The organism is Anaerosacchariphilus polymeriproducens, from assembly GCF_003363435.1.
Taxonomy (GTDB): Bacteria; Bacillota; Clostridia; order Lachnospirales; family Lachnospiraceae; genus Anaerosacchariphilus; species Anaerosacchariphilus polymeriproducens.
On sequence record NZ_QRCT01000007.1, the window covers coordinates 57,672 to 115,342 of the forward strand.

Annotated in this window: 47 protein-coding genes and 1 riboswitch (2 of these 48 cut by a window edge); of the genes, 42 read left to right on the forward strand and 5 right to left on the reverse strand. The window is 34.0% G+C overall.

Going from position 1 to position 57,671, the window contains the following annotated elements:
- From DWV06_RS00920 to DWV06_RS00970, 11 genes are all read left to right on the forward strand, one after another.
- Positions 1 to 787, forward strand: partial view of a UDP-N-acetylglucosamine 1-carboxyvinyltransferase gene (locus tag DWV06_RS00920; protein WP_115480301.1) — the 3' portion only. 506 nt of this gene lie to the left of the window's left edge; 787 of the gene's 1,293 nt are visible here — the last part of the coding sequence; the start codon falls outside the window, past its left edge; it ends in the stop codon at positions 785 to 787.
- Positions 788 to 967: 180 nt separating this feature from the next.
- Positions 968 to 1,065, forward strand: a riboswitch (SAM riboswitch).
- Between the two features lie 204 nt (positions 1,066 to 1,269).
- Positions 1,270 to 2,460, forward strand: coding sequence for a methionine adenosyltransferase (gene metK / locus DWV06_RS00925; protein ID WP_115480302.1), 1,191 nt, complete (start codon positions 1,270 to 1,272; stop codon positions 2,458 to 2,460).
- 339 nt (positions 2,461 to 2,799) lie between these two features.
- Positions 2,800 to 3,048, forward strand: a complete 249-nt coding sequence (locus DWV06_RS00930; RefSeq protein ID WP_115480303.1) for a TM1266 family iron-only hydrogenase system putative regulator — start codon at positions 2,800 to 2,802, stop codon at positions 3,046 to 3,048.
- A gap of 13 nt (positions 3,049 to 3,061) precedes the next feature.
- Entirely contained in the window at positions 3,062 to 4,108 is a 1,047-nt protein-coding gene (gene hydE, locus DWV06_RS00935) for a [FeFe] hydrogenase H-cluster radical SAM maturase HydE (RefSeq protein ID WP_193725985.1), read from the forward strand.
- 3 nt (positions 4,109 to 4,111) lie between these two features.
- Complete coding sequence (hydG, locus tag DWV06_RS00940) at positions 4,112 to 5,530, forward strand: [FeFe] hydrogenase H-cluster radical SAM maturase HydG (RefSeq protein ID WP_115480304.1); 1,419 nt, start codon at positions 4,112 to 4,114, stop codon at positions 5,528 to 5,530.
- Between the two features lie 18 nt (positions 5,531 to 5,548).
- Positions 5,549 to 6,790 carry a [FeFe] hydrogenase H-cluster maturation GTPase HydF gene (gene hydF, locus DWV06_RS00945; protein WP_115480305.1) on the forward strand — a complete coding sequence of 414 codons (1,242 nt, stop codon included), beginning with the start codon at positions 5,549 to 5,551 and terminating at the stop codon, positions 6,788 to 6,790.
- A 27-nt stretch (positions 6,791 to 6,817) separates the two neighbouring features.
- Positions 6,818 to 7,327, forward strand: a complete 510-nt coding sequence (locus tag DWV06_RS00950; RefSeq protein WP_235828874.1) for a hypothetical protein — start codon at positions 6,818 to 6,820, stop codon at positions 7,325 to 7,327.
- Positions 7,328 to 7,414: 87 nt separating this feature from the next.
- Entirely contained in the window at positions 7,415 to 8,581 is a 1,167-nt protein-coding gene (locus tag DWV06_RS00955) for a class I SAM-dependent methyltransferase (RefSeq protein ID WP_115480306.1), read from the forward strand.
- Positions 8,578 to 11,112 carry a hypothetical protein gene (locus tag DWV06_RS00960; RefSeq protein WP_115480307.1) on the forward strand — a complete coding sequence of 845 codons (2,535 nt, stop codon included), beginning with the start codon at positions 8,578 to 8,580 and terminating at the stop codon, positions 11,110 to 11,112. The genes DWV06_RS00955 and DWV06_RS00960 overlap by 4 nt, the downstream gene beginning before the upstream one ends.
- Positions 11,113 to 11,128: 16 nt before the next feature.
- A complete protein-coding gene (locus DWV06_RS00965) occupies positions 11,129 to 12,244 on the forward strand; it encodes an aminopeptidase (protein ID WP_115480308.1) in 1,116 nt (371 codons plus the stop codon).
- Between the two features lie 211 nt (positions 12,245 to 12,455).
- Entirely contained in the window at positions 12,456 to 14,810 is a 2,355-nt protein-coding gene (locus DWV06_RS00970; RefSeq protein ID WP_115480309.1) for a transglycosylase domain-containing protein, read from the forward strand.
- 40 nt (positions 14,811 to 14,850) lie between these two features.
- Here DWV06_RS00970 and DWV06_RS00975 read toward each other — a convergent pair whose 3' ends face one another.
- The 4 genes from DWV06_RS00975 to murC all read right to left on the reverse strand — a co-directional run bounded on the left by DWV06_RS00975 (position 14,851) and on the right by murC (position 19,980).
- Positions 14,851 to 16,035 carry a ribose-phosphate pyrophosphokinase gene (locus DWV06_RS00975; RefSeq protein WP_115480310.1) on the reverse strand — a complete coding sequence of 395 codons (1,185 nt, stop codon included), beginning with the start codon at positions 16,033 to 16,035 and terminating at the stop codon, positions 14,851 to 14,853.
- 110 nt (positions 16,036 to 16,145) lie between these two features.
- Positions 16,146 to 17,129, reverse strand: coding sequence for an ATP-binding protein (locus DWV06_RS00980; protein WP_115480311.1), 984 nt, complete (start codon positions 17,127 to 17,129; stop codon positions 16,146 to 16,148).
- Between the two features lie 86 nt (positions 17,130 to 17,215).
- Positions 17,216 to 18,334, reverse strand: a complete 1,119-nt coding sequence (locus tag DWV06_RS00985; protein ID WP_115480312.1) for a DnaD domain protein — start codon at positions 18,332 to 18,334, stop codon at positions 17,216 to 17,218.
- A gap of 266 nt (positions 18,335 to 18,600) precedes the next feature.
- Positions 18,601 to 19,980, reverse strand: a complete 1,380-nt coding sequence (gene murC, locus DWV06_RS00990; RefSeq protein WP_115480313.1) for a UDP-N-acetylmuramate--L-alanine ligase — start codon at positions 19,978 to 19,980, stop codon at positions 18,601 to 18,603.
- Between the two features lie 251 nt (positions 19,981 to 20,231).
- Here murC and DWV06_RS00995 point away from each other — a divergent pair, with 251 nt between their 5' ends.
- The 22 genes from DWV06_RS00995 to DWV06_RS01100 all read left to right on the forward strand — a co-directional run bounded on the left by DWV06_RS00995 (position 20,232) and on the right by DWV06_RS01100 (position 42,330).
- Complete coding sequence (locus DWV06_RS00995) at positions 20,232 to 21,506, forward strand: glucose-1-phosphate adenylyltransferase (protein ID WP_193725986.1); 1,275 nt, start codon at positions 20,232 to 20,234, stop codon at positions 21,504 to 21,506.
- Positions 21,503 to 22,621: a glucose-1-phosphate adenylyltransferase subunit GlgD gene (gene glgD, locus DWV06_RS01000; RefSeq protein WP_115480314.1), complete on the forward strand. Its 1,119-nt coding sequence runs from the start codon at positions 21,503 to 21,505 to the stop codon at positions 22,619 to 22,621. Before DWV06_RS00995 ends, glgD begins: the two co-directional genes overlap by 4 nt.
- A 51-nt stretch (positions 22,622 to 22,672) precedes the next feature.
- On the forward strand, positions 22,673 to 22,945 hold the full coding sequence (gene spoVG, locus DWV06_RS01005; protein ID WP_115480315.1) for a septation regulator SpoVG: 273 nt from the start codon (positions 22,673 to 22,675) through the stop codon (positions 22,943 to 22,945).
- A gap of 215 nt (positions 22,946 to 23,160) precedes the next feature.
- On the forward strand, positions 23,161 to 23,607 hold the full coding sequence (locus DWV06_RS01010; protein ID WP_115480316.1) for an Lrp/AsnC family transcriptional regulator: 447 nt from the start codon (positions 23,161 to 23,163) through the stop codon (positions 23,605 to 23,607).
- Positions 23,608 to 23,666: 59 nt separating this feature from the next.
- Entirely contained in the window at positions 23,667 to 24,788 is a 1,122-nt protein-coding gene (gene ald, locus DWV06_RS01015) for an alanine dehydrogenase (protein WP_115480317.1), read from the forward strand.
- Between the two features lie 165 nt (positions 24,789 to 24,953).
- Positions 24,954 to 25,682, forward strand: coding sequence for a sugar phosphate nucleotidyltransferase (locus DWV06_RS01020; protein WP_115480318.1), 729 nt, complete (start codon positions 24,954 to 24,956; stop codon positions 25,680 to 25,682).
- 15 nt (positions 25,683 to 25,697) lie between these two features.
- The gene (gene pth / locus DWV06_RS01025) at positions 25,698 to 26,267 is read left to right on the forward strand and encodes an aminoacyl-tRNA hydrolase (protein ID WP_115480319.1); all 570 of its coding nucleotides are present in this window, start codon (positions 25,698 to 25,700) and stop codon (positions 26,265 to 26,267) included.
- Positions 26,268 to 26,281: 14 nt separating this feature from the next.
- Entirely contained in the window at positions 26,282 to 29,803 is a 3,522-nt protein-coding gene (gene mfd / locus DWV06_RS01030) for a transcription-repair coupling factor (RefSeq protein WP_115480320.1), read from the forward strand.
- A gap of 126 nt (positions 29,804 to 29,929) precedes the next feature.
- Positions 29,930 to 30,991: a peptidylprolyl isomerase gene (locus DWV06_RS01035; protein WP_115480321.1), complete on the forward strand. Its 1,062-nt coding sequence runs from the start codon at positions 29,930 to 29,932 to the stop codon at positions 30,989 to 30,991.
- A gap of 312 nt (positions 30,992 to 31,303) precedes the next feature.
- Positions 31,304 to 31,627 (forward strand): hypothetical protein, encoded by a 324-nt coding sequence (locus DWV06_RS01040; protein WP_115480322.1) that lies wholly within the window; start codon positions 31,304 to 31,306, stop codon positions 31,625 to 31,627.
- 725 nt (positions 31,628 to 32,352) lie between these two features.
- The gene (locus DWV06_RS01045; protein WP_115480323.1) at positions 32,353 to 33,288 is read left to right on the forward strand and encodes a D-2-hydroxyacid dehydrogenase; all 936 of its coding nucleotides are present in this window, start codon (positions 32,353 to 32,355) and stop codon (positions 33,286 to 33,288) included.
- Positions 33,289 to 33,305: 17 nt separating this feature from the next.
- Positions 33,306 to 34,454 (forward strand): peptide deformylase, encoded by a 1,149-nt coding sequence (locus DWV06_RS18945; protein WP_162300537.1) that lies wholly within the window; start codon positions 33,306 to 33,308, stop codon positions 34,452 to 34,454.
- 93 nt (positions 34,455 to 34,547) lie between these two features.
- Positions 34,548 to 34,832, forward strand: a complete 285-nt coding sequence (locus tag DWV06_RS01055) for a hypothetical protein (protein WP_115480324.1) — start codon at positions 34,548 to 34,550, stop codon at positions 34,830 to 34,832.
- Between the two features lie 284 nt (positions 34,833 to 35,116).
- Positions 35,117 to 35,665, forward strand: a complete 549-nt coding sequence (gene spoVT, locus DWV06_RS01060) for a stage V sporulation protein T (RefSeq protein WP_115480325.1) — start codon at positions 35,117 to 35,119, stop codon at positions 35,663 to 35,665.
- Between the two features lie 135 nt (positions 35,666 to 35,800).
- Positions 35,801 to 36,919 carry an iron ABC transporter substrate-binding protein gene (locus DWV06_RS01065; protein WP_115480326.1) on the forward strand — a complete coding sequence of 373 codons (1,119 nt, stop codon included), beginning with the start codon at positions 35,801 to 35,803 and terminating at the stop codon, positions 36,917 to 36,919.
- The gene (locus tag DWV06_RS01070; RefSeq protein WP_115480327.1) at positions 36,909 to 37,973 is read left to right on the forward strand and encodes a FecCD family ABC transporter permease; all 1,065 of its coding nucleotides are present in this window, start codon (positions 36,909 to 36,911) and stop codon (positions 37,971 to 37,973) included. The genes DWV06_RS01065 and DWV06_RS01070 overlap by 11 nt, the downstream gene beginning before the upstream one ends.
- Positions 37,970 to 38,737: an ABC transporter ATP-binding protein gene (locus tag DWV06_RS01075; protein WP_115480328.1), complete on the forward strand. Its 768-nt coding sequence runs from the start codon at positions 37,970 to 37,972 to the stop codon at positions 38,735 to 38,737. The genes DWV06_RS01070 and DWV06_RS01075 overlap by 4 nt, the downstream gene beginning before the upstream one ends.
- 56 nt (positions 38,738 to 38,793) lie before the next feature.
- Positions 38,794 to 39,600 (forward strand): class I SAM-dependent methyltransferase, encoded by an 807-nt coding sequence (locus DWV06_RS01080; protein WP_115480329.1) that lies wholly within the window; start codon positions 38,794 to 38,796, stop codon positions 39,598 to 39,600.
- A 149-nt stretch (positions 39,601 to 39,749) separates the two neighbouring features.
- Positions 39,750 to 40,220 carry a Fur family transcriptional regulator gene (locus DWV06_RS01085; RefSeq protein WP_115480330.1) on the forward strand — a complete coding sequence of 157 codons (471 nt, stop codon included), beginning with the start codon at positions 39,750 to 39,752 and terminating at the stop codon, positions 40,218 to 40,220.
- 98 nt (positions 40,221 to 40,318) lie between these two features.
- Positions 40,319 to 40,798: a DUF134 domain-containing protein gene (locus DWV06_RS01090; protein WP_115480331.1), complete on the forward strand. Its 480-nt coding sequence runs from the start codon at positions 40,319 to 40,321 to the stop codon at positions 40,796 to 40,798.
- 162 nt (positions 40,799 to 40,960) lie between these two features.
- Positions 40,961 to 41,452, forward strand: a complete 492-nt coding sequence (locus DWV06_RS01095; RefSeq protein WP_115480332.1) for a flavin reductase family protein — start codon at positions 40,961 to 40,963, stop codon at positions 41,450 to 41,452.
- A 29-nt stretch (positions 41,453 to 41,481) separates the two neighbouring features.
- Positions 41,482 to 42,330, forward strand: coding sequence for an Mrp/NBP35 family ATP-binding protein (locus tag DWV06_RS01100; RefSeq protein WP_115480333.1), 849 nt, complete (start codon positions 41,482 to 41,484; stop codon positions 42,328 to 42,330).
- A 77-nt stretch (positions 42,331 to 42,407) separates the two neighbouring features.
- On the opposite strand, the gene DWV06_RS01105 is transcribed toward DWV06_RS01100, so the two are convergent.
- Positions 42,408 to 43,871, reverse strand: coding sequence for a nicotinate phosphoribosyltransferase (locus tag DWV06_RS01105; protein WP_115480334.1), 1,464 nt, complete (start codon positions 43,869 to 43,871; stop codon positions 42,408 to 42,410).
- A 500-nt stretch (positions 43,872 to 44,371) separates the two neighbouring features.
- On the opposite strand from DWV06_RS01105, the gene DWV06_RS01110 reads away from it, so the two are divergent.
- The 9 genes from DWV06_RS01110 to DWV06_RS01150 form a co-directional block, all read left to right on the forward strand.
- A complete protein-coding gene (locus DWV06_RS01110; RefSeq protein ID WP_115480335.1) occupies positions 44,372 to 45,283 on the forward strand; it encodes an ABC transporter permease in 912 nt (303 codons plus the stop codon).
- Between the two features lie 9 nt (positions 45,284 to 45,292).
- A complete protein-coding gene (locus DWV06_RS01115; protein WP_115480336.1) occupies positions 45,293 to 46,366 on the forward strand; it encodes an ABC transporter permease in 1,074 nt (357 codons plus the stop codon).
- Between the two features lie 14 nt (positions 46,367 to 46,380).
- The gene (locus DWV06_RS01120; RefSeq protein ID WP_115480337.1) at positions 46,381 to 47,388 is read left to right on the forward strand and encodes an ABC transporter ATP-binding protein; all 1,008 of its coding nucleotides are present in this window, start codon (positions 46,381 to 46,383) and stop codon (positions 47,386 to 47,388) included.
- Position 47,389: 1 nt separating this feature from the next.
- Positions 47,390 to 48,355 carry an ABC transporter ATP-binding protein gene (locus DWV06_RS01125; RefSeq protein WP_408608116.1) on the forward strand — a complete coding sequence of 322 codons (966 nt, stop codon included), beginning with the start codon at positions 47,390 to 47,392 and terminating at the stop codon, positions 48,353 to 48,355.
- Between the two features lie 30 nt (positions 48,356 to 48,385).
- The gene (locus tag DWV06_RS01130) at positions 48,386 to 50,122 is read left to right on the forward strand and encodes a peptide ABC transporter substrate-binding protein (RefSeq protein WP_115480339.1); all 1,737 of its coding nucleotides are present in this window, start codon (positions 48,386 to 48,388) and stop codon (positions 50,120 to 50,122) included.
- Between the two features lie 453 nt (positions 50,123 to 50,575).
- Positions 50,576 to 51,304, forward strand: a complete 729-nt coding sequence (locus tag DWV06_RS01135) for a hypothetical protein (protein ID WP_115480340.1) — start codon at positions 50,576 to 50,578, stop codon at positions 51,302 to 51,304.
- Positions 51,305 to 51,325: 21 nt separating this feature from the next.
- Positions 51,326 to 51,808 carry a hypothetical protein gene (locus DWV06_RS01140; RefSeq protein ID WP_115480341.1) on the forward strand — a complete coding sequence of 161 codons (483 nt, stop codon included), beginning with the start codon at positions 51,326 to 51,328 and terminating at the stop codon, positions 51,806 to 51,808.
- Between the two features lie 589 nt (positions 51,809 to 52,397).
- Entirely contained in the window at positions 52,398 to 55,523 is a 3,126-nt protein-coding gene (gene ileS, locus DWV06_RS01145; protein WP_115480342.1) for an isoleucine--tRNA ligase, read from the forward strand.
- A 153-nt stretch (positions 55,524 to 55,676) separates the two neighbouring features.
- A protein-coding gene (locus tag DWV06_RS01150; RefSeq protein WP_115480343.1) for a glycogen/starch/alpha-glucan phosphorylase crosses the window boundary here: on the forward strand, positions 55,677 to 57,671 show its 5' portion. It continues 474 nt past the right edge of the window; only the first 1,995 of its 2,469 coding nucleotides appear in the window; its start codon is at positions 55,677 to 55,679; its stop codon lies off the right edge, out of view.

Consider the following 57,671-nt stretch of genomic DNA (forward strand, 5'->3'; position numbering starts at 1 on the left):
TATTATGATGGCTGCTGCTATGGCAGAAGGTACCACCATAATTGAAAATGCTGCAAAAGAGCCGCATATCGTAGATGTAGCGAACTTTTTAAACAGTATGGGTGCGAATATTAAAGGTGCAGGTACGGATATTATTCGTATTAAAGGAGTAGAGAAACTGCATAAAACAGAATATTCCATAATACCGGATCAAATTGAAGCTGGAACATTTATGTTTGCAGCAGCAGCGACTGGCGGAAATGTTGTTGTAAAAAATGTTATACCAAAGCATTTAGAGGCGACAAGTGCGAAGTTGATGGAAATAGGTTGTGAAATTGAAGAATTTGATGATTCTGTACGAGTAAAGGCGCCATTGAAATTGCAGCATACGCATGTTAAAACATTACCATATCCAGGTTTTCCGACCGACATGCAGCCACAGATTACAGTTACATTAGGTTTGGCGGAAGGAATAAGTATAGTAACTGAAAGTATTTTTGAAAATCGATTTAAATATGTAGATGAAATGGCAAGAATGGGAGCTCAGATTAAGGTAGAGGGGAACTCGGCTATTATTGATGGAGTTTCTCAATATACAGGTGCAAAAGTCAGCGCACCGGATTTAAGAGCTGGTGCAGCTCTCGTAATTGCAGGACTTGCAGCAGATGGAATTACAGAAGTAGAAGATATCGTTTATATAGAGCGTGGCTATGAAGATTTTGAAGGAAAGTTAAAGAAATTGGGAGCGCAGATTGCAAAGGTATCAACTGAAAAAGAGATTACAAAGTTCAAATTAAAAGTATCTTAGTGATCAGGGTGTCAAAAGTTCTTTTAGCTTTATATAAAAAGAACTTTTGACACTCTGCTTCATAAATAAGTTCAATATATATGGAAAGTGTTTTCATTACTTGTAATAATTAGTGCTTGACGAATTATATAATTTAGTGTATTTTAAATTTAGTAAATAAAATTTCATATTGCAACATTTCTCTTATTCAGAGTGGTGGAGATACAAAGGATCTATGAAACCACGGCAACCCCAGATATGGAAGGTGCCAGCCTGAGCGAGTCATCGAACAATAAGAGGGTTTGATAGTTTTATAATCGAGTCCGCTTAAGCGGATTTTTTTAATTATAGGAGGTTTTTTTCCATAAGAGGTCGCCCAACCCGCTCGGACGAGCCGAGCTAGAGAAATATGGTTCTGTAAATCAGAATCAGTATTTAATGTGTCTTATGAAATAAATACTTTACGATAACTGTTGTTAGTCTAAATTCAAGGAGGAAAAAAGATGGAAAAATTATTGTTTACTTCAGAATCTGTAACAGAAGGTCATCCAGATAAATTGTGTGATGCAGTTTCTGATGCCATATTAGATGCTTTAATGGCCCAGGACCCTATGAGTCGTGTTGCATGTGAAACATGTACCAGTACAGGTTTCGTAATGGTTACAGGTGAAATTACAACAAAAGCCAACATTGACATTACCAATATTGTACGTGAAACAGTCAAAGAAATTGGATATACGGATTCTGCATTTGGTTTTGATGGAAATACCTGTGCTGTTATGGTAGCTCTTGACAAGCAGTCAGCGGATATTGCCATGGGTGTAGATAAGGCATTGGAAGCAAAAGAAAATAAATTATCAGATGAGCAGATAGAAGCAATAGGTGCCGGAGATCAGGGAATGATGTTCGGATTTGCATCTAATGAGACAGAAGATTTTATGCCATACCCAATTAGTCTTGCTCATAAATTAGCATTACAATTGACGAAGGTACGTAAAGATGGTACTTTGAAATATCTCAGACCGGATGGGAAAACTCAAGTTTCAGTGGAATATGATGAAAACGGAAGACCAAAACGTCTGGAAGCAGTCGTGCTTTCAACGCAACATGATCCGGATATAACCCAGGATCAAATTCATAAAGATATTAAAAAACATGTATTTGATGAAATCTTACCGGAAGATATGGTGGATGAACATACAAAATTTTACGTAAATCCAACAGGACGTTTCGTAATAGGAGGTCCAAATGGTGATAGTGGCCTGACAGGTCGAAAAATAATAGTTGATACTTATGGTGGTTATGCTCGACATGGTGGAGGAGCTTTTTCCGGTAAAGACTGCACAAAAGTGGATCGTTCAGCAGCTTATGCAGCAAGGTATGTTGCCAAAAATATAGTGGCAGCCGGTCTGGCTGATAAGTGCGAAATTCAGCTTGCTTATGCAATTGGAGTGGCGCAGCCGATGTCAGTTATGGTAGATACATTTGGAACCGGAAAAGTTTCTGATCAAAAATTAGTAGAAATCATCCGTGAGAATTTTGATCTTCGTCCTGCAGGAATTATTCATATGTTAAATCTTCGCAGACCGATTTATAAGCAGACAGCAGCATATGGTCACTTCGGACGAAATGATTTAAATCTTCCTTGGGAAGCGGTAGATAAAGCCGATGATTTAAAAAAATATTTAGGATAAATGGATAAAAAGGGACATTGTTGTATTTTTGCTTAATTATAAATTTTACAACAGTCCCTTTTATTTTGTATAATAGTAAAAAGTATCTATACAAGAGCATCAAGATATGATAATGTATTAACAGTGAATTGATAGAGTTTTTCTTACAATGAACTGTAAAAATGACATCGAAATCTAATCCAGTAGATTAATATTCTTTCGGAGCAGATAGAAGGAACATAGTTAGACAATAGGAAAATCAATAGTATGGTTTTTCTGATTGTACTATTTGTGTATATTTAACTGCTGGAGAGAGGCAGTTTTTTTATTTTATAAAAAGAAGGAAGATGGAGAGAGGATATGGAGACAAGGGTAGCTTTAATTGGAATTATTGTGGAAAATTTGGAGTGTGTAAAAGAACTAAATGACATTTTACATGAGTATTGTCAATTTATTATAGGGAGAATGGGTTTGCCTTATAGTAAACGGGATATTTCAATTATCAGTGTTGCGATTGACGCGCCCAATTCCACTATAAATGCATTATCAGGAAAGATAGGAAAACTTCAAGGAGTAAGCGTTCGAACGATCTACTCAAAAGTTGGTTAATGTGAGGTAAAATATGCAAATAGAAGAATTAATGATAAAATTAGAGAATCAAAAATGGCTCGAAAAAGCAGAGTGGATTCAATTAATTGAAGGAAGGACAGAGCAGACGAGTCAGTTTTTATTTGAACGTGCAAGGGAAATACGAAATAGGTATTATGGAAATGAAATTTATGTTCGTGGTCTGATCGAGTTTACTAATTATTGTAAAAATGATTGCTTTTACTGTGGGATACGAAAAAGTAATCAAGATGCAATACGGTATCGGCTTTCATTGGAAGAAATTATGGAGTGTTGTGCTACCGGATATGCTTTGGGATTCCGTACTTTTGTATTGCAAGGAGGCGAAGACCCCTATTATTCAAAAAATAGAATGGTTGAAATTATTAGTACGATTCGGAAACAATATGAAGATTGTGCCATAACCCTCTCCATTGGAGAAAAGGATTATGATGAGTATAAAGCATATTATCAAGCAGGTGCCGACCGATATTTACTGAGACATGAAACAGCAGATGAAACTCACTATCAAAGTCTCCATCCCCAAAGCTTATCTCTAGAAAATAGAAAAAAGTGTCTTTGGGATTTGAAAGAAATAGGATTTCAGGTAGGGACCGGTTTTATGATAGGTTCACCAAATCAGACATCACAATCATTGGCCAGAGATATGATGTTTATTAGTGAATTAAAACCTCATATGATTGGAATCGGTCCTTTTATTTCTCATCATAAAACACCTTTTTCAGATGAGATAAATGGTACTTTAGAAGAAACTCTTTATTTTATTGGATTACTAAGGTTGTTGAGACCGGGTTGTTTGATTCCTGCTACTACAGCACTAGGTACTATTGATCCAAGAGGCAGGGAAAAAGGGATACAGGCTGGCGCAAATGTTGTGATGCCGAACTTATCACCAGTCTCTGTCAGGAAAAAATACGATTTATATGATAATAAAATATGTACCGGGGATGAAGCGGCAGAATGTCGGAATTGTCTGACCCAAAGGATGCAGAATATAGGTCATCAAATTGTAATATCAAGAGGCGATTATAAAGGAGAGTAAATTATGTATAATGTAATGTCACCAAAGGCAGAAGAGTTTATCAGTCATGAGGAAATAATTGAAACACTTGCTTATGCAAAAAAGAATAAGAAAAATCTTGAACTTATAGAAGAGATCTTAAAAAAAGCAAGGTTAAAAAAAGGGCTGAGTCACAGAGAGGCAGCAGTGCTGTTGGAGTGTGAGATAAATGAGAAAAATGAAGAGATCTTTCAGCTGGCGAAAGAAATTAAAGAGGATTTTTATGGGAATCGTATTGTAATGTTTGCACCATTGTATCTATCTAATTATTGTGTAAATGGCTGTGTTTACTGCCCTTATCATTTACAGAATACTCACATTGCAAGAAAAAAATTAAGTCAGGATGAGATTAGAAATGAAGTGATTGCACTTCAGGATTTGGGTCATAAGAGATTGGCGCTCGAGGCCGGTGAACATCCGACAGAGAATCCAATTGAGTATATATTAGAAAGCATAGAGACAATTTACAGTATTAAACATAAAAATGGTGCAATACGTAGAGTTAATGTAAATATTGCAGCGACTTCGGTAGAAGATTATAGAAAATTAAGAGATATTGGTATAGGTACGTATATACTTTTCCAAGAGACATATAACAAAGAAAGCTACCAAGCCCTTCATCCATCAGGGCCAAAGAGTGATTATGCATACCATACAGAAGCCATGGATCGTGCTATGGAAGGTGGAATTGATGATGTGGGATTAGGCGTTTTATTTGGCTTAAATTTATATCGTTATGATTTTGTTGGACTGCTAATGCATGCAGAACATTTAGAAAGTTATAAGGGTGTTGGACCTCATACAATTAGTGTGCCAAGGCTTAGAAAAGCAGACGATATTGATCCGGATGACTTTGATAATGGAATTGATGACAAGACCTTTGAAAAGATCGTTGCATGTTTAAGAATTACAGTTCCATATACGGGAATGATCGTTTCTACGAGAGAGAGTCAAAAATGCCGTGAAAGACTATTGAAATTGGGAGTATCTCAACTTAGTGGAGGTTCTAAGACCAGCGTGGGAGGATATGCAGAACCCGAATTAGAAGAGGAAAATTCGCAGCAGTTTGATGTGAGTGATACAAGAACTTTAGATGAAGTAATAGATTGGCTTATCAGCATGGGACATATTCCAAGTTTTTGTACAGCATGCTATCGAGAAGGCAGAACAGGAGACAGATTTATGAGCTTGCTTAAAAGCGGACAAATTGCAAATTGCTGTCAGCCTAATGCTTTGATGACATTAAAAGAATATTTAGTAGATTATGCATCAGAAGAAACCAAGGAAAAGGGAGAGCAACTAATATTAAAAGAAATTGAGAAGGTTCCAAGTGAGAAAGTAAAAGCAATCGTGAAAGAAAACCTGGTTAAGATAAGTCAGGGTAAGAGAGATTTTAGATTCTGACAATAAGGAGGAATAGAGATGAGTTTAAATAGTACCCCGAAAGCAGATAGAGTCCATATTGGAATATTTGGTAAAAGAAATGCGGGAAAGTCAAGTTTAATCAACGCGATAACAAATCAAGATCTTGCAATAGTTTCAGCGATAAAGGGAACTACAACGGACCCTGTTTACAAAGCTATGGAAATTCTACCCCTTGGTCCTGTTGTTGTTATTGATACGCCCGGTCTGGATGATACAGGAGAATTGGGAGAACTTAGAATAGAAAAGAGTTTTCAAGTATTAAATCAAACCGATATAGGTGTATTAATTATAGATTTTGGAAATGAAGTAACAGAAATTGAAGAAAAGCTTGTTCGATTGTTTATTGAGAAGAAGATTCCTTATATTATAGTTGTAAATAAAGCAGAGGAAAAAACAGATTTACAGTTAGAACAAGTAAGAAAGATGCTAATAGCAAAGTTTAGTCAATTTGAAGAAGAAGCAGGAGAAAATATTTTATTTGTCAGTGCTAAAAATAAAGAAGGAATTTTTGAATTAAAAGAATTTTTAGGGAAACATGTGATTAAGGATAATAAAGAACAACCTTTAGTAGGAGACTTGATCCAAGCAAATGATCTAGTGATTTTAGTGGTACCTATAGATTCGGCTGCCCCCAAAGGAAGATTGATATTACCACAACAACAAGTAGTGAGAGATGTTTTAGATCATAATGGAATCGCAGTAGTCTGTCAGGAGACAAATTTGAGTGAGACGATAGAGAGTCTTGGTAGAAGGCCCAAAATAGTAATTACAGACAGTCAGGTATTTGAAAAAGTGGATAAGAAGACATCTGAAGATATTATGCTGACCTCATTTTCTATATTGTTTGCCAGGAAAAAAGGTGATTTGGAAGCTTTGGTAGAAGGTGCCAGAGCTATTGAAAATTTGCAAGATGGAGATACTGTATTAATTTCTGAAGGATGTACTCATCATAGACAATGTGACGATATAGGTACTGTAAAGCTGCCACGCTGGATACAAAATTATACGAAAAAGAAGTTAAATTTTGAATTCTCTAGTGGTACAGGATTTCCGGAGGACTTCTCAAAATATGCATTGGTAGTACACTGTGGGGCATGTATGTTAAATGAACGAGAAGTAATGCATAGGATTCATAAGACAAAGCAACAGGAGACAGGTATCACAAATTATGGAGTTCTCATTGCATATATACATGGTATTTTAGAAAGAACGTTATCACCCTTTAAGCATATAGTATAGTATAATTTAGCTAAAAAGGAGAGTTCAATGGACAATCGTAAAAATCCTTATGGTATGGATCCGTATTATAAAGGTGCTCAAAATAACGAATTAAACGATAAAGTGCCTTTTTACATGACTTATCCGCCTGTAAATAATCATCAAGATGAATTGGATTATGAACGGGATATGGATAAATTCAAACGGATGTATCCGGAACAAGCACGTTTGATTCAGAAGTATGTTGATGAAGAATGTGATAAGATGGAATACGAAGGCAGTCAGATGTTCGATGAGTATCCTGATCAAGTAACCTTAAGGGGTATTGCGAAACGTATTTGTGATAAAATGGAGATGCAGTCAGTTGAAACACAGCAATACCGGCCTTATCCACCAAGACCACCTTATCCACCAAGACCACCTTATCCACCCGGACCGAATCCACCCGGACCATATCCACCAAGACCTTACCCTTTGAGAGATTTTGCAGAAATAATTTTGTTTAATGAGATTTTTAGAAGAAGATGCAGACATAACAGATGTCGTCGGTGGTGGTAAAATTTTAATTTAATAAAAATTTTGGTTGTGGTTTTTAAAGAAAGGAATTACAATAAAAGAGAAATAACTGCCAAAGGTGGACGTATAATGAAAGAACTAAAGGATTTTTTGGAACGATACTTAAACGAGAATATGACTCAGATAATTTTAAGTAATCCTCGTTTGAAAGAAGGACTGTTGAAAGTGAAAATCAGACCTGTACTCATGAAAGGGAATTTAAATTTTCAAGCAGTTCTATATAGAAATAGTAAAGTGTTTCATCAAAATTTTGGGGTATCAGATATGATATCTCAAATTTTGATGTGGTCAGAAAAAGATTTTAAACAGATAGAGATGGATACAATGGAGTCACATTTAACCGTATTAATCAGTAAAAAGGGTAAAGTGACAATGAAAAAAAAGAATCAAAGTCCTTCTTCTGATGTACCAAAGAGCTTGGAACATAATCGTAAAAAACAATATATTTTGCAAGAAAATATACCCATTCCTTTTTTAGTTGATCTAGGTGTACAAACTATTGATGGAAAGATAATAAAATCCAGATATGATAAGTTTCGTCAAATCAATCGGTTTTTAGAATTTATTGAAGATATCATACCATCACTTCCAAAAGGAAGAGAATTGACAATTATAGATTTCGGCTGTGGGAAGTCTTATCTCACATTTGCCGTGTATTATTATTTAAAAGAAATGAAAGGTTATGATATTCGTGTAATTGGATTGGATTTAAAGGAAGATGTTATTCAAAATTGTAATGAATTAAGAAAAAAGTATGGATATGAAAAGCTGGAGTTTATATTGGGCGATATTGCATCCTTTGAGGGAGTTGATTTAGTTGATATGGTGATTACACTTCATGCTTGTGATACAGCGACAGACTTTGCAATTGGAAAAGCAGTTGCATGGAAAGCTAAAGTTATTTTATCCGTACCATGCTGCCAGCATGAACTTAATCAACAGATAGAGAATGAAATATTTAAGCCGGTATTTCAATATGGTCTGATTAAAGAAAGAATGTCGGCTCTGCTTACTGATGCTTTACGTGCAGAATTATTAAAATCACAAGGATATTCTGCTCAAATATTAGAGTTTATTGACATGGAACATACACCCAAGAACATTCTTATCCGAGCTATAAAAACAAGTGAAAAGAGTAATAATAGAAAAGAGTATGAGACATTAAGAGATTTCTTGGGAGTAAATCCAACGTTAGAAAGATTATTGCTGGGTGATAGACAGGAGGGGGATTTATGAAAAAAGGAATAATTAAACTTGGAGTTCTCTCACTCCTCTTTGTAGTATCCTTGTTCATAATCAGTAAACTTTATAACCGAGGGAATGCTGATTTAACAACTACTATGAAAGAAGCTTCGTATCCTATTGCTTATTTTGAATTTAAGGAACAACCGATAAACTTTCTTCATGGATACGCAAATGAAATGGAAGCGAATTATATGCGAGATTCTTTAACAATAATGGGAGAAGATCGTGTACTGCCATTAGTTATTAAGGATTTTGGTTCACAGTTAAAAGGTCTTTCTTTTGAAGTTAGAAGTTTAGACACGAAACGTTTAGTTGAATCCACAAAAGTAAACGACTACAAATTAGAACAAGGTGTATTACGTGCAGACTTACCCCTTAAAAATCTTCTGGAAAATGGACAGGATTATATATTGATTTTAAATCTGGAAATGAAGGAAAATACGATACATTATTATACAAGAATACGTCAGGAAACAGAAGAAGAATTAAATGAAATATCATCATTGTTAACGTTTGTACAAGAGTTTCATGGATGGACGTTAGAAGATGGACATGAGGATAAGATAACAACGTATTTGGAAACAAATGCAAAAAGTGATAATTCAAGTTTACATTACGTAGATATTCACTCTAGTTGTGAACAGGTAACGTTTGGAAATTTAGAAATTCAAGAATTGGATAAGCCAAGAGTATCCATTAAGGAGTATAATCCGGTTTATGGAATATTTACGATTAGTTATACAGTTACGACGCCAGGCGCTGATGGTGATACCGAGTATTATAATGTCGAAGAATTTTATAGAGTAAAGAAAACGAGTGAAAGAGTTGTATTGTTGAACTTCCAACGTAATATGGAGGAAATATTTATTGGAGACAATCATATTATTAATAATGGAGAAATTCAGCTTGGTATAGGAGATAAAGATATTGAATTTAAAGGAAATGAAAAAGGTTCTGTAGTCTGTTTTGAAAAAGAGGGAGAACTATGGAGTTATAAACAAGAAAGTAATGAATTAATTAAAGTATTTGGTTTTCGAAGTGGAGAAGGTATTGATGAGCGGGAGAACTGGCAGCAGCATGAGATTCAAATTATTAATGTTGATGAGAATGGAAGTATAGACTTTTTGGTATGCGGGTATATGAATCGAGGAACTCATGAAGGAAAAGTCGGTATCGCTGTTTATCATTATGATACTGTTACTAATACTGTGGAAGAAGAAGTCTTCATTCCAAGTACCAAGTCTTATCAGGTTTTGAAGGAAGAAGTAGGAGAACTGCTCTATGTAAATGAAGATAATAAATTGTTCCTAATATTAGATGGAGTTTTTTATACAATTGATTTAAATACTAGAGAAATGAAAGTTATTGCAGAAAATTTAAAAACCGGTTGCTATGCTGCATCACAAAATGGGCAGATGATCGGTTGGCTTACAGATAATGAAATAAATAGTTCTCAGGAATTGAAAGTATTGAATTTAAATAATTTATCAGAATATTTAATTTCAATTAGTGGAAAAGAATATCTACGTCCATTAGGATTTGTTGGAACTGATATAGTTTATGGAATTGCCAAAGAAGAAGACATAACCAAAGATATAACAGGAAAAACGGTATTTCCGATGTATTCTGTAAATATTATGAATCAGAAGAAAGAAGTGGTAAAAGAGTACAAGCAGGCAGGTTGTTATGTCGTATCGGCGCAGATTGAAGATAATAATATTAAATTGAAGCGTGTAAGCAAAGGAGAATCAATATCAGGGTTTACTAAAATTGGAGATGATCAAATTGTAAGTAACAGTGAAGCGAGTGAAGATAAGGTGAAGCTTCAATCTACCGTTTCTGATTTGAAAAAGAAAGAAATTCAGATAGCAATGGCAAATGAAATAGAAGAAAATCAACCTAAAATTGTGATATCAAAAGAAGTTTTATTAAATGAAGAAAGAACGATAGAGTTGTCAAACAATGGAACAAAAGCTTCTAATTACCTGGTCTATGCAAAAGGAAAAGTTGTTTTAAAGACAAACTTAGTGAATGAAGCGATTCCATATGCCCAAGACCAGATTGGAGTTGTAGTTGGTGATAGACAGCAGTATATTTGGGAAAGAGGAAATTTATTAGTTAGGACCCAATTAGAGGGGCTTTCATTGAATCAAACACATACAGTGAATGAAAGTTTAGGTGTCTGCTTAACACTTATGTGTCAGAAGAAAGGCAGGCAGATAGACGCTCAGAAGTTATTGGGTGAAGGTGGAACCGTACTTTCGATATTGAAGGAAAATATTAATGCAGATGTATTAAGTTTAAGCGGTTGTACACTGGATGAAGTATTATACTTTGTAAGTAAGGGTAATCCAGTACTTGCAATGACAGATAAAGAGCATGCAGTTCTGATTGTAGGATATGATGAATTAAATATCAGTATACTTGACCCGGTTAAAGGAAACACATATAAAGTGGGTCGTAATGATAGCAGAACGATGTTTGAGGGAACCGGAAATGTATTTGTAAGTTATATTAACTAGTAAGGAGTGTGTAAGAATGGATGAAAGAATCAAAACATTAGCGAAAAATCTTGTAAATTATTCCTGTAAGGTGAAAGAAAATGAAAAAGTTTATATTCATCATATTGGAATTGATACAATTGATTTAGCAAGACAACTGATTAAAGAAGTATATAATGTCAAAGGAATCCCTTTTGTACATTATACAGATAATAAAGTACAGCGTGATATAATGATGAATTGTACAGAAGAGCAATTAAAGCTTATGGCGGAGATAGACTGCCATGAAATGGAAAACATGGATTGCTATATTGGAATTCGGGGTTCTGATAATGTATCAGAATTATCTGATGTTCCAGGTGAAAAAATGAAAATGTATGAAAAACATTATATAAAGCCGGTACATCATGATATCAGAGTTCCCAAAACCAAATGGGTAGTATTGCGTTATCCAAATAGTGCCATGGCACAATTAGCAAATCAAAGTACTGAAAATTTTGAGGATTTTTATTTCCAAGTATGTAATCTGGATTATTCAAAAATGAATGAAGCTATGAAACCGTTAGTATCATTAATGGAGAAGACAGATAAAGTACATTTAGTTGGCAAGGGTACAGATCTTACATTTTCAATAAAAGATATACCTGCAATTCCTTGTGCAGGAGAATTGAATATACCGGATGGTGAAGTTTTCACAGCACCTGTAATTGATTCAGTTCAAGGAAAGATCACATATAATACACCATCTTTATATCAAGGGTTCACTTTTGAGAATGTTTGTTTAGAATTTAAGGATGGTAAAATTGTGAATGCTACAGCTAATGATACGGAACGTATAAATGAAATTTTTGATACAGATAAAGGTGCTCGTTATGTGGGAGAATTTGCGATAGGTGTAAATCCTTATATATTGAATCCAATGAAAGATATTTTATTTGATGAAAAAATCATGGGTTCCATACATTTTACACCGGGAAATTGTTATGAAGAGGCACCAAATGGAAATAACTCTTCTATTCATTGGGATTTAGTAATGATTCAAACACCTGAATTTGGTGGAGGAGAGATATATTTTGATGATGTATTGATTCGAAAAGATGGTTATTTTGTTCATGAAGATTTAAAATGTTTGAACCCAGATAATTTAAAGTGATTTAGTGTTATTCATTAAAATAATAGAGCGGATATCACGCTAGTTATGATAACTGCTCTTTATTTATTACATAGGATATTTGCAAAACTGTATATTTTGTAAATTATGATGGACCGAAGATAATATTTTATATTTAGCTAAGAGAATACGAAGCCAAGTGCCTAGAATTCCAATAGATATAAAATTTATAGGAAGGAAGCGACTATTAATTATGTCAAAAAAGAATAAGAAAAAAAAGAAACATAAAAAGTTTTGGGTAATTGTTAAATTACAGTTTGCGATACTTTTCTTGATCATAGCGGCGATTGGACTTTTTTATGGAATACGTAATGGTTCTCAGATACAAGTATTAAGAGCAAATGCGATTAAAAATATAAGCGAATCTACCAAAGATACCTTTCGAGCATCTCAAACCAGTGTTGTTTATGATGCAGATGGAAATTTAATATCTACATTAAAAGGTGAAAAAGATCTATATTATTTAGAAAGTGATAAAATCCCCTACTTTGTTAAAGCTGCTTTTGTTAGTATAGAAGATAAAAAGTTTTACCGGCATAATGGTATCGATATTAAGGCTATTATACGTGCAGCTAAATCTATTGTACAGAATAGAGCCGTTACTCAGGGGGGGAGTACGATTACACAGCAGTTAAGCCGTAATATATTTTTGAGCCATGAAGTTTCCTGGGAAAGAAAAGTTGCGGAGATATTCACTGCGTTAGAAATGGAAAAGAAATATACAAAAGAAGAGATTTTAGAGTTTTATATCAATAATATCTATTTTTCAAACGGCTATTATGGGATTCAAGCGGCTAGTAAAGGATATTTTAATAAGGATGTGAATGAGTTAACACTTTCTCAAATGACTTTCTTATGTGCGATTCCCAATAATCCTTCGTTATATGACCCGGTCGAACATCTCAAAAATACTTTAAAAAGAAGAAATCGTATTTTAAAAGAAATGTTAGAGGACAATCTGATTTCAAAAGATGAATATAATCAAGCATTAAAAGAAGAGATTACTTTAAACAGACCTGAAATAACAAAGCAGAATTATGTAGAGACATATACATATTATTGTGCTACAAGAGCTTTAATGGAAGAGAGAGGATTTCAATTTAAAAATGTGTTTAGTTCAACTTCTGAAAAGGATAGCTATGAAGAAGAATATAATGAGTTGTATAACGAATGTCAACAGACACTCTTTACAGCAGGGTATCGTATTTATACCTCAATTGAAATGGATAAGCAGAAAGAATTGCAGACTTCGGTAGATGAAAATCTGGCAGAATTCACTACAGTTAATGAAGGTGGAACTTTTGAATTACAAAGTGCAGCTACTTGTATTGATAACAATACAGGACTTGTTGTGGCTATAGTTGGAGGTAGAAGTCAGGATACCAACGGATATACATTGAATCGAGCTTATCAGAGCTTTAGACAGCCGGGAAGTACGATTAAACCATTGGTTGTATATACCCCAATTTTAGAAAGAGATTATACACCAAATAGTACTGTTTTGGATGCTCCAATTGAAGATGGACCTTCAAATTCAGGTGGGTCCTATTCCGGTTCTATATCGTTACGTAGAGCTGTAGAGAAATCAAAAAATACAGTTGCATGGAGATTGTTTCAAGAATTGACACCGGAAGTAGGTATTTCATATCTAGAAAAAATGAATTTTTCAAAGCTGGATGAGAGAGATAAAAATCTTGCAGCGTCTCTTGGTGGATTTACAAATGGTGTTAATACTGTCGAAATGGCTTCTGGATATACAGCAATTGAGAATAATGGAAACTTCAGGGCACCAACATGTATTATAAAAATTACAGATGCAGATGGAAATATATTAATTCAAGGCGAATCAGGTGAAAGAAATATATATCAAGAAAATGCAGCCAGAATGATGACGGATGTTCTTAAGTCGGTTATCGTTAGTGGTACAGGGAAAGGTCTTGGATTATCTAATATGCCAAGTGCTGGTAAGACAGGTACAACAAATGATAATAAAGATGGATGGTTTGTAGGATTTACGAGATATTACACAACAAGCGTCTGGGTAGGATATGATATGCCAAAAGAAATACCGGGATTGTTCGGTGCTACTTATCCAGGAGCAATTTGGCATCAATTTATGGAAAAGATTCATACAGGATTAGAGTCTTTGGATTTTGTGCCGTATGCTTCTTACCATGCGCCAACAGAAAATCAAGCAAATGTTCCAAGTGAGCAGGAGCAAAATACAGATACTACAAAACAAGAGGAAGTAAAAGAAGAAGAACAGGAGCAGGAAGACAAAAAAGACAAACAAGAGGAAGAAGACGATAAAAAGGAAGAGGAAGAAGACGATAAAAAGGAAGAAGAGTCGAATGAAAAAGAGGAAGATCCTAAGACACCTAAAGACGATTCTACGAATCAGGATAATTCAGATCAAGAAAATCCAGAGAATGAAACTCCAAAGGAAGAAGAGACAAATCAAGATAATGAAGAGAAAACGCCTACAGGTCAAGAAAATCCTCCAACCAATGAAGAGAATGGGAATACAGATACAAATGTAAATCAATAAGAAAAAGTGTTGCAATATAAGTTTGCAACACTTTTTTTACTTATTTATCTTGATTTTGTTTATAATTATTTACTAATTTTTGAATACGTGCACTTGGATCAAGTAAATCGCTGATTGAAGAATCGTGATTTATTGTATCTACGATATATGCGATATATTTACTCATGTTACAGTTTATATAATATGATTTTTCTAGCAATTCAGGTGGTTGATATACTAGGTTAGTAGTTAGTACACGGTCGATAATACCTTTTTCGTAGGCTTCATCAAATTTTGCAAAGCCCTTTGTAAATAAGCCAAATGTTGCTGCAACAAAAACTCTTTTTGCCTTACGAGCTTTTAACTCGGTTGCAACTTCTAACATACTTTCCCCAGATGCAATCATGTCATCTACAATAAATACGTCTTTACCTTCTACATCACTACCTAAGAACTCGTGTGCTACAATTGGATTTCTTCCATCAACAATAGTAGTATAATCTCTTCGTTTATAGAACATACCCATATCTAAGCCAAGAACATTCGCCAAATATACAGCGCGGTTCATACCGCCTTCATCCGGACTGATAATCATCATATGATCATTGTCAAATTTTAAATCAGGTATATTACGGATAAGACCTTTGATAAACTGATATGCCGGTCGGACTGTTTCAAATCCACTTAATGGAATGGCATTCTGAACTCTGGGATCATGTGCATCAAATGTAATAATATTGTCAACACCCATTGATACTAATTCTTGAAGAGCAATTGCACAGTCTAGTGATTCACGACCACTTCTTTTGTGTTGACGGCTTTCATATAAGAAAGGGATGAGTACAGTAATTCTTCGCGCTTTTCCACCAACGGCAGCTATGATTCGTTTTAAATCTTGAAAATGATCATCTGGAGACATGTGATTGACATGACCACACATTTTGTAGGTTAAACTATGATTTGTAACATCAACTAAGATGAAAAGATCATAACCTCGTATAGATTCGCTTAACTGGGCTTTTGCTTCCCCTGAGCCAAAACGAGGAACGGAGCTTTTTAGTAGATATGAGTCTCGTTGATATCCGTAAAAAGCAATATCAGATTTGTATTTGTTTTCTCTTGTTTCTCTCCAATTAACTAAATAATAGTCAACTTTTTCTCCTAATGATTTACAACCTTCTAAGGCAATTATGCCGAGACTTCCGACAGGTATAGTTTCTAAGTTTCTTTCATCCGATTGTTGCATGAGTTTCTCCCTTCTTTGCTAAAAATAAAAATACGAAACGGATTAATTAATTGTTATTTCTGGGTAGTGCCCAAAGCATTATATCACTATTTGCTTTAGGTGACAATACATTAAATGCCAAGCTTTTTCTTAATGCGAATATCATCACCAAATAATTTTAGCATTGTATAATTGCTGGATATTCGAGAAAAAGTTCTTTCAGAATAGTTATCTACTAAAGTATTAATTGCCAAATTTGTTGAAATTATTGTAGATTTTTTTCGAAGAATCCTTTCATTGACACATAAGAATAATTGTGCAGAAATAAAAGAATTCGTCAATTCAGTTCCTAAATCATCAATAATTAGTAAGTCACAGTTAAAAATATGTTGATTCATTTCTTGGAATTCAGTATTTTTTTCAAAGGTATTTTTTGCAAATATATCAAAAAGTTGAAAAGCTGAAAAATAAATAACTGATTTTGAACGATTTAGCAATTCTTTGGCGATACAATTGGAAAGGAAAGTTTTTCCTATACCTGTATCGCCATAAAAAAATAAATTTTCAAATTTTTGGTCAAACTGGTTAATAAAGTTCCAACATTCATTAACAGCTCTTTTCATAGTTTCTAAAGAAGATAAACCAGTGGTAGGATTTATATTCGAGTCAGAATAATATTTATATGAAAAATGTTCAAAATTTTCAACTTCAATAATCTCTTGTATATTAGATTGCGTATATAGCAAATTAATTGCGGCCTGTTTAAAACAATGACACTTTTGATTTCCGATATAACCGGTATCCTTACAATCTTTACAATAATATTGTAGTTCTAAATAATCTCTAGGATAACCTAACATTGCTATAAGAGCAGCTTTTTCTTCCATACATTCTTGTAGTTTTAATTTGAGCCTTTCTACAGCGTTTGAATCACCATCTAGTAACTTTTTAGCCTGCTGTACGGAATAAGAGGCAATAATTTCATCTAATTCAGCGAAACGTGCGCTTTTAGAATACAGTTCTTTTCGATGAGAATCTAAAAGATGCTGGCTGGCCAATTGTCTTTGGTTATATACACGAATAAGAGCATCATATTGCGTGTTTTTTAGTGACATAGGATTCCTCCCTTGTTTGTATATGCACCTAAATTAAAATAAATGTAATATATGGTCATATGTAAGCAGTGATGACCATATATTCATTAAGGGGTTACATTTAGTAACTGTTTTTCCAGTTGTTCATAATCATAAGAACGTTGGTGGAAATTGTTAAATTTATTTGAATCAACAGTCTTCGTTCGTGTTTTAGACGCAGAAGCCTTCAATTTATGATGTTGTTCATCTAAGGGTATTAAATCATTTAATGTTTTTACTCCTTTTGTATTCCATCTTTTCAAGATGGAATCGGTGTATTCAAAACTCGGAGTGTGAATCTTTTGCATAGTTCTTTTACATGCTTCTAAGATAATATCAATTGAAAAACCGTATTCTTTACTCCATTTTTGAATGTATTGAATTTCAGGTTCTACAAGATTTCTTCCTGAAATTCCAAAAGCTTTCAAAACAGAATAATAAGTTTGATTATATGTACTTGTCGCCTTCTTGGCTTCGGCAACGGATTGGATCTGAGATTGTGCCCATGACAAGGCAACTTTTTCTATATAATGAATGCTGCGGTGGCCTTTGCAAACACAGTATTCAATAAGATACTCAATTAAATCCACAGAAAATTTCAAACTATCATAAAAGTAAAGAATTGTTGAAAGCTCTGTTGAAGAAAGTACTTTTCCTAAATACTTTTCAGAAATAAACAATAATTGCTTGATTTCTGTATTGGATTGGAAAGCTTTTAACTGCTCTAACGAATAGGAAGGCTTTTTAGAAGCGGTTCCGTTTTTTACTGGATCTGAAGTATCCGTTTTCATAGTATTGAGAACGACGGTCTCAATCTCAGAATTTTTGTTTTCTGGTTTAGATAAAGTCTCTTGGGTTGACTGCCTGGGCTGAACTTCCTTAGATTTTTTTAAATCTAATAAACTGATACCGGATAATTTTTTGTTTTCGTCGTACTCTAAATGAAGAATATTCATTTTCTCCCAATACTTTAACGCACGTTTAACATCTTTTTCAGTATGTTCGAATTTATCAGCAATTCGGGTAAGAGATAAGGAAGGTGATTCGGAACCCATACAGCGAAGTAAGTACAAATATATTTTTACAAATTCACCATTTGCAGATGACATACATTCATCAATAAAATAATTTGGTATGTATGTAACACTATTTTCACTCTGTTTGCGCAGTTTGATTTCATCTGCCATTTTATTAACCTCCCTGTTGTTTTGCACACATTATAGCATAAAAATCAATAAAAGGAAAATATAATTTTTGCCTGAATGCCTGTAATTACGGGGATTGGAGCAGAAAGTGGAAAATGTGGAAAGTGTGGACAACTAAGCAAAAAAAATTAATAGAAACTTTTAAAGTGTTGTAAAATAAGGGTAAACAAAGTGTTAAGCAAGTAAATTATGTAAATAAGAAAATCCACATAGACTTCCGTGGAAAACTATGTGGATAATGTGGATAATTACTTCCCAAGAAGTTCTTCTCCTACTTTCAATATGTCTCCGGCGCCCATAGTTATCAACAGGTCTCCGTGCATACATTTTTTTAATAAAAAGTTTTCTATCTCATCAAAAGAAGGGAAATAATAAACATCAGTTCCTAGTTTTTTTATTTCATCAAATAAGTCCATCGAACTTATTCCGAGTGTATTTTTTTCCCTTGCTGCATATATATCGGATAGAACAACTTTATCAGCTAAAGAAAGTGATTTAGCAAAATCTTTCAAAAAAGCATTCGTTCTTGTATAAGTATGAGGCTGAAATACACACCATAAAGATTTATGAGGATAATTTTGTGCAGCACTTAGAGTAGCTTGTATTTCAGTAGGATGATGCGCATAATCATCAATTATAGTAACGCCTCCGATTTCGCCTTTGTATTCAAATCGTCGGTTGGTACCGGAAAAAGATAATAGTCCCTTTTTTATAATTTCAATATCTATACCAAGTTCAGTTGCAAGAGAAATAGAAGCAAGAGCATTGGATATATTATGAATACCGGTAACGCCTAATGAAATACGGTCGATTTTTTTACCTTGATGCATGCAGTCGAAAGTGCCTCGTGCTAAGTTGTCAAATTCAATATTGGCTGCAGAAAAATCATAATTTCCTTCTAAGCCATAAGTAAGAACTTTACATTTTAAATTTTGAGTAATATAGGAATAGTTTTCTATCTCACCATTAATAATGAGCAGCCCGTCATCAGGGATATTGTCTGCAAAAGATTTAAATGAGCTGCGGATATCATCTAAATCTTTAAAAAAATCTAAATGATCTTCTTCTATATTTAAGATAATACTAATTTTGGGATAAAAATTTAAAAAGCTATTTGTATATTCACACGCTTCCGTAATAAAAGTTTCCGAATTTCCAACTCGGATATTTCCGTTAATGGATTTTAAGATTCCACCAACTGAAATAGTAGGATCCATATCGGCCTGCAATAATATTTGGGAAATCATAGATGTGGTAGTTGTTTTGCCATGTGTTCCGGAAACAGCGATGGATGTTTCGTAATTTTCCATAATCTGTCCTAATAACTGAGCTCTGGTCAATATTGGAATATTCATTGAAACAGCAGCCATAAGCTCCGGATTGTCTTCTCGAATGGCAGCCGTGTAAACTACTAGATTTGTGGAAACTTCTATATTAGTGGATCTTTGACCATAAAAAATCTTTGCACCTAATTTTTCTAATTGAGTTGTTAATTCAGATTTTTTGGAGTCTGATCCAGAAATTTGGAATCCTTCTTGTAACAATATTTCGGCTAATCCGCTCATACTGATGCCGCCGATACCAATAAAATGAATATGTATCGGTTTTTTGAAATCAATTTTATACATAGTGTCCTCCATAAATAAAACTTATATCGTATCTTAATTATTATAACCTTAATGATATGATTTGGAAACACTAAAAAAAGAAACATTTTTTTAAGTTTTAGTAGTAAAATAAGATTAATTATTGCAATGTGACAAAAATATTGATGCTTTTGTTAAAATTATTGTAAAATTTGTTCACAAGTTGTAAAATATGTGATATAATACAATAAAAATACACAGGCAGACAGAAAAAAGAGACGAGGAGTGGTAATGTGATTAAAAAAGAGATGATTGCAATGTTACTGGCAGGGGGTCAAGGGAGCCGTCTTGGAGTATTAACAGAAAAAGTAGCAAAGCCGGCAGTGGCCTTTGGCGGAAAGTATCGCATTATTGATTTCCCATTAAGTAATTGTATTAATTCCGGTGTAGATACCGTTGGAGTTTTGACGCAGTATCAGCCATTAAGACTTAATACACATATTGGAATAGGAATTCCTTGGGATCTTGACCGAAATATTGGTGGTGTTACTGTACTGCCTCCTTATGAAAAAAGTGAATGCAGTGAATGGTACACAGGTACAGCAAATGCGATTTATCAAAATATAGAATATATGGAAAACTATAATCCGGATTATGTTTTAATATTATCTGGGGATCATATTTACAAAATGGACTATGAATTAATGCTAGACTTTCATAAAGAAAATAATGCAGATATTACGATAGCGGCAATGACAGTTCCAATAGAAGAGGCGAAACGTTTTGGGATACTTATCGCAGATGAGGAAAAACGTATTTTTGATTTTGAAGAAAAGCCAGAGAATCCCAGAAGTAATCTGGCATCAATGGGTATTTATATTTTTCGTTGGGATATATTAAAAAATGCTCTTATTGAAATGTCGGAGCAGAAAAATTGTGATTTTGGTAAACATATCATTCCTTTTTGTCATGAACAAGGCTGCCGAATGTTTGCCTATGAGTACAATGGTTATTGGAAAGATGTAGGGACGTTAAATTCTTATTGGGAAGCGAATATGGAATTGATTGATTTAATTCCGGAGTTTAATCTCTATGAGGAGTTTTGGAAGATATATACCAAGAGTGATATTATACCGCCTCAATATATTTCTACTGATTCCATAATAGAAAGAAGTATTATTGGAGAAGGAAGCGGAATTTATGGTGAAGTTTATAATTCTGTAATTGGGGCAGGAGTAATAATTGGAAAAGGAACGATAGTAAGAGATTCCATTGTTATGAAAAATACACAAATTGATAGTAATTGTTTTATTTCAAAGGCGATAATAGCAGAAAGTGTTCAAATAGGAGATAATGTACAGTTAGGTATTGGAGAAGAGTTGTCTAATCAATTAAATTCAGATATTTATAATCATGGAATAGTGACAATTGGAGAAAATTCAGTCATACCTCCAAATGTAATTGTTGGTAAGAATACAGCAATATCAGGAGAGACATTTTGGGAAGATTATCCGAATGGAGTGTTAGAAAGCGGCGAGTTTATTATCAAGGCAGGTGACAGCATATGAGAGCATTAGGAATTATTTTGGCAGGCGGGAACAATAACAACATGAAGGAACTAACAGTAAAACGGGCCGCTGCAGCTATGCCTATCGCGGGAAACTATCGATGTATAGATTTTGCATTAAGTAATATGTCAAATTCTCATGTTCAAAAAGTAGCAGTATTGACACAATATAATTCCCGATCATTGAATGAACATTTAAGTTCATCAAAATGGTGGGATTTTGGACGTAAACAAGGTGGTCTATTTATATTTACACCTACGATAACAGCAGATAACAGTTGGTGGTATCGGGGAACAGCAGATGCCATTTATCAAAATCTGGATTTTCTGAAAAAGAGTCATGAGCCCTACGTGGTAATTGCAAGTGGGGATAGTATCTATAAACTGGATTATAATAAAGTATTAGAATACCATGTTTATAAAAAAGCAGATATTACAGTGGTATGTAAAGAAATTGGACCAGATGAAGATGTCAGCAGGTTTGGCGTTATAAGAATGAATGAAGATTCCAGAATTGAAGAGTTTGAAGAAAAACCTATGGTAGCAAAGTCAAATACGATATCAACAGGAATTTATGTAATTAGAAGAAGACAGTTGATAGAGTTGATGGAAAAATGTGCTTTAGAAAATCGTTTTGATTTTGTAACAGATATTCTAATACGTTACAAAAACTTAAAACGTATTTATGGATATAAAATGAAAGAGTATTGGAATAGTATTACTTGTGTTGAATCATATTATCAAACCAATATGGATTTTTTAAAACCAGAGGTAAGAAGATACTTTTTTCATGATTACCCAGATATTTATTCAAAAATTGATGATTTACCTCCGGCAAAATACAATGTGGGTGCTGATGTAAGAAACAGTCTCGTTTCTAGCGGTTGTATTCTTAATGGAAAGGTTGAAAATTCAATTCTATATAAAAAAGTCTATATAGGTAACAATTGTGTAATAAGAAATTCAATTATATTAAATGATGTATATATTGGGGATAATACTTATATAGAAAATTGTATTATTGAAAGTCATGATACATTAAGAGCCAATATGACATATATTGGGGAAGAGGATATCAGAATAGTTTTTGAAAATAATGAGAGATTCGTTTTGTAAAGTATAAAACGGTTCAAATAAGGTTAGGCATAAGAAAGGAGCGACTACACTATGCAAATAACAGATGTAAGAGTGAGAAAAGTAGAGAAGGAGGGAAAGATGAAAGCGGTGGTATCTATTACAATTGATGATGAATTTGTAGTTCATGATATCAAAGTAATAGAAGGCGAAAAAGGATTATTTATTGCAATGCCGAGTAGAAAAGGTTCTAATAATGAATACAGAGATATTGCACATCCTATAAATTCTGATACTAGAGAACGCATTCAATCTATTATTCTCCAAAAGTACGAAGAAGCCTTTGCAGAAGTACCTGAAGAATAAAGAATATATTTTTAAATCTATTTTCATTAATCCATGATGGATTAGGAAAATAGATTTTTTTTTCTTTAAACAAGCTAATACAAAAAAAATTATTATAAAATAACTTTTTTAAGAAAAATTAACGGATATAATTTGGAGTTGTTGAAAATATTATTCTCATTTGCTATGATACCATTATTAATTGAACTTGAGATAAACTGAGGATTGGTGATTGTATGTTTGACAGTATCGATATGAATATATTGAAGCTTTTACAAAAAGATGCACGTATGTCTGCTTCAGACATAAGTAGAAAAGTTGATTTGTCTATATCAGCTGTAGGGGAACGAATTAGAAAACTTGAAAAAGCAGATATAATAAAACAATATACAACAACTTTAGATTCTGCTTTCTTTGAAAAGGAACTGACAGCTTTTATGCTGATCAGTATAGAGAGTCCGAATGTCAGTCCAAGGTTTTATGACTTTATTGAACAAGAAAAAGAGATACTGTCATGTTTTTATATTGCAGGTGATTATGACTATATCATTAAAATTGTAACCAAAAACACATCGACATTAGCTGAAGTACTGGATCGTATTAAAAGCTTGGAGGGGATTATTAAGACGAATACCATGGTTGTGCTCGATACCAAGAAAGAACAAAACACATTTTACATATAATGAACTAAAAGTTTTGTATAACAAATGGATTATTTTAATTAAATAAGGAGGTAACAATTATGATCATAGGAGTACCAAAAGAAATTAAGAACAATGAAAACCGTGTCGCTATAACACCTGCAGGAGTCATTGACTTTATTGCTGCAGGACATAGGGTATACATTGAAAAGAATGCAGGTCTGGGAAGCGGTATAACCGATGAAGAATATCAAGCAGCCGGAGCAGTATTGTTGGATACACCGAAAGAAGTGTTTGATACAGCTGAAATGATTATGAAAGTCAAAGAACCGTTACCGGAAGAGTATGACTATTTTAAAGAAGGACAGATTTTATTTACATATCTTCATTTGGCACCGGCACCTGAGCTTGCAAAAGCACTTCTTGAAAAGAAAGTAGTAGGTGTTGCTTATGAGACGATAGAGCTTGAGGACAAATCACTTCCATTACTTATTCCAATGAGTGAAGTTGCAGGAAGAATGTCTACACAAATAGGAGCACAATTTCTTGAAAAGCATGAAGGCGGAAAAGGAATACTGCTCGGTGGTGTACCGGGAGTTGAATCGGCAGAAGTAGTTATCATTGGTGGAGGTGTCGTTGGAATTAATGCTGCTAAGATGGCAGTTGGTCTTGGCGCAAGTGTTACCATTATAGATAAAGATCCTAAACGACTGGCATATCTGGATGATATTTTTGGAGGCAGATTAAAAACACTTATGTCTAATTCTTATAATATTGCAAAATCAGTATCAAAAGCAGATTTAGTGATTGGAGCTGTGCTTGTTACAGGCGCAAAGGCACCGAAACTCGTTACAGAACAAATGGTAGCATCGATGAGTAAAGGTTCTGTCATTGTGGATGTTGCCATTGACCAAGGAGGATCATTTGAAACTATCGATCGATTTACGACTCATGATAAACCGGTATATATCAAACATGGAGTCATTCATTATGCTGTTGCTAATATGCCGGGTTCTGTTGCAAGAACGTCTACTTTTGCATTAACGAATGTGACGATAGATTATGCTCTTCAGATCGCAAATAAAGGATATAAGAAAGCATTACTTGAGAACCCTGCATTACTTAATGGGCTGAATCTTATGGAAGGACATTTGACATATAAAGCAGTAGCCGATGGTCTGCAACTTCCTTTCATGGATGCGGTCGAAGCTCTCAGTGTTTAATAGAAGTCTCATTTTAATATTTCAAAGAAACTTATATGAGAAACAGTGTATGCTGCTTTTTGTATAAGTTTTTTTCTTTTCTACTATCAAATAATATGTGACAAAGCGGAAAATTTCTTGTAGAATATAATGATGAACTATATTTTGGAATAATGGAGGAAAATAATGAGTAAACTAAAAGCGGTTATTTTAGCAGCAGGAAAAGGAACAAGAATGAAATCAGATTTACCCAAAGTGATTCATAAAGTTTTGGGTAAAACTTTAGTAGAATATGTAATAGAGGCAACTCAGCAGGCAGGTGTACAAGAGGTTTGTCTTGTAATTGGATATCAGGCTGATAAGGTAAGGAACAGCATTCCAAAAGGTCCCGAATTTGTCGTTCAGGAAGAACAGCTAGGCACAGGGCATGCAGTAAAATGTGCGAAAGATTTTATTGGTAAGGAAGGAGAAACTCTTGTCTTATGTGGGGATACACCGCTTATCAAGGGAGAGACACTGAAAGCTTTTGTGGATTATCATAGACAAAATGAAAATAAGATAACTGTATTATCAGCGAATATGGAAGACCCAGCCGGATATGGAAGAATCATACGTGATAATCAAGGAGAATTTATTAAGAGTGTAGAGCATAAGGATGCATCACAGGAAGAATTGAAATCAAAAGAAATCAATTCAGGTATGTATATTTTTAATTCAAAGGAATTATCGGAAGCATTAGATAAGTTAACAACAAATAATGCTCAGGGAGAGTATTATCTACCTGACACATTAACGATCGTAAAAGAAAAAGGTCTAAAAGTGGATGCTTACTTGATTCAAGATCCGAGGGAAATTGCCGGAGTGAATACCCAAGAACAGTTGAAAGAAGCAGAAGAAGTAATGAAAAACAGATAGTTAAAGGTGATAAAGATGCATATAATAGTAGGATTGGGAAATCCCAGCAAGGAGTATAAAGGGACGAGGCACAATATTGGATTTGATGCAATTGATTATTTGGCAGACAAATATGGTATCGATGTTTCATCCAAGAAACATAAGGCTTTGATTGGAAAAGGCATCATAGAAGGGTATAAGGTTATTTTAGCAAAACCTCAGACATTCATGAATTTAAGTGGTGAAAGTGTGATTGAACTCATAGACTTTTATAAGATAGATGAAAAAGACGAATTAATTATCATATATGATGATATCAGTCTTGATCCCGGACGAATGCGAATCAGGAAAAAGGGAAGTGCTGGCGGTCATAATGGAATAAAAAACATAATTTCGCATTTAGGTCATGATGAGTTTTTAAGAATAAAAATTGGGGTAGGAGAAAAGCCGAAAGGCTGGGATCTGGCTGATTATGTACTGGGAAGATTTTCCAAAGAAGAACGCCAGGAAGTAGAGGAAGCTATGATACGTACCAGTCAGGCAGTTAAGTTTATGCTTGAAGGTAATGTAGAAGAAGCTATGAACCAATATAATAAAACAAGATAGGATGTGAATGCTCTGTGAAGGCTTTTACAGAACCGCTAAAACAGCTAGGTGAATTTGATGAGATGCAAAAGTATCTTAAAACAGGCAGGGGAATGGTTCAGATTTCCGGTTGTATTGATTCACAGAAGCTGCATATGATTCATTGTCTAAGCGATGGTTTTCGATGGAAAATCATCGTTACTTTTAGTGAGTTAAAAGCAAAGGAAATATATGAAGATTACAAATTTTATGATAGAAATGTGCTTTTGTATCCAGCCAAGGATATGATTTTTTATCAGTCAGATATTCATAGTAACCTTATTATTAAAGAACGTCTTGAAGTGATAAAGGCTGTTATGGAACGAGAACCTATGACCATAGTAACAACTTTGGATGGTTTTATGGACCGGCTTACAGAACAAGAGCAGATTAGAAATAATGTTTTGTATTTAAAAGCCGGTGAAGTAATTAATCTTGATGACTTCAAAAAGCAATTAATTGCCAGTGGATTTGAAAAAAATTATCAAGTTGAAACGCCCGGTCAGTTCGCAGTTCGTGGTGGAATCATTGATATTTTTCCATTAACAGAAGAAAATCCATACAGGATTGAACTTTGGGATGATGAAATTGATTCCATCCGAAGTTTTGATGTATTGAGCCAGCGCTCAATTGAGAATATGGAAGAATTGAAGATCTATCCTGCTACAGAATTAGTATTTTCTCAAGAAAGTATTCAAAAGGGATTGAATCTGATTAAGCAGGAAGCAGAAAAAATAATAGAATCTCTCCGGCAAGAAATGAAAACACAGGAAGCTTACCGAATACAAACAAGTGTGGAAGAATTAGTTGAACAAATCAATGAATTTGGATTAGGTGCAAATTTAGACAGCTATGTACCATATTTTTCTAAAAAGACGGTATGCTTTTTGGAATACTTTAAAGAAGAAGAAACAATTTTATTTTTAGATGAACCCAATAGAATAATGGAGAGAGGACGAGCTGTTGAAGAAGAATTTCAAGAAAGTATGAAGAACCGCCTTGAAAAAGGCTATATACTTCCAGGTCAGATGAACATTTTATATCCTCTTAAAGAAGTTTTGGTGAAATTAAATGATAAACGTGGCGTGGCTTTAAGTACGTTAGATGTCCATATGACGGAATTGTCGATAAGAACCAGGTTTAATATAAATGTAAAGTCAGTAAATCCCTATAATAATAGTTTTGAATTATTGGTGAAAGATTTAAAACAATTTAAAAAAGAAGGTTATGGGGTTGTTCTGCTGTCAGGTTCAAGGACACGGGCAAAACGATTAGCAGATGATTTGTCTGAATATGAATTAAATATTTTTTATACAGATGATTTGGATAGAAAAGTGAAACCAGGAGAAATCATGGTGAGCTATGGGAAGGTAAAAAAAGGTTTTGAATACCCAATACTTAAGTTTGCAGTTATTTCTGAAAGCGATATTTTTGGAAGTGAGAAGAAGAAAAAGAAAAAGCGGAAAAAATATGAAGGACAGCGGATTCAAAGTTTTACAGATCTTTATATCGGTGATTATGTTGTACATGAAAATCATGGACTTGGTATTTATCGTGGCATTGAGAAGGTAGAAGTTGATAAGATTGTAAAAGATTATATGAAAATTGAATATGCCGGTAATGGAAATTTATATATCCCAGCGACGCAATTGAATATGATCCAAAAATATGCCGGCTCGGATGCGAAAAAGCCTAAATTAAATAAATTAGGTACTCAGGAGTGGGCTAAGACAAAGACAAAAGTGAAAGGTGCAGTTAAAGAAATTGCTAGAGAACTGGTGGAGTTATATGCTACAAGACAGGAGAAGCAAGGTTTTGTTTATGGAAAAGATACTGTATGGCAGACAGAGTTTGAAGACATGTTTCCTTATGAAGAAACAGAAGATCAGATGTTAGCCATTGAGGCGACCAAAAGAGATATGGAAAGTAAAAAAATCATGGATCGTCTTATTTGTGGAGATGTTGGATACGGAAAGACAGAAATTGCTATTCGTGCGGCTTTTAAAGCAGTGCAGGAAGGGAAACAAGTGGTCTATCTGGTACCGACAACTATCCTGGCCCAGCAGCATTATAATACATTTGTTCAAAGAATGAAGGATTTCCCTGTTCGCGTAGATTTACTATGCCGTTTTCGTACTCCGGGGGAACAAAAGAAAACGATTAGTGATTTGAGATCAGGATTGGTAGATATTTTAATAGGTACCCATAGAGTATTGTCAAAAGATGTAGCGTTTAAAGATTTAGGACTATTGATTATCGATGAGGAACAGCGCTTTGGGGTGGCGCATAAGGAAAAAATCAAACAGCTAAAAAATAATATTGATGTTCTGACTCTTACGGCAACACCGATACCCAGGACTCTTCATATGAGTTTAATCGGTATACGTGATATGAGTGTACTTGAAGAAGCTCCAAATGACAGAGTACCGATTCAAACTTATGTTATGGAGTACAATGATGAAATGGTCCGAGAAGCTGTTAACCGCGAGTTAGCCAGAGGTGGGCAGGTATATTATGTATATAATCGCGTAAATACCATACAAGATATTACGCAAACAATAGCAAACTTAGTGCCCGAAGCCAATGTGGCCTATGCACATGGACAGATGAAAGAACATCAATTAGAAAAAATCATGTATGATTTTATTAATGGTGATATTGATGTATTAGTTTCAACGACTATTATAGAAACTGGTTTAGATATTTCCAATGTTAATACTATGATTATTCATGATGCAGATAATCTTGGACTTTCACAATTGTATCAATTACGTGGGAGAGTAGGTAGATCCAATCGAACAGCCTATGCATTTTTGATGTATAAAAGAGATAAGATGCTCAAAGAAGTAGCAGAAAAGCGTCTTCATGCCATTAAGGAATTTACAGAACTTGGCTCAGGATTCAAAATTGCCATGAGGGATTTAGAAATCCGCGGAGCCGGAAGCCTGTTAGGTGCACAGCAGCATGGACATATGGAGGCAGTTGGTTATGATTTATATTGCAAGATGTTGAATGAGGCGGTAAAACACCTAAAAGGGATAGAAGATGAAGACAGTTTTGATACCACAATTGATTTAGATATTGATGCGTATATACCGGAAAATTATATTCAGAACGAGTTTCATAAACTAGATATTTACAAAAGGATTGCCAGTATTGAAAACGATGAAGAATATGATGAGATGGTCGAAGAATTACTAGATAGGTTTGGAGATATGCCAAAGTCTGTTCAAAATTTATTAGAAGTTTCAAAACTAAGAGCGTTGGCACATAGTTTACAATTTATCGAGATTTCAAAAAAAGGAGATATATATGTTTTTACCCTATTTGAAAAAGCAAAGATAAAGGTGGAGCTTATTCCAGATTTTCTTGAGATATATAATGATAAAATGAAGTTTACATTAGGAGCCAATCCATTTTTCAGCTATTATCCACCTAAAAATAATAAAAACATGAAAGAAAACAGTTTGGAATTGATTCGTGGAATTTTGGATGAAATGCAGATGCTCAGGATGTGAAAAATATATTAAAAATCTTGCCACAATAGAAGATAAGTAATATAATGAAGTCGTTCCATATTTTATGGAAAGAGGAAGAAATTGAGAAAAAATATTTGAAAGAAACTATATAATTAGGAGGATAATATGAAAAACAAAAACAGATGGAAGAGCATAGTGATTGCTATGATGGCTCTTGCAGTATTTACAATGGCCGGATGCCAAAGCAAGCCAGAAGATGTAGTAGCGACTTTAGATGATCAGAAGATTACATTTGGATTTGCAAATTTCTTTGCAAGATATACACAGGCAAATTATGATGCAATGTATGCTCAGGTTTTTGGAAAAGATGTATGGTCACAAAAAACCGGTAAGGATAATCAGACAATTGAGGCAGGCGTGAAACAAGATATCCTGAAAATGATTGAAGAATTGTACATTCTAGATAATCATAAAGATGAATATAAAGTTTCTTTAACTAAGGATGAAACGAAATCTATTGAAGCAGCAGCAGATAAGTTTATGAAATCCAATACCAAGGATGCAATAGAAGAGATAGGTGCGACCAAAGAGTATATTATAGAAATGCTTCGTCTTATGACCATTAAAGATAAAATGTATTCGGCTATGATAGCAGATGTTGATTTAAAAGTAAAAGACGAAGAAAAAAATCAAGCTAAGATTAAATACGCTAAAATAAGTACGAAAACTAAGAAAGACAAAAATAAACAAGATGTAGAATTGACGAAGGAAGAAGTAAAAACTCTTCGAAAAGATGTAGCAGAATTAGCGAAGAAAGTTCAAAATGGAGCAGACTTTGATAAAGCAGCAACAGATATAGGACATACAGCAAGCGAAGCAACTTATGGTTCTGATGATGAAACGCTTCCGGCTGAATTGAAAAAAGCAGCAAACGCGTTAGAAGAAGGAAAGACTTCTGATGTTATTGAAATTGAAGATTCTTTATATGTAGTAAAAATGGAGAGTAAATTAGATAAAAAAGCTACTGCTGATAAAGAAACATCAATTATAAAAGAAAGAAAAGAAACAAAATATAAAGAAATATATGATTCATGGGCAAAGAAAGTTAAATTTAAAGTAAATAACAGCGTTTGGGATGATGTAAAATTTGACCGCTTATTTACCCAAGTTTCAGATACACAAACAGCAGATATTAATTCAGAAGCAGGTGTTCAGACACAAGATTAGGGCAAGTTCCCCATCTGTTTTCTCTTTGGTTTCATGTATTAAGGGAATCTAAGTTCTGTTTCCGGATGCAAAAAACGTGTCTGGAAATCCCAAACTCGAGCAAGCTCTCAAACAGGTGGGATTTCCAAACAAAAGCATCCTGAAACAGAACTAAGATTCCCTAAATACATTCAAGAAGGCGAGAAACCAGATGGGGAACTTGCAGTTTATTGGTTGTGGGACTTTGTGATTACAATTTCGGGGAGTTATTGGAGAAATGGAATGGTAGTATGACCAATTAAATTAAACAAAATGAGAGAAAGGATTGATTGTATGAAAAAAATTAGTAAAATGACTTTAGATACTGATTACAAAAAGAATGTAAGTTGTTATTTTTCCTGGCTTCCTTTTATTGGACTTATTGTTTCGATATTTAGTGCGCTATTTATGTTAGTGAAAGGAAAAGAACCATCACTGATGTTGGTATTGTATACACTGATACCGTTAGTTGGAAATTCATTTTTATCTTTTTTAATTTATATATCTTTTCGGAAAACATTAAATTTTAATCTACCATTTTTTAAAGGTAAGAAGAAGTTTTTAACTATCTCTTTAATCACTTGTTTTATGTTAATTGAAATAATCATATTTAGTTAATTACCTTGAAACTGTAGATACGATAGATTTTGGCAGCTTACGCCACCCTTGACAGCACACAAAAGCAATGCTTTGAACATCTTACCGACGACGAAGAACTCAAGAACAGATAGGTTTCAACGTCTGGTTCACAGCATCATAGCATTGCTTTTGCGTGCCATCAAGGGTAAATCCCTTCGGGATGGCTAGGTTAGACCTCTGGCTCAGAATCTAAGAACAGATAGAGACTTCGGCTTGTGATTTCTGCATTAGCAGAATCATTTACGGGGACAGGAACATCCGCCAGGAATTAAATTTTATCAGTCCGAAAGTATCTATAGAGTTCATTGCTTTTTTGTTGAAAAAGTGATATAGCCCCAGTAACTAGAGAGGTTTATATACAAAAAAAGATAATAAATCTAACACTAAATAAAATACAGAAGTAAAAGTAGTAAAAATATCACCCCCTAACGTCCCCCGTAAACTTCCAAAAATATTCCCATAAGATGTTTTGCTTCAACGTTTATGCCATGGAAATGAGACTTAAAAACTGATAGAAGGCACTCCTGATATCAGTTTTGTTTTTAAGGCTCATTGAAATGTCCGGCATAACCGTTGAAGCAAAACATCTTATGGGAATATTTAACACGAAATTTACAAAAGCAAGTGTTCTGTTCGTTGACATGAAAATATATATTGGTTATTATGTTGGTAGAAATGAGTAATGGAACGAAAAGGAGGTTAACATGAAAATCGTTTTTCTAGATGCAAAGACCATAGGAGATGACATTGACTTAACTGGATATGAAGAAATAGGTGAAGTAGTGAAATATGATTTTACAAAGACAGAAGAAGCCTCAGAACGTGTCATGGATGCAGATGTAGTGATTGTGAATAAAACACTGATCAACGAGAAAACCATTGGGAAGGCTGAAAACTTGAAATTAGTTTGCATTACAGCTACCGGTACCAATAATTTAGATAAAGAATACTTAGAAAAAAAGGGGATTGAATGGAGGAATGTTGCAGGATACTCTACAGAATCTGTTGCACAACATACTTTTTCGTTGCTGTTCTATTTGGCCGAAAAAATGAGATACTATGATGACTATGTGAAAGGAGAACACTATATTAATGATACGGTCTTTTCACATTTTTCTAATGTATTCCACGAGTTGCATGGTCAGACATGGGGAATTATTGGATTGGGGAATATTGGAAGAAGAGTTGCCGGTCTGGCACAAGCTTTTGGCTGTAAAATAATTTATTATTCTACTTCTGGCAAAAATAATAATACTGATTATAAACAAGTAGATTTTGATACATTGCTTTCGAATGCAGATGTAATATCTATACATGCCCCTTTGAATGAAAATACACAAGGTCTGATGGATAAGATTGCTTTTCAAAAAATGAAGAAATCAGCAATACTCTTAAATTTAGGACGTGGACCTATTGTAGTTGAAGAAGATTTAATGCAGGCTTTGGAAAATGAAGAATTAGCTGCAGCAGGGCTTGATGTGTTATGTGAAGAACCTATGAGTGAGTTGAATCCACTTTTAAGAATGAAAGATAGCAGCAGGCTTGTGATTACACCTCATATAGCATGGGCAAGTGTGGAAGCCAGAACACGTTTAATGAATATTATATTAAATCAGATAAAAGAATATTTTAATCTATAAATCAAAGGAGAGTAATTATGAGTTACGAGATATTACAGCTGGGGAATCCTAAACTTTATGATGTCAGTTTACCGGTTAAAAAGGAAGAATTAGTTGAAATAGATAATATTATTAAAGAACTACATAATACAATTATCAGATTTAAAAATATAAAAGCTGAGGGTATTGCAATTTCTGCACCACAAATTGGAATTTTTAAAAGGATTATTTATCTATTTCAGGGAGCTCCTGTAGTATTTATTAATCCGAGGTTAGAATTTGTAAATGAAAAAAAAGTTAGTATCATTGAAGAGTGTATGTCTTTTCCGGGATTAGGGGTGAAAGTTGACCGTTATGAGAGCTGTGTGATTAAGTATAAGAATATGCAATGGGAAGATTGTGAAATGGATTTATATGGGTTTCTTTCTTTTGAAATTCAACATGAATATGACCATTTGGACGGTATTTTATCTACTATGAGAGCAGTAAATCCCAAGGCATTTTATTTCGGAAAAGAGATTCCTGAACAACAAAATTTAAAGTATTATAAGAATAAAAAATCCAAAGTTGAAATTTCCAGTGATGCTAAAGTTCTTTTGTTTACGGGAGATAGTGTAACTGATTGTAATCGACTCTGGGGAGATGATCCAAGTGGACTGGGAGAAGGTTATGTGCGTAAGATTGCTGAAGATTTAGAAAATCTGCAGTCTGTTAAGGTTATTAACAAAGGGTTTAATGGATTTATGATACAGGACCTAAAAAGTAAGTGGAAAAGTTTTTTGGAATCGAATCCTGATGTTATAACTATTCTGATTGGAATTAATGATGCAGGTCTGCGGATCGGAAATCATATATCTATGGCTCGTCTTGGTTTTAGAGAAGATTATGAGTTTATTATAAAAGAAACATTGGATACGACCCATGCTAAAATAATATTGATGTCTCCGTTTGTTTTTGGACAAATGAATGAATATGCTGGATGGCGTCAGATTGTAGAGGAACATATTGAAACAGTGAGAGAACTTGCCGATAAATATCAGCTGCCATTTATTGATTTAGATGGCATTTTTGTAGATGCATCCCGTAAATACGGCTATAAGTCGCTTACAACAGATGGTACACATTTAACTCCATATGGTCATGCGATTATTGCAGACGAATGGTGTAAGGTTTATAAAAATTTATAATAGTAATGTAATTGTCAAAAGAGGGGGGTTATTTTTACAATACTTAAATAGAAAGGAACTGAGTGAGGAGTTATAATTAAGGAGGCGTATATATTGTATTGTCCTAAGTGTAAAAAAGAGTACAATGAAGGGATTAAAAGATGTGATGACTGTAACGTTGATTTAGTTACAAAGTTGAATGAGGAAAAGGATGAATACGATCAAGAAGATTTTGATGATATTTTCGAAGATGACATAGAAGAGGAGGATTTTGAAGAAGAGCAGACATTTTTATTTTACAAAAATCCAAGGGTGATTGCACGAGTCATTTTGTCAGTATGGTTTGTGGGTGCACTTTTATTTGCAATTTCACAGTATTTAGCAAATTGGTATAAATAAATTAGGATAAGTTAATAATTAATTTATAGTGAGTAATTAAGATATTAAATGATTTTCTTAAATATATTTTTTATGTTGGAATCTGATTTAAAGGTTCCAACATTTTCTAAATCTGTACGAAATCTTTAGAAGAAAATTTATAAAATCTACTAGTTAATTTATGAATATTTTCCATTTGTTTGTAGATAATATTATTAAATCAAATTATTATGAGGCTTAGTATTTTTATTCAATTTTTTAAGTATAGTAAAGTAACGATAAAATATTATAGAGGAGAAGATTTAATGAAGGCTACGGGAATTGTTAGAAGAATTGATGATTTAGGAAGAGTTGTTGTTCCTAAGGAAATTAGAAGGACATTGAGAATTCGAGAAGGTGATCCGTTAGAAATTTTCACCGATAGAGAGGGAGAAATTATTCTAAAAAAATATTCACCAATCGGAGAATTGGGAACCTTCTCAAAAGAGTATGCAGATTCGCTTGCTCAAACATTGTCACTTGCAGTATGCATCGCTGACAGGGATCAGATTATAGCCACAGCAGGAGGTGTTAAAAAAGGACTTCAAGGTAAAAATATTAGTAAACAATTGGAAGCTGTAATTAAAGATAGAAAGTTAATTTCAGCGTTTAAAGAAGAAAGAGATTTTGTACCATTGACAGATGAAGATGACGATGAAGTGAGAAGCGAAGTAATTAGTCCGATTATTAGTGAGGGGGATGCAATTGGTGCGGTAATAATTTATGATAAGGATCATGATGAAAAGCTTGGTGAAACCGAAGAAAAAGTTGCATTGTGTGCATCAGCATTTCTTGGACGGCAAATGGAACAATAAAAAGTAGCACTGAATTACTAAAAAGTAGTTCAGTGCTTTATTATTTAAAATAATATCCCCATAGGGAGCTTGTGTCAAAATTTGAGAGGTGTTAAAATCATAACGATTCAATGATAAAGAAGTGGAGGAAAACAGATGAAAGTCAAAATTAGTAGCTTATTTTTATACATATTTTTGATTTCAATTTTTACATTTGGCTGTGGTTCACCAAAAGATAATTCTTCGGAACAATCGGGTGAGACAAGGAAAATTACGGATGCGGTCGGGAGAAATGTTGAAATCCCAAAGGAAGTCAAATCAGTTATTCCATTGGCGAATGGATTAAGAATGATGTGTTATGCGGATGCAGTTGATTTGGTATCAGGAGTCGAGAAAGCTGAAACTCAGAAAAATATTGTCAGAGCTTACAATTGGGTCAACCACGATAGATTAAAAGAACTGCCAATTATAGGTGAAGGAGGCGGTGGAGGATATACCCCTTACATAGAAGAAATTTTGGAAGTAGATCCGGATGTAATCATAGGAGCTTATTCTAAAAAAGATGCAGAAAACCTTCAAGAAAAAACCGGAATACCGGTAGTGGTTATTAATGCAGGTACACTTTTTGGTGAAGATTATTATCAATCACTAAAAATTATAGGTGAAGTATGTCAGAAAGAAAAACGTTGCCAGGAAGTAATTGACTATATCAAAAATGTCGAAAAAGATTTAAATAAAAGAACTGAGAATATTCCTCAAAAAGAAAAAAAAGTTGTATATAGCGGTGCCGTTTCTTTTCGTGGCGGCCATGGAATAGAGGGTACATATACAAATTTCCCACCTTTTAAAGCGCTTAATGCGGTAGATATATTTGGTAATAAAGAGGGGGAAACAAAGGATGTTTTGATTGAAAAAGAAGCAATACTTAATGCTGACCCCGATATTATTTTTCTGGATCCAAACAATATCAGCCTAGTTAATAAAGACTATGCATCGAATGAAGATTATTATCAATCACTTACAGCCGTGAAAAATGGCCAGGTTTATACAATGCTTGGCTATAATTATTATTATACGAACGTTGAAATTGCACTTGCAGATTGTTATTATGCAGGCTCAATCATATATCCAAAAGAATTTGCAGATATAGATCCTGTAAAGAAGGCAAATGAAATCTTTAAATTTATGCTTGGAAGTGAGCAATATTATCAAGAACTTTCAGACAAAGGATTAGGATTTGGGGAAATTACACTGGGGGCTGCAAATGAAACATAAGAAGACAATAAAAGAATACAAAAACTTTATCAAAAATAAGAATATGATTATTGGAATCATGTTTTTATTCGTTCTTCTTTTGGCTTTCGCGGCACTTTCGACTGGTACATCAGATATGAATGGATTTGATGTCTTGAAAACTTTTTTTGGAGGTGGGACAAAAAAGTCACAGATTATACTATTTGGCATGAGGTTGCCTCGTATTCTTACAGCAATATTTGTAGGTTCAGCACTAGCAATAGCAGGAGCAGTCATGCAGAGTGCATTAAGGAATCCTCTTGCTTCCGCTTCTACCTTAGGAGTATTACAAGGATCGGCATTTGGAGCAGCAGTAGGTATTATTGTTTTTGGTGCCGGAATACAATCTTCTGCTTCCATAGATTCTGCTGTAGTTATTAATAATCCTTATATAGTTACTTTTTGTGCATTTATTGGAGGCTTCATTCCTACCTTTATTATATTAACTGTATCAAGAATAAAAAGTTTTGGACCCGAAGCGCTTATACTTGCAGGAGTTGCTTTGTCTACATTATTTAATGCCGGTCTAACACTTCTACAGTATTTTGCATCGGATGTACAGCTTGCAGCAGTAGTATTTTGGACATTTGGTGATATCGGCAGAACAAGTAAAAATGAAGTAATAATGATTGCAGTTTTTACAATTGCAGCACTTGTTTATTTTATGTTTAACAGATGGAATTATAATGCAATTAATAGTGGAATTAATACAGCAAAAAGTCTTGGTGTCGACGTTGATAAAACTATTTTAATCAGTATGGCAGTTTGTTCATTGATATCAGCATTTGGGGTTGCTTTTGTAGGAATAATAAGTTTTGTAGGAGTAATAGCTCCCCATGTAATGAAGTTTTTTATTGGGAATGATTACCGCTATCTATTACCGGCATCAGCCTTATGCGGTGCATTAATTTTGCTGGCGGCAGATATATTTGGAAGGCTTATTGTAGCACCGGTCATACTTCCGATTGGAGCAGTTACAAGCTTGCTGGGGGCTCCTGTGTTTTTATATTTGGTTTTTAAAGGAGTAAAGAAATGATTAAAATAAATAATATTGATTTTTCATATTCGTCAAGAAAGATATTAGAAAATATTTCATTTGATATTTTAGAAAATAATTTAATTGCAATTCTTGGCAATAACGGAGCAGGGAAGAGTACTTTACTAAAATGCATTAATGGAATAAATACGTTGGAGAAAGGAACGATTTATATATCCGGGCAGGATGTGCTTGCAATGAATCGAAAAGAAGTTGCAAAACGTATCGCATATGTTGCCCAAAAAAATGAAGGTTCCAGAGTAACAGTTTTTGATACGGTGCTATTGGGAAGAAGACCATATATTAAATGGGATGCATCAGATGAAGATATCAAAATAGTAGATAAAATTATAGGACAGATGGGCCTGGAAGAATTTAAACTCAGATATATTGATGAAATCAGTGGCGGAGAACTACAGAAAGTTATGTTGGCAAGAGCTCTTGCACAACAGCCAAGATTATTATTACTTGATGAACCAACAAGTAACCTTGATCCCAAAAATCAATATGAAGTTTTATCTATCGTTAAAAATATTTCAAAATCAAATAATATTGCAGTAATTATTGTAATACATGATTTGAACCTTGCTCTTAGATATTGTGATCGGTTTTTATTTATAAAAAACAAGAGTGTCTATTCCTATGGCGGGATTGAAGTTATGACCAACGATAATATTGAATTTGTTTATGAAATGCCTGTTTCAGTACAGAGTTTTAATGGAGTAAGAATGGTTATACCGATGCCTCAAACAGGCAGTTTATAATGATAGTATTAGTTAATTACTATAAAGTCAAAAAAGATTAGAGAGGAGAGTATAAAATGGAATTATTAGAGGAATTAAAAAGTAAATGGCAGAGTGATTGTAAGGATAAAAAGGCAGCAGTTGAAATGTGGGATACAATATCGGAGCAATATAAAAACTATGAAATGCCTGATGAGGGAAATATACTATTAAAAATAATTGAAAAAGAAAATATGATCGATTCCAATAGCAAAGTTCTCGATATAGGTTGTGGTGTTGGTCAATATTCAGCTTCATTATCACAGAAAGTATCTGAAGTGACCGGAGTAGATTTATCTCCCAAAATGATTGAATATGGAAAACAGAACTTAGAAAAAATGGGTATAAAAAACGTAAATTTATTTTGCTGCGATTGGAGTGAATATGATATCAGCAAAAATGAGTTTGAAAATAAATTTGATTTGGTATTGGCAGTTATGACACCGGCAATTGGAGACTCATCGACTTTTGAGAAAATGATTAAATCCAGTAAAAAACATGGAATAATGTTCAAACATTCTAGAAGAACGGATGAGATCTCAAATGATATTATGAAAATGATGAATGTCGATACGAAAGTTTTAAGTAGAGATGAAAATGTCTTGTATGCGTTTGGCATGCTATGGCTAATGGGTTACCAGCCTAAAATAGAATACAATGATCAACAGTGGAATATTAAAAGAAACTACGATGAGGCATGTGAAATATATGTAAATAGAGCAAGAACATTTACAACTCTTACACAAGAAAAAGAAGAGAAAATCAGACAGTTTTTAGAGTCTAAAAATCAGAATGGATTTATTCATGATACAATAAGAACAACGATAGCGGTGATATATTGGTAATATTATATAAAAGAGGATTATTTCTAATTTATAGGAAATTTTCCTCTTTCTTTTTATAAGAAACAAATTGACAAAAGTATATGTAGATAGTATTATAAGCATATGCTCATAAAACTTTGCTACTGTAATGGTTGAGAAAGGAGATCTGTTTGAAAGAGAATCTTATACAATATCAGAATATCTTATCTAGTCATGGAATAAAAAATACCAGACAGAAAAAACTTATTTTACTTGAACTAATAGATGCTACTAGTCATCTGACCGCAGAAGAGTTATATCAAAAATTGAAAGAAGAAAAAGTAGGACTGGCCACAGTATACCGCAGTCTAAAAGTATTTACAAATTTAGGAATTGTGAAAGAAATTCCAATGGACGGATTGAATTATTATGAATTGAGAATATTCAGTAAAAAACCTTTGCATATCCATTTTAAATGTACAAATTGTAATGTAATGATAGATATTGATGATTCTGATATTAATTTAGACTATATTAAATTAAACCAAAAGGTTGAGATGAAAAGAGGCTTTGCGGTGAAAGACTCTAATATCGTGTTATTAGGCCTATGTAAGAAATGTAAAGAAAAGTTAGAGAGTAAAAAGATGTTGGAAAATAATTAGTTATAAAATAGTATATTGATAAAATAGAAAAAAGAAGTTACAATTATTTATAATACATTAAATAATTATGAAAAAATTAACATTTTAAGGAGTAAAAAATGGCAAGACCGACGAAATGGAGAAAAATAGAACATATCCCTGTGATACCTTATTTTGTACCTTCTGAAACTGATGTAGCAGAACTTCCAGAAAATATTCTAAAATTGGAAGAATTAGAAGCAATAAGATTGAAAGATTTAGAGGGATTAGAACAAGGAGATTGCGCAGAAAGAATGGAAGTCTCTAGACCGACTTTTCAAAGGATTTTACTTTCTGCTCGCGAGAAATTGGCAGATAGTTTAGTGAACGGAAAAATGATTCGAATAGAAGGTGGAAATTTTACTCGGAATATATGCCCTATCCGATGTCTGGATTGCGGTAAAGAGTGGAAAGAAAGCTTTGAAAATCTAGAAATGATTAAGAACGGTCAGTATGTATGTCCGGAATGTGGTTCTGCCAGAATAGTTTGTATGGACGACTGCAAAGGAAAGTTCTGTCATAAACATTGTCGACGGCATGGAAAAACTGAATTAGAGTGAATAGGAACTGTCAGGATACAAAAAAGTATTCTGACAATTTTTTTACCAATATATTATGTACCTCAGAGAATACAAGGAAAATTACAAATCATTATTGACGTATGTTCAAAATTAAGTTAAACTTATTTATGGGCATAAGACCAAAATATAAGGAGTGATTTGATGCAGAAAAAGGAAGCAAATAAGAAAAATGCATTACAGCCAATATCCAAAGTATTAGTATCCTGCCGTGGCCTGGATGGAGAGGATAATGTTTTGGCTGTAGGATATTGCGGAAATTGTAGTTACGATCCGCCAATGGTTATGGTAGGTATCGTTCCTTCCCGGTATTCTTACAAAATGATAAAAGAGTCGGGTTGTTTTGTTGTCAACCTAGTTGATAAAAGCTATCAGGAAACATTCGATTATATGGGAAAGTATAGTAAAAGAGATTGTGATAAATTGAATGATAAGAATGTAAAATTGCAGGATGGTCTTAAGATAAATGCTCCAATTATGTTAGATTGTCCTGTAAACATTGAATGTACTGTAGTGGATTCTATTATGACAGGTTCACATGAAATGTTTGTAGGGAAAATAGAGTATGTTCATGCAGATGAGAATATGGTTGATGAAAATGGAGAAATTGACTTTACAAAGATTAACTTTATTTAATTAAATAAGATGGATAGGAGTTGAAATACATGTCCGATATGGATAGGAAATGTTCAGACAGTGATTGTAAGAAGGAATCTTGTGAGGGCTGTGAACATAATCAAAATAATATGTTCGAGCCTGTAAACTTACATAGTTCAATTAAGAAGGTCATTGGTGTAGTTAGTGGAAAAGGAGGAGTAGGGAAATCTTTTGTTACTGCTATGACAGCGGTAATGTTTCAAAGATTAGGATACAAGGTTGGAATCATGGATGCAGATGTAACAGGTCCATCAATTCCAAAGATGTTTGGTCTTTCGAAAAGAGCCAAAGGAAGCAAGCAAGGTATCATTCCCGAAAACACTTCCAATAACATAAAAATCATGTCCGTTAATCTGCTTTTGGATCAAGAAGATTCTCCTGTGATATGGAGAGGACCGTTACTGGCTAATATGGTAAAACAGTTCTGGACAGAAGTGGTGTGGGGAGAGCTGGATTATTTGTTCATTGATATGCCTCCTGGTACAGGTGATGTTCCATTGACTGTATTTCAATCAATTCCATTAGATGGAATTATTATTGTTACTTCTCCTCAGGACCTTGTTTCTATGATTGTGAAAAAAGCATATAACATGGCAAAACAGATGAATATTCCCATTGTAGGACTTGTTGAAAACATGAGTTATGTAAAATGCCCTGATTGCGGAAAAGAGATTAAAATTTTTGGTGAAAGTAAGCTGGAAAATATCGCGAATGAACTTGGCATTGATGTTTTAGGAAGAATCCCGATAGATACCGAAATAGCAAAATTAGTGGATCAAGGAGAATTTGAGAAATTTACTTGTGAGTATTTGAAGGAGGCTTCCGGTAAGATTAATACTTTTTTTAATATAAAGTAACAAAGAAATGGACCCCCCCACTCCTGACAAACCTGGCTGATTGTGTAATCAACCAGGTTAAAATCAGGTGGAGGTTTTTATAGATTTTTTTCTTGTCCTAAGTTTGCTAATAAAGTACGTTTGATCAAATAGAGATCATCGGATAAATCGACATAGACTTCATGTGGATTTATGAAACGCCTTGTTTCGTCCCATAGCGAGTTTAATTCGCTTTGGCAGTAATCTCTGATTTCCATAACGGATGGAGAGGTGTATACGCATTCCCCATTTTTGAAGATGGGTACCAAAAGTTCACGCACTGTATAACTACCGCCACTTAGTTTAGTTTTTTTCCAAGTTTCTACAGGATCGAACAAAACTAAATCCTGTTCTTCGTCGATTTTCTCATCGGCTAAAGTGATTAAATCCGCTTTTACCTTACCGACCCCTCTGATATAAATTCTATAAATAGTTTTATTACCCGGATTTGTTACTTTTGCTGTGTTTTCAGAAAGTTTTATTTTGGGGATAAATTCATTTTTGTCAGGACGTTTCATGGCTGCTAGTTTATAAACTCCTCCAAAGGCAGGGCAGTCTTTTGATGTAATTAGATTGGTTCCCACACCCCAAGAAGTAATAACAGCTCCTTGTGCTTTTAAACTGTCAATTAGATACTCATCTAGATCGCTGGATGCAGATATAACAGCGTCTTCATATCCGGCCTCATCTAACAGTTTACGGGCTTCTTTTGAAAGATACGCCAAATCTCCACTGTCTAAACGAATCCCATAATTTTTTAGTTTAATACCAGACGCTTGCATTTCGCGAAATATCCTTATAGCATTCGGAACCCCGGACTTTAAAGTATCATAGGTATCAACTAATAAATGACATGCGTCTGGATATAATTCGGAATACTTTTTGAATGCACTGTATTCATTAGGAAAACTCATGACCCAGCTATGAGCGTGAGTTCCTCTTACAGGGATATCAAACATTTGTCCGGCTAAAACATTAGAAGTTGCTATACACCCGCCAATTACTGCAGCACGTGCCCCGTAAATACCGGCATCAGGACCCTGTGCTCTTCTAAGGCCGAATTCCAATACACTGTCGCCTTTTGCAGCATAACATACACGGGAAGCTTTTGTTGCAATTAAACTTTGGTGGTTAATAATATTTAAAATAGCAGTTTCAATTAACTGCGCTTCAATAATAGGTGCGATTACTTTTAGTAAAGGTTCTCGAGGAAAGACAACGGTACCTTCTTTGATTGCATAAATATCTCCCGAAAACTTAAAATTTGATAAATAATCTAAGAATTCTTTCTCAAATAAATTTAAACCTTTTAAATATGCAATGTCTTCTTTGCTGAAACGCAGATCTTTAATATAATCAATAACCTGCTCTAATCCCGCTACGATAGCATATCCTCCATTTGAAGGATTCGTTCGATAAAAGGCATCAAATATCACGGTTTCATTTGTCTTGTTCAAAAAATACCCCTGCATCATTGTCAGTTCATAAAGATCTGTCAATAATGTTAAATTCATAGTACTCATTATTATTCTCCTTTGATTTTCTTTTTGTAATTTAATCGAAACATAGTAAAAGGTTAAGATTATTATAGCATATTTAGAAAAATAGCAATTATAAATTAAGAAGTAATGAGAGTGAAAAAAGTAAAATAAAAGTTGTATATTAAAATAAAAAAAATGTAAATAACTTATTGAGTGAAAAAAATGTCGATTAGTTAAAGTTGAATCATAGTATGAAGCGTGATATATTAAAGTCAGTTAGTTTAGAATATATATCCGCTGCTAACAATTACTTACATAAGATTAATATATATGTATATATACTTAATGAATATTATTATGCATACATTTTAGATAAGCTTAATAGTATTTATTAGAGATATAATGTTGATACATATATCATAAAGAGATAGCGGGTGATACAAAGGAGTGTATAGTTTTACTATACAGTCTTTTTTACTTTTAAGAGAAAATAGAACAAGTACCCGCTGAATTACAAACTACAGATTAAGGAGAGGATTATTTTGAATAACTATGTTATTAAAAGAATTGGTCTAGCTATCTTGACAATTGTTATTATCAGTATCATTACTTTTTTTGGAATGAATGCAATTCCGGGGGGGCCATTTGATTCAGAAAAAGCAACAAGTCCTGAAGTAAAAGCAACTTTGGAAAAAAGGTATAATTTAGACAAACCAATCGTTCAACAGTATGGTATTTATATGAAAAACTTACTTCATGGGGATTGGGGAGTGAGTGTAAAAACAGGACGTGATATTTGGGATACTATGTCTAAAAGTTTTATGATCAGTGCTAAGCTTGGCGGCATAGCAATTATTATATCGTTTATTTTGGGTATTATTTTAGGATGCCTATCTGCTTTAACAAGAAACAAGTTGCCAGACCGGCTAATTGTGTTTTTTACAACACTTATGACGGCCATGCCAAGCTTTGTGCTTGCAACATTGCTTCTGTATCTATTTTGCATTCAATTAGGCTGGGTGGCTGTTTGGAGTGCAAAGTCGCATAGCTATATACTTCCGGTTATTTCGTTGGCACTATATCCAATGGCATATATTACGCGTTTAACAAAAACCAGTATGCTTGATGTACTTGGGCAGGATTATGTACGTACTGCAAAAGCAAAAGGGGTTGCACAATGGAAAGTCATTTATAAACACACACTTCGTAATGCATTGATACCGGTAATCACCTATCTGGGGACACAAATAGCTTACATAATTACTGGGTCGTTGGTAGTAGAAAATATATTTACAATTGGCGGACTGGGACAAAAATTTGTCAATAGCATAACGAATCGTGATTACACCATGATTATGGGTACTACACTGTTTTTAGCCATAATTTTGGTAATTGCGAATTTAATTACAGATATTGCTTATAAGATAGTAGATGCAAGAATTACACTGGAATAGGAGGTCACTATGTTTAATGAGAATAGAATACTAAAAAAGAATATTTTAAGCGCTCAAGTTGATTTATCAAAATTTGATTTTGCAACAGAAGAGGAAAAAAGACAACAGGACGTTATGAGTGAGTCAACAACTTTTTTTAGAGATGGGATGAGACGTCTTCGTAAAAATCCTCTCGCAATGGGTAGTATAGTCGTATTTATAATATTAGTATCTGTTATTTTTATTGCACCGATGGTTGTTCCTTATCGTTATTCAGAAATTATATCAGTTGAAGGAGTCCGCGACAAGTCAGCAAAGAATTTAAGACCGTTTGAGTATTCCAAAATGGAGAAGAAGTATATGGAGAAAGGCGGTAAAGTGTTTCCTCATATTTTTGGAACAGATGAGATGAGCCGTGACTATTTTATTCGTGTTGTGTATGGTACAAGAGTTTCTCTTGGGGTAGGAAGCTTTGCCAGCATTATAGTCCTTATTATCGGGCTTATTTATGGTTCCGTTTCCGGATATGCGGGTGGAAAAACAGATCTAATTATGATGCGTGTCGTTGATATCATTTATTCACTTCCTGATCTGCTGATGATTATTTTATTAAGTGTTATTTTGGGGGATGTACTTGGAGATAAAATACAGGGTAGTATATTTTCAAAACTTGGAGCAAATATGCTTTCGCTTTTTATAGTCTTTGGTCTTCTTTACTGGGTTAGTATGGCGCGTTTGGTACGTGGACAGATCCTGTCTATTAAAAGTAATGATTATGTTCTTGCTTCTAAGGCAATTGGTACGCCGGCTCGAAAAATCATTCGAATACATATCCTTCCTAATTGTCTTTCTGTAATTATAATATCAATTGCATTACAATTTCCGTCTGCAATATTTACGGAAAGCTATTTAAGCTTTTTGGGACTTGGAGTACAGGCGCCGATGCCGTCTTTAGGTTCTCTTGCTAATGCGGCAAGAAGTGGTTTGGCAAGCTATCCATATAAATTATTTTTCCCTGCTGTAACAATTGTTCTTATCGTTTTGGCATTCAACTTACTTGGAGATGGCCTTCGTGATGCATTTGATCCGAAGTTAAAGAAATAAAGGGAGGAATTTCAATGAAGAAATATATTTTAGAAGTAAAAGATCTGCAGACATCATTTTTCACAGATTCTGGTGAAGTCAAGGCAGTAAATGGTGTTTCGTTTAATCTGGAAAGAGGAAAAACATTAGGAATTGTTGGAGAAAGTGGTTCCGGTAAAAGTGTTACCGCATATTCTATTATGCAGATTCTTGCAGATTCAGGAAGAATTATGGGTGGAGAAATTTTATACAACGGTGAGGATATAACTAAATGGGACAAAAAGAAAATGTTTGGGTTCCGTGGGAAAAAATGTTCTATCATTTTCCAGGATCCGATGACAAGTTTAAATCCCGTATTTACCATTGGAAACCAAATTATGGAGGCTATTTTACTTCATACGGACAGAACGAAAGAAAAGGCAAAAGAACGTGCAATTGAAATGCTGACTTTAGTTGGTGTCAATGAACCGGAAAAGAGATTAAAACAATATCCATATGAGCTTTCAGGAGGTATGCGCCAGCGTGTTATGATTGCTATGGCACTTGCGTGTGAACCGGATATTTTAATCGCAGATGAACCTACAACTGCATTGGATGTCACCATTCAGGCACAGATTTTGGAACTCATTCAAGAATTACAAAAGAGGTTTAAAATGGCAGTAGTTATGGTTACACATGATTTGGGAATCATTGCAGACATGTGTGATGAAATTATTGTTATGTATGGCGGAAGAGTTTGTGAACGTGGAACTGCAGAAGATATTTTCTATCACCCCCATCATGAATATACAAAAGGGCTTCTTCTTTCTATTCCAAAAGCATCTAGAATGAAACAAAAACTGGTACCGATTGGCGGAACTCCTATTAATCTTTTAAGTATGCCGAAGGGCTGCGCGTTTTGCTCGCGGTGCGATAAGGCAATGAAAATTTGTTTGGAAGAGGTACCGCAGGAAATGCTTATCGGCCCTACTCATTTTGCAAGTTGCTGGATGAATGTAAAGGCTCAATATGAAGCAGAGAATGGAGGTGATTTTATTGAATAGTTTGAATGAAAGTAAATATATTTTAGAGGTTAAGGATCTAAAACAGTATTTTCCAATAAAAACAGGGTTTAAAAAAACAATAATGCTTAAGGCTGTTGATGGTATTTCATTCAAAATAAAACCAGGAGAAACACTTGGTCTTGTCGGCGAGTCCGGTTGTGGAAAAACTACAGTTGGACGTACAATCCTTCATTTGTATAAACCAACAAGTGGAGAAATATTATATAACGGGGAAGCGGTGAATGATAAAAACATTACATCGTTAAGGAAAGAAATGCAGATGGTATTTCAGGATCCCTATTCTTCTTTAAATCCTCGAATGACCGTTGAGGATATTATCGGAGAACCATTGGATGTACATAAACTGTATCAAAGTAAAGCAGAACGTCGTGATAAGATTTTAAATCTTATGGAGATCGTTGGACTAAATGCTGAACATGCTAGACGTTATGCACATGAATTTTCCGGAGGCCAAAGACAGCGTATTGGAATTGCCCGTGCGCTTGCAGTAGATCCAAGTTTTATTATTTGTGATGAACCGGTCTCAGCATTGGATGTTTCCATTCAAGCACAGGTTATCAATATGTTTGAAGAACTTCAGCAAAAACTGGGTGTAGCTTATTTGTTCATCGCACATGATCTACTCATCGTGCGCCATATTTCAGACAGAATCGTAGTTATGTATCTTGGAAAAATTGTTGAAATAGCAGAGGCGGATGAACTAAATGAAAATCCAATTCATCCGTATACAGAATCATTACTTAGTGCTATTCCAATGCCGGATCCCAAAGCGGCAAAAGAGCGAAAAAGAATTGTACTGGAAGGTGATGTTCCAAGCCCAATGAACCTTCCAAGCGGATGTGCATTTCGTGCCAGATGCCGTTATGCAACGGAACAATGCGCAAAGGAATGTCCGCCACTTAGTGATCGTGGTAATGGTCATTTTGTAGCTTGTTTTAATAAATAAAATTAATATAATCTAGGGAGGATAATTAATATGAAAAAATTGATATCAAAAATGTTGGTTGCAGCATTGTCTGTAAGTATGTTAGTTGGCTGCGGGTCATCTCAAAAAGATTCTGTATCTGAAACAGTATCTTCTGAATCTGCTATCTCGAAATCGGATGGATCAACGCTTCGCATTAATATTGCAAGTGAACCGGATTATCTTGACCCGGCGTTAACAACAACTTCTGATGGAGGAACTTTGGCTGCAAATAGTTTTACAGGACTTTTCGTACATGGGAAAAATGAAAAAGTAGTTCCGGCTCTTTGTAAGGACTATAAAATAAGTGAAGATGGGTTGACTTATACATTTACTTTAAAAGATGGTTTGAAATGGAGTGATAATTCTGAACTTACAGCAGCTGATTTTGAATATGCATGGAAAAGAGCTGCGAATCCAAAAACGGGAGTACAATACGCCTACTTGTTTGATATCTTTGCAAAAGATTCAGACGGAAACATTAACGTGAAAGCGGATGGCAACACTTTAACAGCAGTATTGATCAATTCTTGCCCATATTTCTTAGAGTTATGTGCACTTTCGACATTTTATCCGGTACCAAAAACAGCGGTAGAAGCAGCCGATCCAGGCGGAACAAACCCTGGAGCATGGGCCTCTGAAGCAGGTTTTGTGACAAATGGGGCATATACATTACAGAAATGGAATCATAATGAATCAATGGTATATGTAAAAAATCCAAACTTTTACGATGCCGCAAACGTAAAAGTTGAAAAGCTAGAATTTATGTTATCTGCAGATGATACAGCAACTTTCTCAGCCTACAATGCGGGAAACCTGGATTTTATTGATTCTGTTCCAACAGATGAAATCTCTACAGTAGACAGTAACGTAGATTTTAAAAAGATAGATCAGATAGGAACATATTATATTACATTTAATGTAAATGCTGATTTATTTAAAGGAATGTCTGCAGAAAATGCGGCTAAAATGCGTCAGGCATTAAGTATTTTAATTGACAGAGGATATATAATTGATAATATTGCACAGACAGGACAGGAGCTTGCTACAAGTTTTATACCGACCGGTATGTCGGATGGTAATGGTGGAGAATTCAAATCGGATTCTTACAATTACCCGGATAAGGAATCGAAAGGATATTTTAGCAAAGATTTTGATGCTGCTGAAGCAAAAAACAAAGCAGTTGATTTGTTAAAGAGTATAGGATACAAATTTGATGAAAATGGTAAGCTAAGTTCTGAAACACCAATTAATATTGAATATACACTTAATGTTAACTCAGGACATCAGTCAATAGCGGAAGCGATTCAGTCTGACTGGTCCGCAATTGGTGTTAACATGACAATAAAAACCGAAGAGTGGCAGACATTCGGAAATGATAGGAGAGCCGGTGCATTTACAGTTGCTCGTGATGGCTGGAATGCAGATTATAGTGATCCGGTCAATATGCTTGAAATGTTTCTGACAAGTTCTGGAAATAATCATGCTCAGTTTGGAAAAGATCCTTCTAATCCATCTGCTCCGGAATGGAATAGTTATGATGCACTCATTAAACAAATATATTCAACTCCTGATTTTGCTGAAAGAGCGAAATTAATGCATCAGGCAGAAGACAGGTTGATGAGTACATGGGCAGTTGTACCTCTTTATTATTATAACGATATTTATATGTGTAAAACGAATGTTAAGGGTATATATAAAACAAAAAATAATCATATTTATTTTATGTATGCATCGGTAGATAAGTAGAATTAAGCATTGACATTTAATAAAAAATATATTTATAAGGAAGAATTTATTTTCGAATAGGAATTTGTGATGAAATCAGTGAAGAACGCCAGAGCGCATATAATTTACGACTTTAAGTCCGTGTGAATAACTTTTATTATTCACACAGACTAAAAAAACGCGTACTTGAAAAAGCGCTGGAAGAGCTTAACTAATTGACCGACAAATATTTATTTTGAGCCTATTATAAAAAGTAGAAAACGTAAAGGTTAAGTTTTGGATAGAAACAAAATCCGCTATAGAACAGATGGTAAGTAATAAAAAAATTAGTGAACGTTTAGGAAAAACAGAGTGAAAAAGATAGATAGTCTTCTTGATTCTATTTAGGAAAAATTCCCATTTTTGGTTGACATATTATTCGTAATTTGTTAAATTAAATAGTATAAAACAAAAGAAAAGGGGTTATTAATACAAATGAAATTATCAAAAAAAACACTATGTTTTATTTTATGTTTTACTTTTTTATTCGGAACTAGCAGTAACGTACATGCCTCAACTTATAACCAGAAAAAAAGTCAAACTTCGTTTTCTAGTATTACTGTTAAAGATCTTGATTCTATGAATACAGATGAATTAAATGCATATATTGATTTTGTAAAAAACTCACGTGATTCATTTACTTCTAATTCAAAACATTCAAGTGCAACTGTTATGTCGGCTCCAAATCCAAGTGATGGTAATCCTTTATCGTTAGCATGGATAGCAGCAGCAAAAATTGCAAAAAAGATGGGATATAAATGTTCAGGAACTTTAGTAGAATATTCTGCCTTAAATAAACCCTATGGAGAAGGTTTAGGACAAAATGGTTTATTAACTAAAGCAATTAAAAAGAAACCTGCATACAAAAAGCTTATAAAAAGGTTGAAAAAAAATCAAAAAAGTTATAAGTCACGAGGAATAGTGTTTAAAAAAGGCGATTTATTTTATGCTCTTCACAAGGTGCATATTGAAGTTAACGGAGATTATAGATTGCCTTATTTGGTAACAGTAACTGATACTTTTGATTTTTGCTATATGAAAGGCTATGGAGATTCCAAAAATATGGAAGCCATATTTAAAAAATATGTAAATAATTGGGGATGGTTATCTCAACAAATGCATGCATTACACAAAATACCAGTGCGTATAACTTTTACATCTTAATTTAATTAAAAAGGAGAAATAATGAGAAAGATTATATTATTTTGTTTGATTATTGTAATTAGTATATTAGATATTTTTTTTCTATATAAAGCTTTTGAAACAGCAATAGAATATGTTTGTACAAATAGTACTCAAGAGAATATGACATCGATTTTTTTTACTCCAATTGTAATTCTTTTTGTTATTACTATTGTTACAATTATTAATCTTATTTGTGGTATAACAGGATTTCTTTATTTACGTGAAATTAAAATATATTTAAATTACTTTTTTTACAAAAAAAATGACCATGTAGCAATTAAAGTAATAAAAATAATAGGTTATATTTTTAATTTTATATACGCTATTATTTTTATTAATACAGTTATATATCCTGATTATTATGGCGGCATATTTAGTCTTTTGGCTATAGGAATTACATTTTTATATATAATATGGTTTACTGGAGTAATCAAAGGTTTTCAAATTAAGCAAAAGAATAGAACTTTCATAGATATAGAATGAAATATATTAATTAAAAGGGAATGCTACTCCATAGATGAATATTATCCATTTTGCATTATTCATTATTCGTGAGATATTAAGGTTGATTTGATGTCTGAATTAATTTCATTTTATTGTGGGGTTGTAGAAATAATTCAATACAATTTAAACGGTGTCAATATTATAAAAATAAAGCATTGACATATTATAAAAAATATATTTATAATAAAGAAAAGAAAAAGACAATGACGAAGAGAGTAAATATTGAATGAAATTTCCAGCGAGCTGATGAGGGTGAAAGGTCAGTAAAAGTAAGTCATTATTGAAAATCACTTCCGAGTTGCAGTCCAAACGCATTGTGCAAGTAGGTGCTGACGGTATTCCGCCGTTATAGGAATCCATATATAGAATGATTGTTCCTGATTCAATGGAATTAGTTCTTAGTATGTAGTAACAGGTGGTTAACGATTGCTATAGCTTTCGTCCTTTTACGGACGGAAGCTTTTTTAATGATAGAAAATACTTTTACATGAAGTGTTTTTATCGTACTCTATAGGATTGCACAGATGCATAATGAAGTAAAATAATGAGAATAAATATGGAGGTAGCTATGTACGAAAAAGTTTCAACGAATCTTAATTTTGTAGAACGTGAGAAAAAGATTGAGAAGTTCTGGAAAGAGAATCAAATATTTGAAAAGAGTATGGAGACTCGTAAAGAAGGGGATACTTATACTTTCTACGATGGTCCGCCGACAGCAAATGGAAAACCACATATCGGACATGTTCTGACTCGCGTTATCAAAGATATGATACCCAGATATCAAACAATGAAAGGGAAGATGGTTCCAAGAAAAGCCGGATGGGATACACATGGCCTTCCGGTAGAATTGGAAGTAGAAAAACTTTTAGGGCTGGATGGAAAAGAACAAATTGAAGAATATGGTTTAGATCCTTTTATTTCAAAATGCAAAGAAAGTGTTTGGAAGTATAAGGGAATGTGGGAAGATTTTTCATCTACCGTAGGCTTTTGGGCAGATATGGATCAACCTTATGTAACATACGAAAATAATTTTATTGAGTCAGAATGGTGGGCACTGAAACAGATTTGGGACAAGGGTCTATTATACAAAGGATTTAAAATTGTACCATATTGTGCAAGGTGTGGTACCCCTTTATCAAGTCATGAAGTGGCTCAGGGCTATAAAGATGTCAAAGAACGTTCTGCCATTGTTCGTTTTAAAGTAAAAGAGGAAGATGCCTATATTTTAGCGTGGACAACAACGCCATGGACACTTCCGTCAAACGTAGCATTATGTGTAAATCCCAATGAGACCTATGTAAAAGTGAAGGCAGATGGATATGTTTATTATTTGGCAGAAGCATTGGTTGAGACTGTTTTAGGGGAAGAGACAGAAATTCTTGAGAAATATAAAGGAAAAGATCTGGAATACAAAGAATATATTCCGTTATTCTCATTTACAGGAGATATCTGTGAGAAACAAAATAAAAAAGCATTTTTTGTGACATGTGATACTTATGTTACTTTAACAGATGGTACCGGTGTCGTTCATACTGCACCAGCATTTGGTGAAGACGATGCAGCAGTAGGCCGAAAGTACGAGCTTCCATTTGTGCAATTAGTAGATTCTAAGGGTGAAATGACAGAAGATACACCTTGGAGTGGAACATTCTGCAAAGAAGCCGATAAACTAATATTAACAGAATTAGAAAAAGAAGGTCTGTTATTTTCAGCACCTAACTTTGAGCATAGTTATCCACATTGTTGGAGATGTGATACACCTTTAATTTATTATGCAAGAGAATCCTGGTTCATTAAGATGACAGCTGTTAAAGAAGACTTGATTCGAAATAATAATACCATCAACTGGATTCCGGAAAGCATTGGAAAAGGACGTTTTGGTGATTGGCTGGAAAATGTACAGGATTGGGGCATTAGTCGTAACCGCTATTGGGGAACTCCTTTAAATGTATGGGAGTGCGAATGTGGCCATATGCACGCAATTGGAAGTATAGAAGAGTTAAAATCTATGTCTGATAACTGTCCGGATGAAATCGAACTTCATAGACCATATATTGATGCAGTTACGATTAAGTGTCCGGAATGTGGAAAAGAAATGCATCGTGTACCGGAAGTTATCGATTGCTGGTTTGATTCTGGGGCAATGCCTTTTGCACAGCATCATTATCCATTCGAAAATCAAGATTTGTTTCAGCAGCAGTTTCCTGCAAATTTTATTTCTGAGGCGGTTGACCAGACAAGAGGATGGTTCTATTCGTTGCTTGCTATTTCAACCTTGATATTTAATGAAGCACCTTACAAAAATGTTATTGTTTTAGGACATGTGCAAGATGAAAACGGACAGAAGATGTCGAAGTCAAAAGGAAATGCAGTTGATCCTTTTGAGGCGTTAGAAACGTATGGAGCAGATGCGATACGCTGGTATTTCTACGTTAATTCAGCTCCATGGCTTCCGAATAGATTCCATGGTAAAGCAGTGACGGAAGGACAACGTAAATTTTTGGGTACGCTATGGAATACGTATGCATTCTTTATACTTTATGCAAATATCGATGATTTTGATGCAACTAAATATTCGTTAGAATATGATAAACTTACAGTAATGGATCAATGGCTATTATCTAAATTAAATACGCTTATTGAAACAGTTGATCAAAACTTGTCAAATTATAAAATACCGGAAAGTGCAAGAGCATTACAAGAATTTGTAGATGATATGAGTAACTGGTATGTAAGAAGAAGCCGTGAACGTTTCTGGGCTAAGGAAATGCCGCAGGATAAAATTAATGCATATATGACGTTATATACAGCTTTAGTAAATGTTTCAAAAGTTGCGGCTCCATTGATTCCGTTCATGACAGAGGATATTTATCAGAATCTTGTAAGAAGCATTAATAAAGAAGCTCCCGAGAGTATTCATTTGTGCGATTATCCAAAAGCAGATTCCCAATATATCGATAAAGAACTGGAAGCCAATATGGATCAAGTATTGAAAGTAGTTGTATTGGGAAGAGCTTGTAGAAATACAGCGAATATAAAGAATAGACAGCCAATTGGCAAAATGTATATCAAGTCATCCTTTGAGCTTTCTGAATTTTATAAGGAAATTATTTCAGAAGAATTAAATGTGAAAGAAGTTATGTTTGCAGAGGATGTTAGAAATTTTACTTCTTATAGTTTTAAACCTCAGTTAAAGACGGTAGGACCTAAGTATGGAAAAATGCTAGGTCAGATCAGGCAGCTGCTGCCTCAACTTGATGGGAATCAAGCGATGGATGAGCTGAATGAACAGGGCTCTATAAAGCTTGACATTGACGGAGATGAAGTAGTATTATTGAGAGAAGATTTATTAATTGAAGCAGCACAGATGGAAGGTTATGTATCGGAAAGTGATAATGGGATTACAGTGGTATTGGATGTTGACCTTAGTCCTGAACTGCTGGAAGAAGGTTTTGTTCGAGAAATTATCAGTAAGATACAGACGATGAGAAAAGAAGCAGACTTTGAGGTTATGGATAAGATCGTGGTCTACGAAAATGGTAATGAGAAAATTCATAAGATTTTTGAAACGCATAAAGATCAAATTTTATCTGAAGTTCTTGCAAAAGATGTTGTTTCAGGTGAAACAAAAGGTTATGCGAAAGAGTGGACTATTAATGGAGAGAACGTTGTATTAGCTGTCGAAAAAAAATAAAAACTTAAACATGAATCAAAGATTTGTTTAAATATTGGAAAGGACTGTTGCTATAAGTATAGTTTAGCCAAAATACATGCACATTATATAGGTGTAAGTATTATGCAAAACTTACTATGGAAACAGTCTTTTTCGTTTAAAGGAGGAGATTTTATGCAGAATGAGTTATTAAATAAAGAACGATTTATGCAAAATGTAAAAGACAATTTGAAGACGTTGTACCGTAGAAATATGGATGAAGCCAATCCTCAGCAAATTTTTCAGGCAGTTTCTTATACTGTTAAAGATATAATAATCGATCAATGGTTAGCGACGCAAAAAGCTATGGATGAACAAGATCCAAAAATTGTTTATTATCTTTCGATGGAATTTCTTATGGGACGCGCGTTAGGAAACAATTTAATTAATATTCAAGGTTATAAAGAAGTAGAGGAAGCCTTGAAAGATATTGGATTTGATCTGAATGTAATTGAAGATGAAGAAAGGGACTGGGCGCTTGGAAATGGAGGTCTTGGAAGGCTGGCTGCTTGCTTTTTGGACTCCTTAGCGACGTTGGGTTATCCGGCTTATGGATGCGGAATCCGCTATAAATATGGAATGTTCAGGCAGGCTATTATAAATGGTTATCAAGTAGAATGGCCAGATAACTGGTTGAAAAATGGGAACCCGTTTGAATTAAAAAGAGCGGAAAGGGCAAAAGAAGTAAAGTTTGGAGGATATGTGCGCTGGGAGAACGATGAGCACGGGCATTCGAAATTTATTCATGAAGGGTACCAATCAGTTTTGGCAGTTCCTTATGATGTACCGATTACAGGCTATGGGGACTACAATATTAACACTTTAAGAATTTGGGATGCAGAGCCAATGAACATCTTTGAGTTGGAATCTTTTGATAAAGGTGATTATCAAAAGGCGGTACAGGAACAAAATCTTGCAAAAAATCTTGTAGAAGTCTTGTATCCGAATGATAACCATTATGCGGGTAAGGAGCTTCGGTTAAAACAGCAGTATTTCTTTGTTTCAGCAAGTATTCAGGCAGCAATAGAAAAATATAAGAAGAAACATGATGATATTAGAAAATTATACGAAAAAGCAGTATTTCAATTAAATGATACCCATCCAAGTGTAACGGTGGCAGAGCTAATGAGAATTTTAATTGATGAAGAAGGATTACCTTGGGATGAAGCATGGGAGGTCACGAATAAAACCTGTGCTTATACCAATCATACAATTATGGCGGAAGCTTTAGAAAAATGGCCAATTGAGTTGTTTTCAAGACTGTTACCGAGAATTTATCAGATTGTGGAAGAAATTAATCGGAGGTTTGTGCTTGAAATACAGAAGAATTACCCGGGTGATTCAAAAAAGATAGAAAAAATGGCTATTATTTATGATGGACAGGTAAAAATGGCACATCTTGCAATAGCTGGAAGCTTTTCTGTGAATGGTGTTGCTCATTTACACACGGAAATACTGAAGAAAAAAGAATTAAAAGATTTTTATGAGATGATGCCTTTAAAATTTAACAATAAAACAAATGGTATTACTCAAAGGCGCTTTTTGCTTCATGGAAACCATTTATTAGCAGATTGGATTTCAGACAGGATTGGAAAAGAGTGGATTACGGATTTAACACAATTGAGTAAACTTAAAGTATATGCGGAAGATAAAAAAGCGCAGCAAGAATTTATGAATATTAAATACAAGAATAAAGAAAGAGTTGCGAAATATATACTGGATCATAATGGGGTTTCTGTTAATCCTCGTTCTATATTTGATATTCAGGTAAAAAGGCTTCATGAATACAAACGTCAACTATTAAACATACTTCATGTAATGCATTTATATAATGTGATCAAAGAACATCCCGAGATGGATTTTTATCCGAGGACTTTTATATTTGGAGCGAAAGCAGCAGCTGGATACCGAATTGCGAAGCTTACCATTAAATTAATAAACGCAGTGGCTGACGTAATAAATAATGATAAATCGATTCAGAACAAAATAAAGGTTGTATTCATTGAAGACTATAATGTATCCAATGCAGAACTATTATTTGCAGCAGCCGATGTGAGTGAACAGATATCAACTGCCAGCAAAGAAGCATCAGGTACCGGAAACATGAAATTTATGTTGAATGGAGCATTG

Coding starts and splice junctions, on each gene's coding strand:
- spoVT (WP_115480325.1), top strand. CDS start 35,117: ATGAAGGCTACGGGAATTGTTAGAAGAATTGATGATTTAGGAAGAGTT.
- DWV06_RS01075 (WP_115480328.1), top strand. CDS start 37,970: ATGATTAAAATAAATAATATTGATTTTTCATATTCGTCAAGAAAGATA.
- DWV06_RS01130 (WP_115480339.1), top strand. CDS start 48,386: ATGAAAAAATTGATATCAAAAATGTTGGTTGCAGCATTGTCTGTAAGT.
- DWV06_RS00980 (WP_115480311.1), bottom strand. CDS start 17,129: ATGTCACTAAAAAACACGCAATATGATGCTCTTATTCGTGTATATAAC.
- glgD (WP_115480314.1), top strand. CDS start 21,503: ATGAGAGCATTAGGAATTATTTTGGCAGGCGGGAACAATAACAACATG.
- DWV06_RS00975 (WP_115480310.1), bottom strand. CDS start 16,035: ATGCAACAATCGGATGAAAGAAACTTAGAAACTATACCTGTCGGAAGT.
- DWV06_RS01090 (WP_115480331.1), top strand. CDS start 40,319: ATGGCAAGACCGACGAAATGGAGAAAAATAGAACATATCCCTGTGATA.
- pth (WP_115480319.1), top strand. CDS start 25,698: ATGCATATAATAGTAGGATTGGGAAATCCCAGCAAGGAGTATAAAGGG.
- DWV06_RS00960 (WP_115480307.1), top strand. CDS start 8,578: ATGAAAAAAGGAATAATTAAACTTGGAGTTCTCTCACTCCTCTTTGTA.
- DWV06_RS00985 (WP_115480312.1), bottom strand. CDS start 18,334: ATGGCAGATGAAATCAAACTGCGCAAACAGAGTGAAAATAGTGTTACA.
- DWV06_RS01120 (WP_115480337.1), top strand. CDS start 46,381: ATGAAGAAATATATTTTAGAAGTAAAAGATCTGCAGACATCATTTTTC.
- DWV06_RS01045 (WP_115480323.1), top strand. CDS start 32,353: ATGAAAATCGTTTTTCTAGATGCAAAGACCATAGGAGATGACATTGAC.
- ileS (WP_115480342.1), top strand. CDS start 52,398: ATGTACGAAAAAGTTTCAACGAATCTTAATTTTGTAGAACGTGAGAAA.
- DWV06_RS01020 (WP_115480318.1), top strand. CDS start 24,954: ATGAGTAAACTAAAAGCGGTTATTTTAGCAGCAGGAAAAGGAACAAGA.
- DWV06_RS01105 (WP_115480334.1), bottom strand. CDS start 43,871: ATGAGTACTATGAATTTAACATTATTGACAGATCTTTATGAACTGACA.
- metK (WP_115480302.1), top strand. CDS start 1,270: ATGGAAAAATTATTGTTTACTTCAGAATCTGTAACAGAAGGTCATCCA.
- DWV06_RS18945 (WP_162300537.1), top strand. CDS start 33,306: ATGAGTTACGAGATATTACAGCTGGGGAATCCTAAACTTTATGATGTC.
- DWV06_RS00970 (WP_115480309.1), top strand. CDS start 12,456: ATGTCAAAAAAGAATAAGAAAAAAAAGAAACATAAAAAGTTTTGGGTA.
- DWV06_RS01140 (WP_115480341.1), top strand. CDS start 51,326: ATGAGAAAGATTATATTATTTTGTTTGATTATTGTAATTAGTATATTA.
- DWV06_RS01035 (WP_115480321.1), top strand. CDS start 29,930: ATGAAAAACAAAAACAGATGGAAGAGCATAGTGATTGCTATGATGGCT.
- hydE (WP_193725985.1), top strand. CDS start 3,062: ATGCAAATAGAAGAATTAATGATAAAATTAGAGAATCAAAAATGGCTC.
- DWV06_RS00950 (WP_235828874.1), top strand. CDS start 6,818: ATGGACAATCGTAAAAATCCTTATGGTATGGATCCGTATTATAAAGGT.
- DWV06_RS01100 (WP_115480333.1), top strand. CDS start 41,482: ATGTCCGATATGGATAGGAAATGTTCAGACAGTGATTGTAAGAAGGAA.
- DWV06_RS01070 (WP_115480327.1), top strand. CDS start 36,909: ATGAAACATAAGAAGACAATAAAAGAATACAAAAACTTTATCAAAAAT.
- DWV06_RS00965 (WP_115480308.1), top strand. CDS start 11,129: ATGGATGAAAGAATCAAAACATTAGCGAAAAATCTTGTAAATTATTCC.
- ald (WP_115480317.1), top strand. CDS start 23,667: ATGATCATAGGAGTACCAAAAGAAATTAAGAACAATGAAAACCGTGTC.
- DWV06_RS01115 (WP_115480336.1), top strand. CDS start 45,293: ATGTTTAATGAGAATAGAATACTAAAAAAGAATATTTTAAGCGCTCAA.
- DWV06_RS01135 (WP_115480340.1), top strand. CDS start 50,576: ATGAAATTATCAAAAAAAACACTATGTTTTATTTTATGTTTTACTTTT.
- hydF (WP_115480305.1), top strand. CDS start 5,549: ATGAGTTTAAATAGTACCCCGAAAGCAGATAGAGTCCATATTGGAATA.
- murC (WP_115480313.1), bottom strand. CDS start 19,980: ATGTATAAAATTGATTTCAAAAAACCGATACATATTCATTTTATTGGT.
- DWV06_RS00955 (WP_115480306.1), top strand. CDS start 7,415: ATGAAAGAACTAAAGGATTTTTTGGAACGATACTTAAACGAGAATATG.
- DWV06_RS01095 (WP_115480332.1), top strand. CDS start 40,961: ATGCAGAAAAAGGAAGCAAATAAGAAAAATGCATTACAGCCAATATCC.
- hydG (WP_115480304.1), top strand. CDS start 4,112: ATGTATAATGTAATGTCACCAAAGGCAGAAGAGTTTATCAGTCATGAG.
- DWV06_RS01040 (WP_115480322.1), top strand. CDS start 31,304: ATGAAAAAAATTAGTAAAATGACTTTAGATACTGATTACAAAAAGAAT.
- DWV06_RS01065 (WP_115480326.1), top strand. CDS start 35,801: ATGAAAGTCAAAATTAGTAGCTTATTTTTATACATATTTTTGATTTCA.
- DWV06_RS01010 (WP_115480316.1), top strand. CDS start 23,161: ATGTTTGACAGTATCGATATGAATATATTGAAGCTTTTACAAAAAGAT.
- DWV06_RS00930 (WP_115480303.1), top strand. CDS start 2,800: ATGGAGACAAGGGTAGCTTTAATTGGAATTATTGTGGAAAATTTGGAG.
- DWV06_RS01080 (WP_115480329.1), top strand. CDS start 38,794: ATGGAATTATTAGAGGAATTAAAAAGTAAATGGCAGAGTGATTGTAAG.
- spoVG (WP_115480315.1), top strand. CDS start 22,673: ATGCAAATAACAGATGTAAGAGTGAGAAAAGTAGAGAAGGAGGGAAAG.